Origin of the sequence: Geobacillus sp. YHL, from assembly GCF_022341265.1 — a bacterium.
In the GTDB taxonomy this organism is placed as follows: domain Bacteria; phylum Bacillota; class Bacilli; order Bacillales; family Anoxybacillaceae; genus Geobacillus; species Geobacillus thermoleovorans.
The window spans coordinates 1-57,671 of the sequence record NZ_JAEIGB010000015.1; the positions used below are offsets into that span (position 1 = coordinate 1).

At 53.1% G+C, this 57,671-nt stretch carries 53 protein-coding genes, 1 tRNA gene and 7 pseudogenes (1 of these 61 running past the window's edge); 52 read left to right on the top strand and 9 right to left on the bottom strand.

Annotated elements, in window-relative coordinates:
• Window positions 1-146 precede the first annotated feature (146 nt).
• From JCR24_RS17570 to JCR24_RS12520, 16 genes are all read left to right on the top strand, one after another.
• Entirely contained in the window at window positions 147-491 is a 345-nt protein-coding gene (locus JCR24_RS17570; RefSeq protein WP_370643349.1) for a hypothetical protein, read from the top strand.
• A 5-nt stretch (window positions 492-496) separates the two neighbouring features.
• Complete coding sequence (locus tag JCR24_RS17575; protein ID WP_020756757.1) at window positions 497-685, top strand: hypothetical protein; 189 nt, start codon at window positions 497-499, stop codon at window positions 683-685.
• Between the two features lie 109 nt (window positions 686-794).
• Complete coding sequence (gene secA, locus JCR24_RS12455; protein WP_013146417.1) at window positions 795-3,308, top strand: preprotein translocase subunit SecA; 2,514 nt, start codon at window positions 795-797, stop codon at window positions 3,306-3,308.
• A gap of 93 nt (window positions 3,309-3,401) precedes the next feature.
• A protein-coding gene (gene prfB / locus JCR24_RS12460) for a peptide chain release factor 2 (protein ID WP_128723164.1) occupies window positions 3,402-4,506 on the top strand; the annotation gives its coding sequence in 2 pieces (ribosomal slippage) (window positions 3,402-3,476 and window positions 3,478-4,506; 1,104 coding nt in all).
• A gap of 112 nt (window positions 4,507-4,618) precedes the next feature.
• Entirely contained in the window at window positions 4,619-4,879 is a 261-nt protein-coding gene (locus JCR24_RS12465; protein ID WP_011232575.1) for a hypothetical protein, read from the top strand.
• Window positions 4,848-5,108, top strand: a complete 261-nt coding sequence (locus JCR24_RS12470; RefSeq protein ID WP_238980737.1) for a type II toxin-antitoxin system RelE family toxin — start codon at window positions 4,848-4,850, stop codon at window positions 5,106-5,108. Before JCR24_RS12465 ends, JCR24_RS12470 begins: the two co-directional genes overlap by 32 nt.
• Before the next feature lie 136 nt (window positions 5,109-5,244).
• Window positions 5,245-6,108 carry a YitT family protein gene (locus tag JCR24_RS12475; protein WP_047758267.1) on the top strand — a complete coding sequence of 288 codons (864 nt, stop codon included), beginning with the start codon at window positions 5,245-5,247 and terminating at the stop codon, window positions 6,106-6,108.
• Between the two features lie 63 nt (window positions 6,109-6,171).
• On the top strand, window positions 6,172-6,504 hold the full coding sequence (cccB, locus tag JCR24_RS12480; RefSeq protein ID WP_015375816.1) for a cytochrome c551: 333 nt from the start codon (window positions 6,172-6,174) through the stop codon (window positions 6,502-6,504).
• Between the two features lie 470 nt (window positions 6,505-6,974).
• On the top strand, window positions 6,975-7,670 hold the full coding sequence (ftsE, locus tag JCR24_RS12485) for a cell division ATP-binding protein FtsE (RefSeq protein WP_031407068.1): 696 nt from the start codon (window positions 6,975-6,977) through the stop codon (window positions 7,668-7,670).
• The gene (gene ftsX / locus JCR24_RS12490; protein ID WP_031407070.1) at window positions 7,651-8,544 is read left to right on the top strand and encodes a permease-like cell division protein FtsX; all 894 of its coding nucleotides are present in this window, start codon (window positions 7,651-7,653) and stop codon (window positions 8,542-8,544) included. Before ftsE ends, ftsX begins: the two co-directional genes overlap by 20 nt.
• A 32-nt stretch (window positions 8,545-8,576) precedes the next feature.
• Window positions 8,577-9,875, top strand: coding sequence for a murein hydrolase activator EnvC family protein (locus JCR24_RS12495; protein ID WP_014196747.1), 1,299 nt, complete (start codon window positions 8,577-8,579; stop codon window positions 9,873-9,875).
• Window positions 9,876-10,250: 375 nt separating this feature from the next.
• Window positions 10,251-10,943 (top strand): alpha/beta fold hydrolase, encoded by a 693-nt coding sequence (locus tag JCR24_RS12500; RefSeq protein WP_190305396.1) that lies wholly within the window; start codon window positions 10,251-10,253, stop codon window positions 10,941-10,943.
• A complete protein-coding gene (gene bioC, locus JCR24_RS12505; protein ID WP_021321653.1) occupies window positions 10,936-11,727 on the top strand; it encodes a malonyl-ACP O-methyltransferase BioC in 792 nt (263 codons plus the stop codon). Before JCR24_RS12500 ends, bioC begins: the two co-directional genes overlap by 8 nt.
• A gap of 29 nt (window positions 11,728-11,756) precedes the next feature.
• Window positions 11,757-13,397 (top strand): mercury(II) reductase, encoded by a 1,641-nt coding sequence (gene merA, locus JCR24_RS12510; protein WP_238980738.1) that lies wholly within the window; start codon window positions 11,757-11,759, stop codon window positions 13,395-13,397.
• Between the two features lie 200 nt (window positions 13,398-13,597).
• The gene (locus JCR24_RS12515) at window positions 13,598-14,311 is read left to right on the top strand and encodes a pirin family protein (RefSeq protein WP_238980739.1); all 714 of its coding nucleotides are present in this window, start codon (window positions 13,598-13,600) and stop codon (window positions 14,309-14,311) included.
• A gap of 527 nt (window positions 14,312-14,838) precedes the next feature.
• Window positions 14,839-16,287: a S41 family peptidase gene (locus tag JCR24_RS12520; RefSeq protein WP_013146403.1), complete on the top strand. Its 1,449-nt coding sequence runs from the start codon at window positions 14,839-14,841 to the stop codon at window positions 16,285-16,287.
• A gap of 644 nt (window positions 16,288-16,931) precedes the next feature.
• On the opposite strand, the gene JCR24_RS12525 is transcribed toward JCR24_RS12520, so the two are convergent.
• The 3 genes from JCR24_RS12525 to JCR24_RS12535 form a co-directional block, all read right to left on the bottom strand.
• Window positions 16,932-17,924: a glycosyltransferase family 2 protein gene (locus JCR24_RS12525; RefSeq protein ID WP_238980740.1), complete on the bottom strand. Its 993-nt coding sequence runs from the start codon at window positions 17,922-17,924 to the stop codon at window positions 16,932-16,934.
• A gap of 17 nt (window positions 17,925-17,941) precedes the next feature.
• Window positions 17,942-19,615 carry a DUF6044 family protein gene (locus JCR24_RS12530; protein WP_238980741.1) on the bottom strand — a complete coding sequence of 558 codons (1,674 nt, stop codon included), beginning with the start codon at window positions 19,613-19,615 and terminating at the stop codon, window positions 17,942-17,944.
• A gap of 402 nt (window positions 19,616-20,017) precedes the next feature.
• Window positions 20,018-20,560 carry a MerR family transcriptional regulator gene (locus JCR24_RS12535; protein WP_015375808.1) on the bottom strand — a complete coding sequence of 181 codons (543 nt, stop codon included), beginning with the start codon at window positions 20,558-20,560 and terminating at the stop codon, window positions 20,018-20,020.
• Between the two features lie 218 nt (window positions 20,561-20,778).
• On the opposite strand from JCR24_RS12535, the gene JCR24_RS12540 reads away from it, so the two are divergent.
• From JCR24_RS12540 to JCR24_RS12595, 12 genes and pseudogenes are all read left to right on the top strand, one after another.
• A complete protein-coding gene (locus JCR24_RS12540; RefSeq protein ID WP_238980742.1) occupies window positions 20,779-21,951 on the top strand; it encodes a PDZ domain-containing protein in 1,173 nt (390 codons plus the stop codon).
• 13 nt (window positions 21,952-21,964) lie between these two features.
• Window positions 21,965-22,189, top strand: a complete 225-nt coding sequence (locus tag JCR24_RS12545; RefSeq protein ID WP_013146398.1) for a CsbA family protein — start codon at window positions 21,965-21,967, stop codon at window positions 22,187-22,189.
• A 249-nt stretch (window positions 22,190-22,438) separates the two neighbouring features.
• Window positions 22,439-24,415, top strand: a complete 1,977-nt coding sequence (uvrB, locus tag JCR24_RS12550) for an excinuclease ABC subunit UvrB (protein ID WP_238980743.1) — start codon at window positions 22,439-22,441, stop codon at window positions 24,413-24,415.
• 16 nt (window positions 24,416-24,431) lie between these two features.
• Entirely contained in the window at window positions 24,432-27,290 is a 2,859-nt protein-coding gene (uvrA, locus tag JCR24_RS12555) for an excinuclease ABC subunit UvrA (RefSeq protein ID WP_238980753.1), read from the top strand.
• 128 nt (window positions 27,291-27,418) lie between these two features.
• Complete coding sequence (locus tag JCR24_RS12560) at window positions 27,419-27,745, top strand: magnetosome magnetite crystal formation protein family (protein ID WP_011232554.1); 327 nt, start codon at window positions 27,419-27,421, stop codon at window positions 27,743-27,745.
• 123 nt (window positions 27,746-27,868) lie between these two features.
• The gene (locus JCR24_RS12565; protein WP_238980744.1) at window positions 27,869-28,231 is read left to right on the top strand and encodes a phage holin family protein; all 363 of its coding nucleotides are present in this window, start codon (window positions 27,869-27,871) and stop codon (window positions 28,229-28,231) included.
• A gap of 248 nt (window positions 28,232-28,479) precedes the next feature.
• On the top strand, window positions 28,480-29,415 hold the full coding sequence (hprK, locus tag JCR24_RS12570; RefSeq protein WP_011232552.1) for an HPr(Ser) kinase/phosphatase: 936 nt from the start codon (window positions 28,480-28,482) through the stop codon (window positions 29,413-29,415).
• 59 nt (window positions 29,416-29,474) lie between these two features.
• The gene (gene lgt, locus JCR24_RS12575; protein ID WP_238980745.1) at window positions 29,475-30,287 is read left to right on the top strand and encodes a prolipoprotein diacylglyceryl transferase; all 813 of its coding nucleotides are present in this window, start codon (window positions 29,475-29,477) and stop codon (window positions 30,285-30,287) included.
• A gap of 228 nt (window positions 30,288-30,515) precedes the next feature.
• Window positions 30,516-31,454 (top strand): nucleoside recognition domain-containing protein, encoded by a 939-nt coding sequence (locus JCR24_RS12580; protein WP_020754152.1) that lies wholly within the window; start codon window positions 30,516-30,518, stop codon window positions 31,452-31,454.
• Window positions 31,451-32,095, top strand: a complete 645-nt coding sequence (gene ppaX, locus JCR24_RS12585; RefSeq protein WP_020754151.1) for a pyrophosphatase PpaX — start codon at window positions 31,451-31,453, stop codon at window positions 32,093-32,095. Before JCR24_RS12580 ends, ppaX begins: the two co-directional genes overlap by 4 nt.
• Before the next feature lie 20 nt (window positions 32,096-32,115).
• Window positions 32,116-32,613, top strand: coding sequence for an acyltransferase (locus tag JCR24_RS12590; RefSeq protein WP_033004897.1), 498 nt, complete (start codon window positions 32,116-32,118; stop codon window positions 32,611-32,613).
• A gap of 252 nt (window positions 32,614-32,865) precedes the next feature.
• Window positions 32,866-33,186, top strand: a pseudogene (locus JCR24_RS12595) (zinc ribbon domain-containing protein); the annotation flags it as partial.
• Between the two features lie 397 nt (window positions 33,187-33,583).
• Here the strand turns inward: JCR24_RS12595 and JCR24_RS12600 are convergent.
• Together JCR24_RS12600 and JCR24_RS17580 are read right to left on the bottom strand one after the other, a co-directional pair.
• The gene (locus JCR24_RS12600; RefSeq protein ID WP_015375798.1) at window positions 33,584-34,153 is read right to left on the bottom strand and encodes a type II toxin-antitoxin system PemK/MazF family toxin; all 570 of its coding nucleotides are present in this window, start codon (window positions 34,151-34,153) and stop codon (window positions 33,584-33,586) included.
• Between the two features lie 214 nt (window positions 34,154-34,367).
• Window positions 34,368-34,729: pseudogene (locus JCR24_RS17580) on the bottom strand (DDE-type integrase/transposase/recombinase); the annotation flags it as partial.
• Between the two features lie 4 nt (window positions 34,730-34,733).
• Here JCR24_RS17580 and JCR24_RS12605 point away from each other — a divergent pair.
• From JCR24_RS12605 to JCR24_RS12690, 18 genes and pseudogenes are all read left to right on the top strand, one after another.
• Window positions 34,734-34,958, top strand: a pseudogene (locus tag JCR24_RS12605) (acyltransferase); the annotation flags it as partial.
• A 66-nt stretch (window positions 34,959-35,024) separates the two neighbouring features.
• The gene (locus JCR24_RS12610; RefSeq protein ID WP_020755656.1) at window positions 35,025-35,174 is read left to right on the top strand and encodes a hypothetical protein; all 150 of its coding nucleotides are present in this window, start codon (window positions 35,025-35,027) and stop codon (window positions 35,172-35,174) included.
• 67 nt (window positions 35,175-35,241) lie between these two features.
• Window positions 35,242-36,426, top strand: coding sequence for an ATP phosphoribosyltransferase regulatory subunit (locus JCR24_RS12615; RefSeq protein WP_013146385.1), 1,185 nt, complete (start codon window positions 35,242-35,244; stop codon window positions 36,424-36,426).
• The gene (locus JCR24_RS12620) at window positions 36,416-36,577 is read left to right on the top strand and encodes a hypothetical protein (protein WP_164834622.1); all 162 of its coding nucleotides are present in this window, start codon (window positions 36,416-36,418) and stop codon (window positions 36,575-36,577) included. Before JCR24_RS12615 ends, JCR24_RS12620 begins: the two co-directional genes overlap by 11 nt.
• A 27-nt stretch (window positions 36,578-36,604) precedes the next feature.
• Complete coding sequence (gene hisG, locus JCR24_RS12625; protein WP_015375795.1) at window positions 36,605-37,228, top strand: ATP phosphoribosyltransferase; 624 nt, start codon at window positions 36,605-36,607, stop codon at window positions 37,226-37,228.
• A 393-nt stretch (window positions 37,229-37,621) separates the two neighbouring features.
• Window positions 37,622-38,896: a histidinol dehydrogenase gene (gene hisD / locus JCR24_RS12630; RefSeq protein ID WP_238980746.1), complete on the top strand. Its 1,275-nt coding sequence runs from the start codon at window positions 37,622-37,624 to the stop codon at window positions 38,894-38,896.
• A gap of 3 nt (window positions 38,897-38,899) precedes the next feature.
• Window positions 38,900-39,487: an imidazoleglycerol-phosphate dehydratase HisB gene (gene hisB / locus JCR24_RS12635; protein ID WP_238980747.1), complete on the top strand. Its 588-nt coding sequence runs from the start codon at window positions 38,900-38,902 to the stop codon at window positions 39,485-39,487.
• Between the two features lie 222 nt (window positions 39,488-39,709).
• Window positions 39,710-40,351: an imidazole glycerol phosphate synthase subunit HisH gene (hisH, locus tag JCR24_RS12640; protein ID WP_015375792.1), complete on the top strand. Its 642-nt coding sequence runs from the start codon at window positions 39,710-39,712 to the stop codon at window positions 40,349-40,351.
• Window positions 40,351-41,088: a 1-(5-phosphoribosyl)-5-[(5-phosphoribosylamino)methylideneamino]imidazole-4-carboxamide isomerase gene (hisA, locus tag JCR24_RS12645; protein ID WP_015375791.1), complete on the top strand. Its 738-nt coding sequence runs from the start codon at window positions 40,351-40,353 to the stop codon at window positions 41,086-41,088. Before hisH ends, hisA begins: the two co-directional genes overlap by 1 nt.
• Window positions 41,085-41,843, top strand: coding sequence for an imidazole glycerol phosphate synthase subunit HisF (gene hisF / locus JCR24_RS12650; protein ID WP_238980748.1), 759 nt, complete (start codon window positions 41,085-41,087; stop codon window positions 41,841-41,843). The genes hisA and hisF overlap by 4 nt, the downstream gene beginning before the upstream one ends.
• Window positions 41,840-42,487 carry a bifunctional phosphoribosyl-AMP cyclohydrolase/phosphoribosyl-ATP diphosphatase HisIE gene (gene hisIE, locus JCR24_RS12655; protein ID WP_015375790.1) on the top strand — a complete coding sequence of 216 codons (648 nt, stop codon included), beginning with the start codon at window positions 41,840-41,842 and terminating at the stop codon, window positions 42,485-42,487. Before hisF ends, hisIE begins: the two co-directional genes overlap by 4 nt.
• Window positions 42,488-42,639: 152 nt before the next feature.
• On the top strand, window positions 42,640-44,112 hold the full coding sequence (locus tag JCR24_RS12660; protein WP_020279524.1) for a tetratricopeptide repeat protein: 1,473 nt from the start codon (window positions 42,640-42,642) through the stop codon (window positions 44,110-44,112).
• Between the two features lie 75 nt (window positions 44,113-44,187).
• Window positions 44,188-45,144, top strand: a complete 957-nt coding sequence (gene trxB / locus JCR24_RS12665) for a thioredoxin-disulfide reductase (protein WP_011232538.1) — start codon at window positions 44,188-44,190, stop codon at window positions 45,142-45,144.
• Window positions 45,145-45,480: 336 nt separating this feature from the next.
• Entirely contained in the window at window positions 45,481-45,957 is a 477-nt protein-coding gene (locus JCR24_RS12670) for an NUDIX hydrolase (protein ID WP_014196721.1), read from the top strand.
• 18 nt (window positions 45,958-45,975) lie between these two features.
• Window positions 45,976-46,872 (top strand): RNase adapter RapZ, encoded by an 897-nt coding sequence (gene rapZ / locus JCR24_RS12675; RefSeq protein WP_015375788.1) that lies wholly within the window; start codon window positions 45,976-45,978, stop codon window positions 46,870-46,872.
• Window positions 46,869-47,822: a gluconeogenesis factor YvcK family protein gene (locus tag JCR24_RS12680; RefSeq protein ID WP_238980749.1), complete on the top strand. Its 954-nt coding sequence runs from the start codon at window positions 46,869-46,871 to the stop codon at window positions 47,820-47,822. Before rapZ ends, JCR24_RS12680 begins: the two co-directional genes overlap by 4 nt.
• A 120-nt stretch (window positions 47,823-47,942) precedes the next feature.
• A complete protein-coding gene (whiA, locus tag JCR24_RS12685) occupies window positions 47,943-48,905 on the top strand; it encodes a DNA-binding protein WhiA (protein WP_011232534.1) in 963 nt (320 codons plus the stop codon).
• Between the two features lie 14 nt (window positions 48,906-48,919).
• Window positions 48,920-49,177 (top strand): HPr family phosphocarrier protein, encoded by a 258-nt coding sequence (locus JCR24_RS12690; protein ID WP_011232533.1) that lies wholly within the window; start codon window positions 48,920-48,922, stop codon window positions 49,175-49,177.
• Between the two features lie 126 nt (window positions 49,178-49,303).
• Here JCR24_RS12690 and clpP read toward each other — a convergent pair whose 3' ends face one another.
• Window positions 49,304-49,894, bottom strand: coding sequence for an ATP-dependent Clp endopeptidase proteolytic subunit ClpP (gene clpP / locus JCR24_RS12695; protein ID WP_011232532.1), 591 nt, complete (start codon window positions 49,892-49,894; stop codon window positions 49,304-49,306).
• 306 nt (window positions 49,895-50,200) lie between these two features.
• Between clpP and JCR24_RS12700 the strand changes: the two genes are divergently transcribed.
• Window positions 50,201-50,272 (top strand) — tRNA-Arg (locus JCR24_RS12700).
• A gap of 135 nt (window positions 50,273-50,407) precedes the next feature.
• Here the strand turns inward: JCR24_RS12700 and JCR24_RS12705 are convergent.
• Complete coding sequence (locus JCR24_RS12705; protein ID WP_050483858.1) at window positions 50,408-51,334, bottom strand: tyrosine-type recombinase/integrase; 927 nt, start codon at window positions 51,332-51,334, stop codon at window positions 50,408-50,410.
• A 94-nt stretch (window positions 51,335-51,428) separates the two neighbouring features.
• Here JCR24_RS12705 and JCR24_RS12710 point away from each other — a divergent pair.
• The 3 genes and pseudogenes from JCR24_RS12710 (at window position 51,429) to JCR24_RS12720 (ending at window position 54,886) form a co-directional block, all read left to right on the top strand.
• Window positions 51,429-53,087 (top strand): annotated as a pseudogene (locus JCR24_RS12710) (IS1634 family transposase).
• Window positions 53,088-53,291: 204 nt separating this feature from the next.
• Window positions 53,292-53,757: pseudogene (locus tag JCR24_RS12715) on the top strand (phosphopyruvate hydratase family protein); the annotation flags it as partial.
• 358 nt (window positions 53,758-54,115) lie between these two features.
• Window positions 54,116-54,886, top strand: a complete 771-nt coding sequence (locus JCR24_RS12720) for a YiiX/YebB-like N1pC/P60 family cysteine hydrolase (RefSeq protein ID WP_033026240.1) — start codon at window positions 54,116-54,118, stop codon at window positions 54,884-54,886.
• Window positions 54,887-54,996: 110 nt separating this feature from the next.
• On the opposite strand, the pseudogene JCR24_RS17585 reads toward JCR24_RS12720, so the two are convergent.
• Window positions 54,997-55,405: pseudogene (locus tag JCR24_RS17585) on the bottom strand (DUF4277 domain-containing protein); the annotation flags it as partial.
• A gap of 60 nt (window positions 55,406-55,465) precedes the next feature.
• On the opposite strand from JCR24_RS17585, the gene JCR24_RS12725 reads away from it, so the two are divergent.
• Window positions 55,466-56,536 (top strand): hypothetical protein, encoded by a 1,071-nt coding sequence (locus tag JCR24_RS12725; RefSeq protein ID WP_081133120.1) that lies wholly within the window; start codon window positions 55,466-55,468, stop codon window positions 56,534-56,536.
• 409 nt (window positions 56,537-56,945) lie between these two features.
• Here JCR24_RS12725 and JCR24_RS12730 read toward each other — a convergent pair.
• A pseudogene (locus tag JCR24_RS12730) lies at window positions 56,946-57,627 on the bottom strand (IS6 family transposase); the annotation flags it as partial.
• On the opposite strand from JCR24_RS12730, the gene JCR24_RS12735 reads away from it, so the two are divergent.
• A protein-coding gene (locus JCR24_RS12735) for a hypothetical protein (RefSeq protein WP_223813765.1) crosses the window boundary here: on the top strand, window positions 57,520-57,671 show its 5' portion. The gene runs 94 nt beyond the window's last position; 152 of the gene's 246 nt are visible here — the first part of the coding sequence; the start codon lies at window positions 57,520-57,522; the stop codon falls past the right edge of the window. The pseudogene JCR24_RS12730 and the gene JCR24_RS12735 sit on opposite strands and share 108 nt — an antisense overlap.

Below are 57,671 nucleotides of genomic sequence, written 5' to 3' on the forward strand. Positions count from 1 at the left end.
CTTACGATATTAATTCCTGAAAATGGTTCGCTAACTAGTGATTGACAACGCCCGTAGTGAACCGAAAAAATGTTCTCCACAAAGTCTTGACTGACTCTCCCTATGCGCATCCCCTGCTTTTTTTGGCAGGGGATGTTATAATATGCGTGAAGGAAGCAAAAGGGGGAACGATGGAGGAACTGCTGCGTCGAATATGGTCCAAGTTGGACAACATGGAAAAAGGATTTTTGGCGTTCCAAGAAGAAACTCGCCAACGGTTTGCGCAGATTGACGAACGGTTTGCGCGAATTGATGAGCGGTTTGCCCAGATTGATGAACAGTTTGCTCGGATTGACGAATGCTTTGCTCAAATGAATGAGCGTTTTGTGCAGATCGACGGCCGTTTAGCAGAAATGAGCGGGCAAATGGGTTCGCTGACGGCTCGCGTTGAAGCGCTTGAAGGCCGCGTCGATGAAATGAACGGGCGCATCAGCCGTCTTGAACAAGATTAGACCGTGTGGAAGCGGAGTTGGCGAAAGTGAAAGAAACGCTTTATCGCGTCGAAACGCAGCTTGTGGATGATGTGCAACTATGGCTTCGCAAAATTCGTGAAAAAGTGGAGGAGAAAAGTTTTGAAATTGATGCGCTGAATCGGCGCCTTCACCATGCGGAAGCGGTGATTGAGCAGCTTCCGTCCAAGGCGTGATCCCCTCTCTTGGACATGCCCCTCTCCCAGCCTGTACAACAGTTGTCACTGATCCCTGTATAATGATATGATGAATAAGTGAGTCCATGAAAAATAAGGAGCGTTTCCTATGCTTGGAGTCTTAAAAAAAGTATTTGACCCGAACAAGCGTCAGTTGGCAAGACTGGAGAAAATTGCGGATCAAGTGGATGCGCTCGGTCCGGAGATGGCCCGACTGTCCGATGAACAGCTGCGGCAAAAAACCGAGGAGTTTAAAGCCCGCTATCAGCAAGGCGAATCGCTCGATGACTTGCTTGTTGAGGCGTTTGCTGTTGTGCGCGAAGGAGCGAAGCGCGTCCTCGGTTTGTACCCATATAAAGTGCAAATTATGGGCGGCGTCGTCTTGCATGAAGGCGACATCGCCGAGATGAAAACCGGGGAAGGGAAAACGTTGACGGCGACGATGCCTGTCTATTTGAACGCCTTGACCGGGCGCGGCGTGCATGTCGTGACGGTCAACGAATACTTGGCGACGCGCGATGCGACGGAAATGGGCAAGCTGTATGAGTTTTTAGGCATGACCGTCGGCTTGAACTTAAGCGGCATGTCGCGCGAGGAGAAGCAAGCGGCGTACAATGCCGACATTACGTACGGAACGAACAACGAGTTTGGTTTCGACTATTTGCGCGACAACATGGTCCTCTATAAGGAGCATATTGTGCAGCGGCCGCTCTATTACGCGATCATCGACGAGGTCGACTCGATTTTGATCGATGAGGCGCGGACGCCGCTCATTATTTCCGGCACGGCGCAAAAGTCGACAAAGCTGTACGTGCAGGCGAATGCGTTTGTGCGCACGTTGCGCAAAGATGTCGATTACACATACGATGAAAAAACGAAAAGCGTCCAGCTGACGGAAGAAGGGATCAACAAAGCCGAGCGGGCGTTTGGCATCGACAACTTGTTTGATTTGAAACACGTCACGCTCAACCACCACATTCAGCTGGCGCTGCGGGCGCACGTAACGATGCAGCGCGACGTCGATTACGTCGTGCAAGACGGAAAAGTGATCATCGTCGACCCGTTCACCGGGCGTTTGATGCACGGCCGCCGCTACAGCGACGGGCTCCATCAAGCCATCGAGGCGAAGGAAGGGCTCGAGATTCAAAATGAGTCGATGACCTTAGCCACGATTACGTTCCAAAACTACTTCCGCATGTATGAAAAGTTGGCGGGGATGACGGGGACGGCGAAGACGGAAGAGGAAGAGTTCCGCAACATTTACAATATGCGCGTCGTCGTCATTCCGACGAATCGGCCGGTCATTCGTGAAGACCGTCCGGATTTGATTTATCGGACGATGGAAGGGAAGTTCCGCGCCGTGGTTGAGGACATCGCCGCCCGCCATGCGAAAGGGCAGCCGGTGTTGGTCGGCACGGTGGCGATCGAAACGTCCGAGATGTTGTCAGAGATGCTCAAAAAGCGCGGCATCCCGCACAATGTCTTAAACGCGAAAAACCATGCGAAAGAGGCGGAGATCATCGCCCAAGCCGGGCAAAAAGGCGCGGTGACGATCGCGACGAACATGGCTGGGCGCGGGACGGACATTAAGCTTGGCGAAGGAGTTAAGGAGCTTGGCGGGCTCGCGGTCATCGGCACGGAGCGTCACGAAAGCCGGCGGATCGACAACCAGCTGCGCGGCCGTTCCGGGCGTCAAGGCGATCCTGGGGTGTCGCAGTTTTACTTGTCGCTTGAAGATGAATTGATGCGCCGTTTCGGCTCGGAAAGCTTAATGGCGATGATGGACCGCCTTGGAATGGACGATTCGCAGCCGATCCAAAGCAAAATGGTGACGAAAGCGGTCGAGTCGGCGCAAAAACGGGTCGAAGGCAACAACTTCGACGCCCGCAAACAGTTGCTTCAATATGACGATGTCCTGCGCGAGCAGCGGGAAATCATTTACCGCCAGCGCTATGAGGTGCTCGATTCCGACAACTTGCGCGGCATTATCGAAAAGATGATCCAATCGGTGATCGAGCGCGTCGTCAACGCTCATACGCCGAAAGAAGAGGTTCCGGAAGAATGGAATTTGAAAGGGCTCGTTGAGTATCTCAATGCCCATCTGCTTCCGGAAGGGGATGTGACGGAAGCGGACTTGCGCGGCAAAGAGCCCGAAGAGATGATCGAGCTCATTTGGGCGAAAGTGAAGGCGCGCTATGATGAGAAAGAAGCGCAAATTCCGCCGGAACAAATGCGCGAGTTTGAACGCGTCGTCGTCTTGCGCGCTGTCGATATGAAATGGATGAACCATATCGACGCGATGGAGCAGCTTCGCCAAGGCATTCATTTGCGTGCGTACGGGCAAGTTGACCCGCTGCGCGAATATCAGATGGAAGGCTACGCCATGTTTGAGGAGATGATTGCGGCGATTGAAGAGGAAGTCGCCACCTATATTATGAAGGCGGAAATTCACCATAACCTTGAGCGCCAAGAGGTGGCCAAAGGCGAAGCGGTTCACCCGAAAGAAGACGGCGAAGAACCGAAGAGAAAACCGGTCCGCAAGGCGGTGCGCGTCGGCCGAAACGACCCGTGCCCGTGCGGGAGCGGGAAAAAATATAAACATTGTTGCGGAAGAGTGGTATAACCGTTTATAAATAATAAAGGGAGGCTCCGCCTCCCTTTTGAATGGCAGATATGAATCATTGGCATACTATATTCATGATGAGGTGAGGACAACATGATCGATTTGGTGGAAATTAAGCAAGAGCTCGAGAAAATGGCTAAGCGATTAGCGGAAATCAGGGGGTCTCTTTGACCTCGACACGAAGCAGGCGCGTATTCGTGAATTAGAAGAACAGATGGCGGCGCCCAACTTTTGGGATGACCAGAAGGCGGCGCAGGCAGTCATTTCCGAAGCGAATGCGCTCAAAGACCTCGTCGAGGAATTTTCCTCGCTTGAAGAACGGTTTGACAACTTGGAAGTGACGTACGAACTGCTTAAGGAAGAGCCGGATGACGAGCTGCAAGCCGAGCTTGTGGAGGAAGCGAAAAAGCTGATGAAAGACTTCAGCGAGTTCGAGCTGCAGCTGCTGCTCAACGAGCCGTACGACCAAAACAATGCGATTTTGGAACTCCATCCCGGCGCAGGCGGCACCGAGTCGCAAGACTGGGCGTCGATGCTGTTGCGCATGTATACGCGCTGGGCGGAGAAAAAAGGGTTTAAAGTGGAAACGCTCGACTACCTGCCGGGCGAGGAAGCCGGGATCAAGAGCGTCACGCTGCTCATTAAAGGCCGAAATGCCTACGGCTATTTAAAAGCGGAAAAAGGGGTGCACCGGCTTGTCCGCATCTCGCCGTTTGACGCCTCAGGCCGCCGCCATACGTCGTTCGTGTCGTGCGAGGTTGTGCCGGAATTGGATGATAACATTGAAATTGAGATCCGGCCGGAAGAGCTGAAAATCGACACGTACCGCTCAAGCGGCGCGGGCGGGCAGCACGTCAACACGACCGACTCGGCCGTGCGCATCACCCACTTGCCGACCGGGATTGTCGTCACGTGCCAATCGGAGCGGTCGCAAATCAAAAACCGCGAAAAAGCGATGAATATGTTGAAGGCGAAATTGTACCAAAAGAAACTCGAGGAGCAGCAAGCTGAACTGGCCGAGCTGCGCGGCGAGCAAAAAGAAATCGGCTGGGGGAACCAGATCCGTTCGTACGTCTTCCATCCGTATTCGCTTGTCAAAGACCATCGGACGAACGTCGAGGTCGGCAATGTGCAAGCGGTGATGGATGGGGAAATTGATGTGTTTATTGACGCGTATTTGCGTGCGAAGTTGAAGTAAAGGGACGATCATCGGATCGTCCTTTTTTTCGCTTCAAAATCGTGTTTTGGCCTTTTGACGCATCTATGCTTTCGTGATACGCTGAAGGTAATGATAAGGAAAAAGGAGGGCGATGGCTTTGGCTGTGCGCAAACAATTGCTTTACGAACTGATTGACCGGTTGGATGAAACGGATCATCAAACAGCGTACGATTTTTTGATGTACTTGCTTGATCGGTCCAGAAAGGAACGAATGGTATGGGAGCGGATTGACGAAACAGATGAAGAAGAAGCGTTGACGGAAGAAGAGCGCCAGCAGCTGCAAAGCGATGAAGGATATATCACCGGGGGAGAAGCCAAGCGTGAATTCGGGCTACAAGTTGATTTACCGTAGGGCCGCAGTCAAATTCATCGCTCGTCAAGACAAAGATGTTCAAGAACGATTAGCTTTCGGGCTGCAAGGGTTGCTTGCGATCCCGCCGCAGGGGGATATAAAAAAGTTGAAGGGGCAGGATGGATTATATCGGCTGCGGGTCGGAACATATCGTGTTTTGTTTCGCATCGATCATGAAGAACGAATCATCTATATTGAGGCGATCGGCAACCGCGGGGATGTGTATTGAGGCTTGTATTTTTTGGCTAGGGCGATCATCGGATCGTCCTTTTTTCCTTTAGCATAGCAGACCATTATCGCGTTAATCGGCTGTCATTTACTTGCCAAAACGGGCATGCTATACTCACAGAGGAAGGTGGGGAAGCATGCGGAAGCGAAGAGAGAAGACCATGCCTCCGGCGGTGGAGGCGGCTTTGGAGTATGCGTATGTTCTGATCGGCGCGGCGATCGTCGCTGTGGCGTTTAACGTGTTTTTGCTGCCGAATCGGATCGCCTCGGGCGGAGTGAGCGGCATCAGCACGATCATGCATGCGCTGTTCGGCATTGAACCGGCGTATGTCCAATGGGCGCTCAACATTCCGCTCTTTATCGCTGGTGTTGTGCTTTTGGGCCGGCAGTTTGGCGTGAAAACGTTTGTCGGGACGGTGTTTTTGCCGCTTGTTGTCTATTTGACGAAAGAGATGGAGCCGGCGACGACAAATCCGCTTCTTGGCGCGATTTTTGGCGGCATCGGCGTTGGGCTCGGCCTTGGCATGGTGTTTCGCGGCCGGGCGTCGACCGGCGGCACTGATTTGGCGGCGCAAATCATCCATAAATATACCGGGCTGTCGCTTGGGATGTGCGTGATTTTCATCGATGGCTTGATCGTGTTGACCGCGGCGTTTGTGTTTGATATCGAACGGGCGCTCTATGCCTTGATCGCGTTGTATGTGACAAGCAAAACGATCGATCTCGTCCAAGTCGGGCTTGGGTATTCGAAAATCGCTCTGATTATTACAAAAGAAGAGGAAAAAGTGCGCCGCGCCATTTTACACGAAATCGACCGCGGAGTGACGCGCTTGCCGGCGTATGGCGGCTACACGCAACATGAGCGCCCGGTGTTGATGTGCGTCGTCGCCCAATCGGAGTTCACGAAATTGAAACAAATCGTCCGAACCATTGATCCGACAGCGTTTGTCATCGTTGCGAACGCTGCTGAGGTGCTCGGCGAGGGATTTCAACGTACGTAACAGGGGAAGAAATCGGTTATAATAAATGGGGAACGGAATTTTTCGTTTGAGGGGGAGTTCGCCATGAAATGGAAGTTGGCTGCGATGTTCCTTGGCGTTTCGCTCGCGCTCGCGGCATGCGGAGGTGGCGGGGATAACGCTGGGAACAACAACGGCAACAATGGTGGAGGGGATACCGCCGCGTCCGCCGAGCAAATTTTTAAACAAAACTGTGCGTCCTGTCATGGACAAGACCTGTCGGGCGGGGTCGGCCCGAACTTGCAAAAGGTTGGAAGCAAGTATTCCAAAGATGAAATTAAAAACATTATCGCCAACGGCCGCGGCACGATGCCGGCAGGAATCATTAAAGGGGAAGACGCCGACAAAGTGGCCGAGTGGCTGGCCGCGAAAAAATAATGGATGGATGTTTCTGACTCTTTGAAAGAAAAGATCGTTTCACTCAAGGAAAGTGCACCGCCTTGTTCGCTCAAGAACTGGGCGGTGTTTTCTGTTTTTGCGTCTTTTGTCCTAGTTTCTCCATTGTTCCCGATTTGAAATATAAATGTAAAATTCGACAATAGAAAATCGTGTTATAATAATCCTTGCGGAATTTTGCAAGATTCACGCGAAACAGCTCGAGAAATGGCAGCAAGTGAAATATGCTTGACGGAAAAGATGTTTATCCATTTTCGACTGTCGAGGGCAAGCCTGTGGCTTGCCTCCGTCACGCTAAGGCGTGGCGGGGGCGGACAACCACTCGCTTCACAGACCCATGCATGGGTCTGAAAGGGGCGTTGTTCGGCCGCTCGACAGTCGATCAAATGATCCAAGCCGTAAATATGAAGGCCTCAAATTGCATCTATATAGTCGAAAATTAGGTGATTATGATGATTGAAATGCAAGATGTATACAAAACTTATCCAAACGGCGTTGTGGCGTTAAACGGCATCAACGTTCGCATCAAGCAAGGAGAATTCGTCTACGTCGTTGGGCCCAGCGGAGCTGGGAAGTCGACGTTTATTAAAATGATGTACCGCGAGGAAAAGCCGACGAGCGGGACCATTATGGTCAACGGCGTCAACCTTGCCAAGCTGAAAGACAGCAAAGTTCCTCTTTTGCGCCGCCATATCGGCGTTGTGTTCCAAGATTTCAAGTTGCTTCCGAAGCTCAACGTATACGAAAACGTGGCCTTTGCCTTGGAAGTCATTGAAGAATCGCCGAAAGTGATCCGCAAAAAAGTGATGGAAGTACTCGACCTAGTCGGCCTCAAACATAAAATCCGCTCTTATCCGAACGAATTGTCCGGTGGCGAACAACAGCGCGTCTCGATCGCCCGCTCAATCGTCAACTCCCCGAAAATCGTGATTGCCGACGAACCGACAGGAAACTTGGACCCGGAAACCTCATGGGGCATTGTGGAGCTGTTTGAAAAAATCAATGACCGGGGAACGACGATTGTGATGGCGACTCACAATAAAGAGATCGTCAACGCGACCCGGCGGCGCGTCATCGCCATCGAAAACGGGAAAATCGTCCGCGACGAGGCGAGGGGGGAATACGGCTATGACGCTTCATACGTTTAAGCGCCACGTCCGGGAAAGCATCAAAAGCCTTGGCCGCAACGGTTGGATGACGTTTGCGTCCGCGAGCGCCGTTACGGTGACGCTGTTGCTTGTCGGCGTCTTTTTTGTCGTCATGTTCAACATCAACCATTTTGCCCAGAAAGTCGAAAACGATGTCGAAATTCGCGTCCATATCGAGCTGACGGCCGACAACCAGCAAAAAAACGCTTTGCGCCGGCAAATTGAAGCCATTCCAAACGTCAAGGAAGTGCGCTATTCATCAAAGGACGAAGAGCTGAAGCGGCTGATCAAAAGCATGGGGGACGAAGGCTCGTCGTTCCGATTATTTGAACAGGACAACCCGTTGAGCGATGTATACGTCGTGAAAGCGGCCCGCCCGCAAGATACGGTGAAAATCGCCAAACAAATCGAAACATTGCCGTTCGTCCATAAAGTCAATTATGGCCAAGGGACGGTCGAGAGGCTGTTTGACGCACTGAAAGTGGCGCGCAACGTGGGGCTCGTGCTCATTCTCGGATTGTTGTTTACGGCAATGTTTCTCATCTCCAACACGATCAAAATTACGATTTTCGCCCGCCGTCGCGAAATCGAAATTATGCGGCTCGTGGGTGCGACGAACGGATTTATCCGCTGGCCGTTCTTTTTGGAAGGGTTATGGCTTGGAATGCTCGGCGCTCTCTTCCCGATCGCGGCGCTTTCGATCGTGTACTACAACGTGTATCAAGTGTATGAACAGCGGGTTTCCTTGCCGTTTTTTGAACTTCTTCCGTTTTCGCCGTTTATGTGGCAGTTGAGCGCACTGCTGCTGGCGATTGGCGCGGGCATCGGCATTTGGGGAAGCGTCATGTCCGTGCGCAAGTTTTTGAAAGTGTAAAAAAGAATCATACATAGGGAGAGGGGAAAGCGATGAAGAAGAAAAATATGATGGCGCTCGCCGTCGCCGCGGCGCTCGGTCTTGGCGTTCTGCCGCCGGCGGCGGATGCCGTCAGCACTCGTGATATCGAACAAAAGCGAGGGGAGATCGACGCGCTTCGTTCGAAGCGGTCAGAGGTGCAGGAACAAATCAGCGAGGCGCAAAAAAACATCGAAGCCCTTCAATCGCAGCAAAAACAAGTCGCCAACGATATTGAAAAGCTGAACATGGCCATTGAGGAAACGAGCGGCAAAATCCGCAACGTCAGCGTCGACATTGACCAAACGGAGCAAGCCATTGACGAATTAAAACAAGAAATTGCCGAAATTCAAGAACGCATTGAAAAGCGAAATGAAATTTTGAAAGAGCGGCTCCGTTCCTTGCAGGAAAGCGGCGGGACGATCAGCTACTTGCAAGTATTGCTTGGCGCGCAAAGCTTCAGCGACTTCATTGACCGGATGAGCGCCGTGACGACGATCATGGAAGCGGACCAACAAATCATCCGCGAGCAGGAAGCCGATAAAGCGTTAAAAGAGAAAAAGGAAGCCGAATTGACGGAGAAGCGGAACAAGTTGCAAGCGGATTTGCAAGAATTGAAGCAGCTGCAATCGAAACTCGCGGGCCAGCTGGAGCAAAAAAATCGCCTGATGGCCGATTTGAAGCAAAGAGAGGAAGAAGAGCATGATCATAAGATGGCGCTCGAAGAGGAAAAAGAGCTGATCGCCAAACAAGAAGCGGCAGTGAAACAACAGCTTGCCGAACTTGAGCGGCAAAAACGGGCGGAAGAAGCAGCGAAACAACGGGCGCGTACGTACACTTGGTCTGACAGTGGTGAAGCATCGTCAGGGGAAACGCCATCCGGCGGCAGCACGCCGCCTGTATCGAGCGGAGCGTTTACCCGGCCGGCCAACGGGCCGATCACCTCGGGCTTTGGCTACCGGTTTGGCGGCACGGACTTCCATCCGGGAGTCGACATCGGCAAGCGGGCTGCTGTCGTTCCCGTTGTGGCGGCCGCAGATGGCATCGTGTTCCGGTCCTATTATTCTAGCAGCTATGGCAACGTCATTTTCATCAGTCATGTGATTAATGGGCAAACCTATACGACCGTGTACGCCCATTTGGAAGCGCGTCTTGTTGGCGAAGGGCAGCACGTCCGCAAAGGGCAAGTGATTGGCTACATGGGCAATACCGGTCATTCGACCGGTCCGCATCTTCATTTTGAACTGCACCGCGGCGGCTGGAACGAGGCGAAAACGAATGCGGTCAATCCGCTTGACTATATTCCTTTCTAATTTCGAACGGTAGGTGGCATTGCGCAACTTGTCTGTCTTTTGGCAGGACAAGTTGCGTATTTTTTTGATTGATTTGACATCATCGGCAGGCAAATTCCCTGCCATTCCGCTTTGATGCTATTTTGGTTTTGGCGGTGATGAATGTGGGACATCCTCCTCAACCCGCTGGGAATGAAAAAAGATTGTGGCCATCGCTTGCCTGTGATACGATTAATGTAAACTTTTATTTATTATTGGTTTACAAATAGCAGTGAAAGGGGGACAGATGCGATTTACGGGATGAGAAGATCAAGGTGAAGGACCGAAGCTTGGGGGAAACCAACTAGCGCCCCAAGTGGATTTTGTACATGACGGCGCAAAGTGAGGGGGGATCCGATGAATATCGTCTGCATTCCGGGATGGGGAATGAAAGCGGGGATTTTTGCCCCGCTGCTCGATTCGTTATCACTAAGCGGAAACGTGACAGCCGTCGAATGGAAGGGAATTGAAACGATCCATTGCTTTCGAAAACGAGCGGAACAGGCGCTTCAGGAACGCGCAGCAGTCATCGGCTGGTCGCTCGGTTCGCTTGTGGCGCTGGAGTTGGCCCATGCTTACCCCGAGCGGGTCTCCCGCCTTATTTTGATCGGCGGCACGAGCCGTTTTGTTGCCGAAGACGGTTATGAAGCCGGATGGCATCCGCGGATCGTCAAGAGGATGAAAACACAGCTGCAAGCACGGCCGGCTGACACGATCGCGGCGTTTCTTGCTTCATTATGGTCCAAAAGCGAAGAGGGCGATATTTCCGCATTTTTTTACTGCGATCGGGTTGATGAACTGCTGATCGGGCTTGATTATTTGGTCGAGGCCGATGCACGTCCGTTTTTGCCGGATATCTCCGCCCCAATGCTGGTCGTCCACGGCGAGCAAGATGTGATTTGTCCACCCGCTGCAGCGCGCTATATCGCTGAGCGCGCTCCCAACGCCACCATGGCGTTGTTGCCCGATACAGGGCACGTTCCATTTTGGACCCAAACCGAGACATGTGTTCATCTTATTCAAACATGGGTTGGTGAGACCGATGATTGACAAGCAGCTCATGCGAAAGCGGTTTAGCGAGCGTGCGAAAACGTATGACCAGTTTGCTAATGTCCAAAAAACAATGGCCGATCTCTTGGCTGACTGCATTGGCATACGCCCCCACAACATTTTAGAAGTTGGCTGCGGCACAGGCTATCTCACTGAAAAACTGTGCCGTATGTTCCCGCACGCGCGCATGACCGCAGTCGACATTGCGCCAGGCATGATCACCGTTGCGCAGGAACGGGTTTGCGGCGAAGATGTGACATGGATATGCGCGGATATCGAGGATATGACATGGAATGAGCCGTATGATTTAATCATTTCCAATGCAACGTTTCAATGGCTGAATGACCCCGTCAACACGATCGCCCGCCTCTACCGAGCGTTAAGTGAGGGAGGGTGTCTTGTGTTTTCCACTTTCGGCGCCCGTACGTTCCACGAATTGCATACTTCCTTTTCGTTGGCGCTGAAAGCGGAGAACATCCATGAACCGTTTCGCATCGGCCCGGCTTTTCCAACCCTGGCGGAATGGATCGACCGCTGCCAGCAAGCTGCCCCTGCTGCCCACATTGATGGGTTTGAATGGATGGAAACGGAGCGATTTCCATCTGTCCGTGACTTTTTTCTATCGCTGCGCCATATCGGTGCCACAAATAGCATGGTTGGCCGCTATTGCCAACGTCCGTCTGTCTTCAAAGCCATGATGCGCGAATACGAACAGCGCTTTTTGGTGCACGGGGAGATCACGGCTACTTACCATTGCCTATTGATTCGCATGACCCGCTGTTAGACATTTGTTGATAAGGAGTGTTTTTTACCATGAAAACATATCGAATGACCGTCCAAGGCATGACATGCACCGGTTGTGAACAACATGTCGCCAGAGCGCTGAGCGCGGTTGGGGCTAAGCTGATGGATGTCAGCTTCCGGCGCGGTGAAGCAGTATTCGCGCTGCCCGAGGACGCCGACGTTGACATGGCGAGACAAGCGGTCAAAAACGCTCATTACGAGCCGGGGGATATCGAGGAGGTCGCCGCACCAGCCAGCCCTGCCACTGCTGGCGAAAGAGAGTATGACTACATCATCATTGGTTCCGGCGCGGCCGCGTTTTCTTCAGCGATTGAAGCCGTGAAATATGGAGCGAAAGTCGCCATGGTCGAACGCGGCACAGTCGGGGGGACATGCGTCAATATCGGCTGCGTACCATCCAAGACATTGCTTCGGGCCGGTGAAATCTATGCGTTGGCGCGAAATCATCCGTTTCTCGGCCTGCATACATCCGCTGGTCCGGTTGATTTGGCGCTGTTAGTGAAGCAAAAAAATGAACTGGTCGAGCAGCTTCGCCAAGCGAAATATGCAGACTTGATCAGAGAGTACGGGTTCGATTTCATCCGAGGGGAAGCACGATTTGTCGATGGTCAAACGATTGAAGTCAACGGCCAAACGCTGTCGGCGAAACGGTTTTTGATTGCGACAGGCGCTTCCCCGGCCGTGCCGGATATTCCGGGACTTCATGATGTCGACTACTTGACCAGCACGACCTTGCTTGAACTGAAAAAAGTGCCGAAGCGGCTCGCCGTCATCGGCGCCGGCTACATCGGGATGGAGTTGGGACAGCTGTTCCACCATCTCGGCTCGGAGGTGACGTTGATGCAGCGAAGCTCGCGCCTGCTGAAAGAGTATGACCCGGAAATTTCCGAAGCGATGACGCGGGCGCTCACAGAACAAGGCATCCGCGTCATCACCGGTGCTTCATTTGAACGGGTCGAACAAGACGGGAATACGAAAAACGTGTATGTGAACGTGGACGGACGCATCCGGGTCGTTGAAGCGGATGAACTGCTTGTGGCGGCGGGGCGGACGCCGAACACGGCGGCGTTGAATTTGCCGGCGGCCGGTGTGGAAGTTGGGGCGCGCGGAGAAATTTTGATTGATGAATATGCGCGGACGACGAACCCGTATATTTATGCGGCAGGCGATGTCACGCTCGGCCCGCAGTTCGTCTATGTCGCGGCCTATCAGGGAGCCGTTGCCGCGGCCAATGCCGTCGGCGGGCTGAACAAGCGCTGGGATACGGCCGTCGTTCCGGCGGTGACGTTCACCCATCCGGCCATCGCCACTGTCGGTTTGACCGAACAGCGGGCGAAAGAAAACGGGTATGACGTGAAAACGTCCGTCCTGCCGCTTGAGGCGGTGCCGCGCGCCATCGTCAACCGGGAAACGACGGGGGTGTTTAAACTTGTCGCTGAGGCCCGTACGGGCAAGCTGCTGGGCGCCCACATCGTCGCTGACCATGCCGGCGAGGTCATTTACGCCGCAGCGTTGGCGATTCAATTCGGATTAACGATCGACGACCTTCGCCGAACGTTGGCCCCGTATTTAACGATGGCGGAAGGGCTGAAGCTGGCGGCGCTGACGTTTGACCAAGATGTCTCGAAACTGTCGTGCTGTGCGGGGTAAAGCCTTCGAACGGGGGCTGTCGTTTCGATGATTGACCTGTTGCTGAAAGGGACAGATGACCGATGAAAAGCATTCGACGATGGGGAAGGATCGAGGCCTGTTTGTTCCAGTCATTGACAGGTCTCTTCTTCTTTTTGTATAATTATCTCGAATTCGAGATTTTTAAAAAAACGACCATCTATTTAAGGAGTGAAGAAGGAATGATTCGCATCGACCGGGCTTCATCCCGTTATTACGCCGATTACGGCTGGCTGAAAACATACCATAGCTTTTCGTTTGGCGAGTATTATGATCCGAACAACGTTCAATTTGGCCCGCTGCGGGTGTTAAACGACGATTTCGTTGCGCCGCTTGCTGGTTTTGGCGCTCACCCACACCGGGAGATGGAAATTGTGTCAATCGTGTTAAAGGGGTACTTGCAACATGAAGACAGCACGGGGCATAAAGCGGTGACGACGTTTGGCGGCGTGCAGCGGATGTCGGCCGGCACCGGCATCGTCCATTCGGAAGTGAATCCGTCGGCGACAGAAGAAGTGAATTTTTTGCAACTTTGGTTTTTGCCGGAGCAATACGGATTGCCGCCGTCATACGAGCGAACCGAGTTTCCGGTCGACAAGATGAAAAACGCCTTGTTGCCGATTGTCACGAAACACCCGTCTTCCCCGGGGATTGCTCACATTCATCAAGATTTGACGATTTATCTTTCCGATTTGGAAGCCGGGCATGAGCTGACGTTTACTCAGCCAGAAGGGCGGAACATCTTTGTCTTTGTCATTGAGGGAGATTTGACGTTAAACGGCGAGGCCCATCTCGAACGGCGCGATGCGGCCCGCATCACGGAAACGCCGGTTCTTGGCCTCGCAACGAACAAAGGATCGCGGTTGATGCTCATCGACTTGCCAAAAGAGGGGTGAAAGCGTTTCGTTTTTGTGCGGTTCATTGGTTTGGCTTCCATTCTAGGAGGCTGGTGATTTAATCGTGAATACGGCTTTACCATGTCATTTCTCAATTAGAAAAACCTTGTTGCATCGATCCTGCTTTTCGCCCATTCCCCCCATTGAGTAAGGGAATCAGCCGTTTTTCACCGCCCTCCTAGATCGTGCCAAGAAGACGAATCAAAAAGAGGCATCGTTCGCCGCCAAGGGCGAGGGGTGCCTCTTTTTCCGCTCTGTATGAGTTGAGAAATCAACAAGGAGCGTGTAAACTAGTAAAGGATGGGCAACGCACTAGCATACTCGGTACAAGCCCAACATATGATGAAGATAAAGGCATGGCACGGCGTGAGGCGGTGCTTTTCCTTTTCGTGTTTTGCAAAAGCCGTCAGCGTTGGGGCGGAAGGGATGTTCATTTGCTTCACTGACGGAGGAGCGAGGAGAAAGCCCCCTTCTCGCACCGCAGCAAGCGGTGGGGAAGGTCAAGCATAGGGTGAGGAGGAAGCAACGTGAAAAAATCGACGACGGCCGCATTGATGGCCATATCGATGCTCATTGGGGCGGGAGGGACGTACGCTGGCCTTCAGTTGGCGGACCGCCCGATGGAAGGCTCGCTTTCGACGATTGTTTCGAATGAGCCGTCCAAGTCGACGAACGACAGCGAAGAGATGAAAAAAATCCGGCAAGCGTATGAGCTCATTAAGAATCGGTACGTGGAGAAAGTGGATGAAGAAAAACTGACGGAAGGCGCCATTCAAGGTATGATCAACACGCTCCATGACCCGTATTCCGTCTACATGGATGCGGAAACGACGGAGCAGTTCAACGAGTCGCTCGACTCATCGTTTGAGGGGATCGGCGCCGAAGTGAGCATGATCGACGGCAAGGTGACGATCGTGGCTCCGATCAAAAACTCGCCGGCGGAAAAAGCGGGTCTGAAGCCGAACGATCAAATTTTGCGCGTCAACGGAGAAAGCCTGGAAGGGCTTGATTTATATGAAGCGGTATTGAAAATCCGCGGCAAGAAAGGAACAACGGTGGAGCTTGACATTTTGCGCCCCGGCGTCAAAAACGTGATGAAAGTCAAAGTCGTCCGCGACGAAATTCCGATTCAGACGGTGTATGACTCGATCAAAACATACAACGGCAAAAAGGCGGGCTATTTGCAAATTACGTCGTTTTCGGAAAACACGGCCGCCGATTTTAAAAAGAAATTGGCGAAGCTTGAGGCCGAACATATTGATGGCTTGATCATCGATGTGCGCGGCAATCCGGGCGGCTATTTGCAAAGCGTTGAGGAAATTTTGAAACAGCTCATCCCGAAAGGCAAACCATATGTACAAATTGAAGAACGCGATGGCGATCGGCAAAAGTTTTATTCCGATTTAACGGCGAAAAAGCCATACCCGATCGTTGTGCTCATCGACAAAGGAAGCGCATCCGCGTCGGAAATTTTGGCGGGAGCGATGAAGGAAGCGGGCGGCTACAAGCTGGTCGGCGAGGCAACGTTCGGCAAAGGGACGGTGCAGCAGGCGATCCCGATGGGCGACGGCAGCAACATCAAATTGACGCTGTACAAATGGCTGACGCCGGACGGGCATTGGATCCATAAAAAAGGGATCAAGCCGGATGTCGCGGTGGCGCAGCCGGATTATTTCCACGTCGCTCCGCTTCATGTGGAAAAACCGCTTCGGTATGACATGAACGACGAGCAAATCGCCAATGCGCAAAAAATGCTCAAAGGGCTTGGCTTCAACCCGGGCCGCACGGACGGCTACTTCAGCAAAGAAACCGAACAAGCCGTTCAAGCGTTCCAAAAAGCGAATCAGCTGCCGGTTACGGGACGAATCGATGAGACGACGGCGGATGTGCTGCAAACGAAAATCATGGAAGCCGTCCGCGATCCGAACCATGATGTGCAGCTGAAAAAAGCGCTTGGCGTGTTGTTTCCGTCGTAAGCGAGCCGAGGGCGATTGATGCTATATATGGTAATCAGAAAGGGTGTCCCGATCCTTCTGGGACACCCTTTCTTTTTATCATCTCTATAGATGCAATTTAAAGCTTTACCATTTTTCGTTTTTACCAGTGATTGCATCCGACTGTCGAGTGACCGAACAACGCCGCTTCCAGACCCATGAATGGGTCTGTGAAGCGAGTCGTTGTTCGGTCTTCCAAGCCACAGGCTTGCCTTCGACAGTCGAAAATGGACAAACCACTTTTCCGTCAAGGATATATTAAACTTCTTCGTTGCATCTATATAGATGCAATTTGAAGCTTTAACATTTGTAGCTTTTACCGAGCATTTGATCGACTGTCGGGCGACCGAACAACGCCGCTTTCAGACCCATGTATGGGTCTGTGAAGCGGGTGGTTGTTCGGGTCTTCCGTCACGCCTTGGCGTGACGGAGGCAAGCCTGTGGCTTGCCTTCGACAGTCGAAAAATGGACAAGCGACTTTTCCATCAAGGATATGTTAAACTTTTTCGTTGCATCTATATCGAATCGAAGGAGGCTGCTGCCAGGCCGCAAGTGAAAGCAGGAGATGTTCAAGCGGATCCGATTGATCCGTCCGACCTTTTCGGTTTTGGATCACCTATGCCTTCCTACAGGCGGGCTGGTGTTTTCTCCCTTTCTGATGGAAGCGGCAGCTGCACGGTTTTTTCGACCGCAAACCGGGGCCGCCGTTTCACCTCTTGATAAATTTTGCCGATGTATTCCCCGATGAGGCCGAGGCTCATGAGCACCAGCCCGCCGATGAACCAAACGGAAATCATGAGCGACGTCCAGCCTGATTCGGCGTGCCCGAGAAGTTTGCTGATGAGGGCGTACAGCCCGGCCGCACCGCTCGCGAGAAAGGCCAAAAAACCGATGAGCGTAATGGCGCGAATCGGTGCGACGCTTAAGGACGTGATGCCGTCAAAGGCGAAGGCGAGCATCTTTTTGAGTGGGTATTTCGACTGTCCAGCCCACCGCTCATGCCGGTCGTAAAAGACGCACGTCGAGCGGAAGCCGACGAGCGGAACCAACCCGCGCAAAAAGAGATTGACTTCCGTGTAACGGCTCAGTTCATCGAGCGCCCGCTTGCTCATCAGACGGAAATCGGCGTGGTTGTAAATCAGCTCGATTCCGATGGCCCTCATGAACCGATAAAAGGCTTGGGCGGTCGTACGCTTGAACCACGTGTCTGTCTTTCGGCTCCGCCGCACGCCATACACGATGTCATACCCTTCGCGGTATTTTTGCACAAATTCGCGGATTGCCTCCACATCATCTTGCAAATCGGCGTCAATGGACACGGCACAATCGGCGTATGCCCGAACGGTTTCGAGCCCAGCGAGCAGCGCCCGCTGATGGCCGACGTTGCGAGCAAGTTTCACACCGGAGACAAACGGGTTGCGCTCGCTTTCTTCTTCAATGAGCGCCCATGTCCGGTCGCGGCTGCCGTCGTCGACAAAAACGATATGGCTGCCGATGGCGACCGCTCCTTCTTCGAGCAGCTGCTCAAGCAAAGCGGTCAGCCGCCGGATCGTTTCCGGCAACACGTCTTCTTCGTTGTAGCATGGGACGACGATGGCCAACAATGGTTTGTCCACCATGTGTTTCTTGCCTCCCTTCACTCCACTTCGTATACATAAATTTTCCATACTGACTGTCGATCGGTGAACGCCCGCAAGAAGCGGAGATGGATGTCGCGGGCGTTCATGATCGGGACGGAGGAAAAAATGTACTTGCCGCCAAGCTGTTTGAATGCCTTTGTGTTGATCTCGAAATGATGGATGACTTTATGCGATCGTTTCGTGAACATATAATGTTTTCCGAGCTCTGCCGAGAACAAATAGACGCGGTTGCCCCAATGGTCGAAATAGTCTTTCAGCACCGGGTTTTTGTCCAATTCCTTGGCGATGATGCGGCGAAACTTCCGCTTATACGATAACGGGTAAAAATTGTTGTACGTATCGAGCGTATAAAACCCGTTGTATTGAGCGATGGCCGGGTGAAGCCCAACGCTGGCGACGCGGTAGGACGATACCGGCTTGCCGATGTATTGCTTGATTTTGGTAAATAAATGTTCGGAATAAAACTGCTCGAACGACGGCGTGCCAGCGAGGCGATAGCGGATTTCCTCGTTAAACCCGCCAAGCAAAAGCAGCTGCAGCGCCAAGGCGATCGGCACGAGGCGCCGCCATGCGGTCCGTTCCTTGGCTAAGATTTGCAAGGCCAAGGCAAAATCGACGTAAATGACCATCGGCCGCAAAAAATGGAAGCGGGCGAAATTGAACGTATTCAAAAGGGAAATCCGTTCTTTCAGCGGCTGCCACCCTTTGTAAAACCAAAACGCATACCAAGCCGATAAGGCGATGTTCAACCAAAACAGCAAAAGGAAGCGCCGCTCCAATGGCCCGCGCTGACGGCGGCGCAAAACGAGAAAAAACGCCGCCCAAAGCACCGGCAAGATGATCGGCCCATGGACGGTCATCACATGCGTATGGCCGAGCACATAGTTTTTCAACGTCAACCGAAGGCAGTGGACGAAGCTGAGCCGCGAGGAGAGGAACTCGTTCCGGCTCGTCGGTTCGCCGCTGAAGACAAGCGAGTACACGAGGCGGTACTCGATGGCCAAAAACAAGCTTGTCATCAGGGCGATCGCGGCGAAAAACCGCTTGTTCCACTGCTTGCGGACAACGCCGTCAAACAGCCACACCGCCGCCATCGCGGCGAGGAAAAAGAAAAATCCGAGCACAAAGCTGGCGTAAAACGGAAGCAAGATGATCGCCAGCCATTCTTTCCATGTCGCTTCTCCGTTGCGGATCGACAGAAACGCCCAAAGCGCCAGCGGCATGCCGAGCGTGCTTAACATGCCGGACGGCCAAAACGGTGTCAGCGCAAAAGCAAGCGCCGCCCCGACGCGAATGAGCCATGATTCCGGTGAAGGCAAAAAGTGGCGCCTGAGCAGCCAATACATACCCAAAAAGGCGAATACCCTCGTGATCGTCTGGCTGAGCGCGTATGCCACCATGGAGGGGAACAAAGCGTGCAGCCACACGATGCCGCTGAATTCGGTGCCGAAGGCGTTGCGCGGTAAGCCGTTGATCACTTGCGGAATGACGGCATCGATTGGGCCGAACAGTTGGCCGCTGCGAACGAGCACGCGATACCAAGCGATGTTCGAATCCATATTGTCGTGCACGCGAATATGGGCGTGTTCGCCTAACATGTACAGCGGAGAAAGGTAGAGAGCCAATACGATGAACGCGATGGCGACCGCTTTTCGTTCTCTTTGTTCCATCTCGCGCGCCCTCCTTTCCCATACGGGAAGATTGCACAACATGATCCATTATAAACCGCTGCGATTAAAAGAGAATAAAAAAATCGTAAAGAAGTAGTGAAGAAGAAAAACAAAAAGGCTTATCACCACAACACGTACTTGACAAGCAAGGCGTTTTTGGATCCGCTATATAGCTCAAACATGGATGGACTGATTTTTCTTTATGCGCGTGAGTAAGACATAATTGGAAACCGTCCAGGACAACTTTAGGGTGAACAGCCATAAAAAAAGAAAGTGTCCCAACGCCCAATGGTGCACCGTTTATGACCACCATCATATACGCGTGAAACACCTTCACAAAATGATCGATCATCTTTTCTTGAAAGGGCGACGATCTTTTCGGTCCAACCTGCATGAAACCCGTCAGGCAAACAGCCCCATCACGCGCCTAAAGCCGCGCCGTTTTCGTTTCGCTTCTTTCGGCGGTTCATGCGGGGATGGGGGCCGGGTGTTCAACTGCTGTTCAAGACGGGCGACCGTTTGCTCCAGCACGGCGAGGCGGGCGGCGATTTCCTCCATTTCTTGACGGTGATGCAACAGTTGAATGGAGACGACATCATCCGCTTTTTGTTCCAATTGTTGCTCGAGTTCATCCAAACGCGAGGAGACGCGGTCCATTTCCGGTTCGATATATTCTTGGAACAGAGCGTGAATGGGAACGTTTGGCGGCGTTGTGGAAGAACGGCTAGAGGCCGGCGGTGCTTCGGGTGTTGCTTCTGGCGGCGCTTCCATGGCGGCGCCTTGTTCAAATTTGACACGTTCGAGCAAGGCGACCGTTTTTTCATCAAACAAGTAGTGGCCGGCCTCGTTTCTCCGCAACGGAATGTCGTATTTGCGCACCCAGCGCTGGATCGTTTTCGGCGATACACCAAGGCGAGCAGCGACGTCGGACGTTTTCAATTCCATCGTTTCACTCCTCCTTGTTTCGTCTTGTTTATCCTTTTTCCTCTGCATCTTTGAAAATCCTTCCCAGCCGACAAAACTAGTGTTGATTCGGCAAAGAAAGTGGAAAACAGCGAAGATTCGCCATTGGCGAAAAAAGATGGCTGTGGGCATGGGAATTGGTCATGCCATTTGGTAGAATAGAAGATAAAGAATGATGAACGACGCAAGGGGTGAAGCGGATGGCAACATGGTGGCTGGAATGGCTTGAGGGCGTCTCGTCGGTTTGGCGGCAGCCGCTTCTTTATTATGGCGCCGCGCTCGCTTTGGCCGTCGGTTGGCGGCGGGTGAAGCGGGAGCGCCGCGATTTTCATGTGCGCGTCTACAGTCTATGGCAAGAGTGGCGCGGGCTTTGGACGAAGGGATGGATGGCTGGAGCGATGTTGTCGGCGGCGGCCGTCGGCATCGGGATCGCGGTGCCGCAGGAAGCGGTTTGGGCGGTGACGGTGCTGACGGTGCTCTTGAGTTTGACGATGGAAGCGCGGTTGTTGTCGCCTGCTTATCCAGTTGGCGGCGCGCTTCTCGTGTTCGGTTTGGCGGAGCGAAGCAGCGCGTTGTCCCGCTGGCTTCCCGATGGCATGGCGGCGGCGCCGGCTTTGGCGGTGTGGCTTGCGTTGCTTTTGCTTTCGGAAGGATGGCTCATCATTCGCACGCGAAACGAGGCGGCCTCGCCGCAGCTTGCGAAAAGCAAGCGGGGGATGACGGTCGGCCTGCAATGGACGCAGCGTCTTTGGTTTGTGCCGGTTGTGTTGCCTGTATCAGGCGGCGCGCTGCCTCCGGCTTCCTGGTGGCCGCTCGTTTCGACGGGAGACGGCTATTCATTTTGGCTCGTGCCGTTTCTTCTCGGCTTTTCCCAGCGCCGCCAGCACATGCTGCCGGCGGAAGCGGCGCATACGGAGGGGCGGCTTGTTGTTCGGCTGGCGTTCGTTGTCGCCCTATTGGCTGCTTCCGGTATATGGTATCCACCGCTGGCGGTGGCGGCGGGGGCTATGGCCATCATCGGCCGCGAATGGATCGCGTTTTCCGGGCATCGCGCCGACCGCGCCCGCCCGCCCCGCTTTGCCCGCCATCCGCACGGCTTGGTGATTGTCGGCGTGCTTCCCGGCTCGAAAGCGGAAAAAATGGGGCTTTCGATCGGGGAAGTCATCATCAAAACAAACGGCGCCCCGGTGCGGAGTGAAACCGAGTTTTACGAGGCGCTCCAACGCAACCGCGCGTTCTGCAAGTTGGATGTCGTCGGACATAACGGCGAAGTCCGTTTCGTCCAAGGGGCGCTCTATGAGGATGAGCATCATGAACTCGGGCTGCTGTTCGTCCGTGATCGGAACGCATCAGCGTCTGAAGCTGTTTCGTAAAGGAGAATGGATCATGTGGTTTTTGGCGGCACTCATCATTCCGTGCCTATTGGTGCTGTTGTTTGCGCGGGTGACGTACAATCGGTACATCGCTGTGCTGTTGACGACGGCGCTGCTTGTCGCTTCCTACTTGAAAGGCTATACGGACGAGCTGCATGAAATCGTTGCTGACATTGCATCGACGATCGCCGGCTTTCTTTGGGCCGGCCGCATGCTCGACCATCTGAAGCAAAAATGAAGCGGCGTTGTCGGTTCAACCGTCTGTTTTTGGAAAAAGGCATCGTCGGCTGAACCTCGGATTGTCGAAACGGAACAGAGCGAAAACGCGGACCTTGGGCATGAATGGGTCCGCTTTTTCGCGTTTTTCGGTGCGAAGCGATGGAAAACACTGAGTGGGTTGGTACGAATATGAGTTCGCATTTTTGATGCATGGATCATCACGATGTGATACAATGGGGAAAGATGGTACGAAGGAGGAGGCGAAACGGTGGAGGGCCGTTTTCAATTAGTGTCGCCATACGAACCGCAAGGCGATCAGCCGCAGGCGATCGCCAAGCTCGTTGACGGCCTGCGCCGCGGGGTGAAGCATCAAACGCTGCTTGGGGCGACGGGGACGGGCAAAACGTTTACGATCTCGAACGTGATCGCCCAAGTCAACAAACCGACGCTTGTCATCGCCCACAACAAAACGCTCGCTGGCCAATTGTACAGCGAGCTGAAAGAGTTTTTCCCGCACAACGCCGTCGAATATTTTGTCAGCTATTACGATTACTATCAGCCGGAAGCGTATGTGCCGCAGACGGATACGTACATTGAAAAAGACGCGAAAATCAACGATGAAATCGACAAATTGCGGCACTCGGCGACATCAGCCTTGTTTGAGCGCCGGGACGTGATTATCGTTGCGAGCGTGTCGTGCATTTACGGTTTAGGGTCGCCGGAAGAATACCGGGAGCTCGTCGTTTCATTGCGCGTCGGGATGGAAATCGAGCGCAACGCGTTGCTGCGGAGGCTCGTTGACATCCAATACGACCGCAATGACATCGATTTTCGCCGCGGCACGTTCCGCGTCCGCGGCGATGTCGTCGAAATTTTCCCCGCGTCGCGCGATGAACATTGCATTCGCGTCGAATTTTTCGGCGATGAAATCGACCGCATCCGCGAGGTGGACGCCTTGACCGGCGAGGTGCTCGGCGAGCGTGAGCATGTCGCTATTTTCCCGGCATCGCACTTTGTCACGCGCGAGGAGAAAATGCGGCTCGCCATTCAAAACATCGAACAAGAGCTCGAGGAGCGGCTCGCCGAACTGCGTGCGCAAGGGAAGCTCTTGGAGGCGCAGCGGCTCGAGCAGCGGACGCGCTATGATCTTGAAATGATGCGCGAGATGGGCTTTTGTTCCGGCATCGAAAACTACTCGCGCCATTTGGCGCTGCGGCCGCCGGGCTCGACGCCGTACACCTTGCTTGACTATTTTCCGGACGATTTTTTGATCATCGTTGATGAGTCGCACGTCACCTTGCCGCAGTTGCGCGGCATGTACAACGGCGACCGGGCGCGCAAGCAAGTGCTCGTCGACCACGGCTTCCGTCTGCCGTCGGCGCTTGACAACCGGCCGCTCACGTTTGAAGAGTTCGAGCAAAAAATCAATCAAATTATTTACGTCTCGGCGACGCCAGGGCCGTACGAGCTTGAACACAGCCCGGGCGTTGTCGAACAAATCATCCGCCCGACCGGGCTTCTCGACCCAACGATCGACGTCCGCCCGACGAAAGGGCAAATCGACGATTTGATCGGCGAAATTCATGAGCGCGTCGAGCGGAACGAGCGGACGTTGGTGACGACGCTGACGAAAAAGATGGCGGAGGATTTGACCGATTATTTGAAAGAAGCGGGGATCAAGGTGGCGTATTTGCATTCGGAAATTAAGACGCTCGAGCGCATTGAAATCATCCGCGATTTGCGGCTCGGCAAATACGATGTACTGGTCGGCATCAACTTGCTTCGCGAAGGGCTCGACATCCCAGAAGTGTCGCTTGTCGCCATTTTGGACGCCGACAAAGAAGGGTTTTTGCGCTCGGAGCGCTCGCTCATCCAGACGATCGGCCGGGCGGCGCGCAACGCGAACGGCCATGTGATCATGTACGCCGATACAGTGACGAAATCGATGGAAATCGCCATTCAAGAGACGAAGCGGCGCCGCGCGATTCAAGAAGAGTACAACCGAAAGCACGGCATCGTGCCGCGCACGGTGAAAAAGGAGATTCGCGACGTCATCCGCGCGACGTATGCGGCGGAAGAGACGGAGACGTACGAGGCGAAGCCAGCGGCGACGATGACGAAACAAGAGCGGGAAGAGCTGATTCGAACGCTCGAAGCGGAAATGAAAGAGGCGGCCAAAGCGCTCGACTTCGAGCGGGCCGCCCAACTGCGCGATATTATTTTCGAATTGAAAGCGGAAGGGTGATGGCCGGGTGAACGGAATGGATAAAATCATTGTCAAAGGGGCGCGCGCCCACAACTTGAAAAACATTGACGTCGAAATTCCGCGCGGCAAGCTCGTCGTCTTGACCGGGCTGTCCGGGTCGGGGAAGTCGTCGCTGGCGTTTGATACGATTTACGCGGAAGGCCAGCGCCGCTACGTCGAATCGCTGTCGGCGTATGCCCGCCAGTTTTTAGGGCAGATGGAAAAACCGGACGTCGATGCGATTGAAGGGTTGTCGCCGGCCATTTCGATCGATCAAAAAACGACGAGCCGCAACCCGCGCTCAACCGTCGGCACGGTGACGGAAATTTACGATTATTTACGGCTGCTGTTCGCCCGCATCGGCCGCCCCATTTGCCCGACGCACGGCATTGAAATCCAATCGCAGACGATCGAGCAAATGGTCGACCGGCTGCTCGCTTACCCGGAGCGGACGAAAATGCAAATTTTGGCGCCGATCGTCTCGGGAAAAAAAGGGACGCACGCCAAGACATTGGAGGATATTCGCAAACAAGGGTATGTGCGCGTCCGCATTGACGGCGAGATGCGCGAGTTGACGGAGGACATTGAGCTGGAAAAAAACAAAAAACATTCGATTGATGTCGTCGTCGACCGCATCATCATCAAAGACGGCATCGCCGCCAGGCTTGCCGATTCGCTTGAGACGGCGCTGAAGCTCGCCGACGGCAAAGTGGTCGTTGACGTGATCGGCAAGGGGGAGCTCTTGTTCAGCGAAAAGCACGCTTGTCCGTACTGCGGCTTTTCGATCGGGGAGCTTGAACCGCGTCTGTTTTCGTTCAACAGTCCATTCGGCGCCTGCCCGGACTGCGACGGGCTCGGGGCGAAGCTCGAAGTGGATCTCGATTTGGTCATCCCGAACGATGAGCTGACGTTAAAAGAACACGCCATCGCTCCGTGGGAGCCGCAAAGCTCGCAATATTACCCGCAGCTGCTCGAAGCCGTGTGCCGCCATTACGGCATCCCGATGGACGTGCCGGTCAGAGATTTGCCGAAAGAGCAGCTCGATAAAATTTTGTACGGCAGCGGCGGAGAGCCGATTTATTTCCGCTATACGAATGATTTCGGACAAGTGCGCGAACAATACATCGCATTTGAAGGCGTCATTCCGAACGTCGAACGCCGCTATCGCGAGACGAGCTCGGACTACATCCGCGAGCAGATGGAAAAGTATATGGCGGAACAACCATGTCCGACATGCCAAGGCTACCGGCTGAAAAAAGAAAGCCTGGCCGTCCTTGTCGGCGGCAAGCATATCGGCGAGGTCACCGCCATGTCGGTGACCGAGGCGCTCGCCTTTTTTGACGGGCTCGAGCTGACCGAAAAAGAAGCGCAAATCGCCCGCCTTATTTTGCGTGAAATTCGCGACCGGCTCGGCTTTTTGCAAAACGTCGGCCTCGACTATTTGACGCTCAGCCGCTCGGCAGGAACGCTCTCCGGCGGCGAGGCGCAGCGCATCCGCTTGGCGACGCAAATCGGCTCGCGGCTGACGGGGGTGCTGTACGTGCTCGACGAGCCGTCGATCGGGCTTCATCAGCGCGACAACGACCGGCTGATCGCGACGTTGAAAAGCATGCGCGACCTCGGCAATACGCTCATTGTGGTGGAGCACGACGAGGATACCATGCTGGCCGCGGACTATTTGATTGACATTGGTCCGGGGGCGGGCATCCACGGCGGCGAGGTCGTCGCCGCCGGCACGCCGGAAGAAGTGATGAACGACCCGAACTCGCTCACCGGCCAGTATTTATCGGGGAAAAAATTCATCCCGATTCCGGCCGAGCGTCGCCGTCCGGACGGACGTTGGCTTGAGGTCGTCGGCGCGCGCGAGCATAACTTGAAAAACGTATCGGTGAAAATCCCGCTCGGCACGTTTGTCGCTGTCACCGGGGTGTCGGGCTCGGGCAAAAGCACGCTCGTGAACGAAGTGTTGTATAAGGCGCTGGCGCAAAAGCTGCACCGGGCGAAGGCGAAACCGGGCGAACATCGCGACATCCGCGGGCTGGAGCATCTCGATAAAGTCATTGACATCGACCAGTCGCCGATCGGCCGCACGCCACGCTCGAACCCGGCGACGTACACCGGGGTGTTTGACGACATCCGCGACGTGTTTGCCTCGACGAACGAAGCGAAAGTGCGCGGCTACAAAAAAGGGCGGTTCAGCTTCAATGTCAAAGGCGGGCGCTGCGAGGCGTGCCATGGCGATGGCATCATCAAAATTGAGATGCACTTTTTGCCGGACGTGTACGTCCCGTGCGAAGTGTGCCACGGCAAACGGTACAACCGCGAGACGCTCGAGGTGACGTATAAAGGAAAAAACATCGCCGAGGTGCTCGACATGACGGTCGAAGATGCGCTCGACTTTTTCGCCTCGATCCCGAAAATCAAACGCAAGCTCGAGACGCTCTATGACGTCGGGCTCGGTTATATGAAGCTCGGCCAGCCGGCGACGACGCTCTCGGGCGGCGAGGCGCAGCGTGTCAAGCTCGCCGCTGAGCTTCACCGCCGCTCCAACGGCCGGACGCTCTACATTTTGGACGAGCCGACGACCGGGCTTCATGTCGATGACATCGCCCGGCTGCTTGATGTGCTCCACCGGCTCGTCGACAACGGCGATACCGTGCTTGTCATTGAACATAACTTGGACGTCATCAAAACCGCGGACTATATCATTGACTTAGGTCCGGAAGGCGGCGACCGAGGCGGACAAATCGTCGCTGTCGGCACGCCGGAAGAGGTGGCCGAGGTGGAGGAGTCGCACACCGGCCGCTACTTAAAACCGATTCTCGAGCGCGACCGGGCGCGCATGCAGGCGCAATATGAAGCGGTGAAGGCGTAAAGGCCTTTGCGGCTTTGTCCGCCGCTTGGGACACCGGCGGCCGCCGCCTTTTTTTGCCGTCGGCAGGAAACTTTTCCTAGCGGCCGTCGTATATACAGGTAAAGGAAACTTGGAAAGGGGATTGCCGATTGTCGACGAACAAAGTGTTATCCGCGCTTTGTTATTTCAGCGTCTTTTTTGCGCCGTTCATTTTGCCGATTGTCGTCTATTTTGTTGTCGAAGATCTTGAAGTCAAACGCCATGCGAAGCGGTCGCTCGTGTCGCATTTGATTCCGGCCGTTACGATCCTCTTGTTCATTGCGTTGGCCGCGTCGCCGGTGCTGTTCGGCCATTGGGGCGAGGAATCGCTTCTTTTTGGCGGCGGGCTCGTCTGGCTTGGGTTCCTCGTTGCTGGGGCGGTGAATCTCGTTGTCATCGTTTGGAATGTCATAAAAGGGATTCAAGTGTTAAAATAAGAGAAAGCGTCCGTTTGCCGGCGATGTCGCCCGAACAGCGAAACAGAGGCGCACAGCGCCGCATGGAGCCTGTAAGAAGGCATTGGCCGGCGGGCGCGAGACTCGAATAAAGATGGTGATGGGATGCTCAATTGGCTGATCGGTGTGTTGATCAATACGGTGCTGCTCATGGCGATTGACGGCTATTTTGACGATATTCACTTCAGCGGCATTGGCGCGGCGTTTTTGGCGAGCGTGATTTTGGCGGTGCTCAACGCCGTCGTTCGCCCTGTGCTCATCTTGTTGACGCTGCCGGTGACAGTGTTGACGCTCGGTTTGTTTTTGTTTGTCATTAACGCCATCACGCTCATGATGACTGCAGGGCTGATGGGCGATGCGTTTCAAATCGGCGGCTTTGGCACGGCGCTGCTCGCCTCGATCGTCTTGTCGTTTTTCCACCTGCTCGTGCAAAAAGCGATTATCGAGCCGCTGCGCAACCGGTCGTAACGGGGGCGTGATCCATTGGAAGGCCGGTGGCGCCATGGTTTTCCGTGATCGTGTGAAAAGATGGCGAATGCGGCAAGGGGTTGCAATGGGAGAAACGATGCGGTGAAGATCGTTTCGGTTTGATGTGTTTGGCTTGATCGGGACGGGGGGAGCCGTCCCTGTTTTGTTTTCCCCGATGTTTTCCATTCAATGGCGGAACGAAACGTGTTACAATGGAAAAAGATGAAGAAAGGGGAGAAAGGCGACGTATGCCAAAAGTGCGGACGAAAGACATCATTGAACAGTTCCAGCTCGAGCTCGTCAGCGGCGCGGAGGGCATTTACCGCCCGATTACGACAAGCGATTTGTCGCGGCCGGGGATTGAAATGGCCGGCTATTTCGCCTATTACCCGGCGGAGCGTCTGCAGTTGCTCGGACGGACGGAGCTGTCGTTTTATGAAACGTTGACGCCGGAAGAAAAAAAGTCGCGGATGGAACGGCTTTGCACCGACATTACGCCAGGGATCATCGTCTCGCGTGGATTGGAAGTGCCGCCGGAGCTGATCGAAGCGTCTGAGCGCCAGTCGGTGCCGGTCATGCGCTCGACGATGAAAACGACCCGCCTGTCAAGCCGATTGACAAACTATTTGGAAAGCAAGCTCGCCCCCACCACCGCGGTGCACGGGGTGCTTGTCGATGTGTACGGCGTCGGGGTGTTGATCACGGGCAAAAGCGGCGTCGGCAAAAGCGAAACGGCGCTGGAGCTCGTCAAACGCGGCCATCGGTTGGTCGCCGACGACTGTGTGGAAATCCGCCAAGAAGATGAAGATACGCTCGTCGGCAGCGCGCCGGAGCTGATCGAGCATCTGCTTGAAATTCGCGGCCTCGGCATTATTAATATGATGACGCTGTTCGGCGCCGGGGCGGTGCGGACGCATAAGCGCATTTCGCTCGTCGTCGACTTGGAGCTTTGGGATCCGGAGAAGCAGTACGATCGGCTCGGGTTGGAAGAAGAGAAAGTGAAAATTTTGGATACCGAATTGCCGAAATTAACGATTCCGGTCCGCCCAGGGCGCAACTTGGCGGTCATCGTCGAAGTGGCGGCGATGAACTTCCGGCTGAAGCGGCTCGGGGTCAACGCGGCTGAGGAGTTTTCGGCGCGATTGAGCGACGCCATCGAAGACGGCGCGCACGATTACGACTGATGTTTCTTGCGTCAAAGGAATGGATCTCGTTTGGGCATGGAGCATAGGAGGTGGAAACGATGGAATCGACGATTCAGCCGCTCGACCGCGTGTTTTTGCACCTTGGCCCCATTACGATTTATTGGTATGGGGTCATTATCGGCACCGGTGTGTTGATTGGGCTATGGCTCGCGACGCGCGAAGCGGTGCGGCGCGGCTTGCCGAAAGAGACGTTTGTCGATTTGGTGTTATTTGCCGTGCCGATCGCCATTGTCTGCGCGCGGGCGTACTACGTGCTGTTTGAATGGCACTATTATTCAAAGCATTTGTCCGAGATTCCAAAAGTTTGGCAAGGCGGCCTCGCCATTCACGGCGGTTTGATCGGGGCGGTGGCGACGGGCGCGGTGTTCGCCCGCGCGCGCGGGCTGTCGTTTTGGAAGCTCGCCGATATTGCCGCACCAAGCATCATTTTAGGCCAGGCGATCGGGCGCTGGGGCAATTTTATGAACCAAGAGGCGCACGGCGGCCCTGTGTCACGCCAGTTTCTTGAAAATTTGCATTTGCCGGATTGGATCATCAACCAAATGTACATTGGCGGCCGCTATTGGCATCCGACGTTTTTGTATGAATCGCTTTGGAATTTGGCCGGTTTTTGTCTTTTGCTTTGGCTTCGGCGCGTCAATTTGCGGCGCGGCGAGCTGTTTTTGTCGTATTTGATTTGGTATTCCGTCGGCCGCTTTTGGATTGAAGGGATGCGCACCGACAGCTTGATGCTGGCCGGCAGCCTGCGTGCGGCGCAAGTAATGTCTGTGACGCTCATTGTTTTGTCCGTAGCGCTTTGGATCGCGCGCCGGGCGAAAGGCTGGGCGGACGCGCGCTATCGGGATGAATAGCCGTTAGAAGCGGCGAAACGCTGCGGACTTGTTCGGTTTGCGGGAAACCACGATGAATGAAGCTGCTTCGCCGCCGCGCTTCTTAATGGGAACAACCGTGTTGGGAGCCGCATTCCCTCTTTTTTAGGTTGGCCTGGGGCGAATTAAAAAGATACTTGTGCGCGGCATCCAGAGAATTGAGGTTTCATCGCACCGCGGCATGAAGGCAAGCAAAGGAGAGAGGAGAACATGACAGGAATGTTGCAGCGCGGCGTGCTCGCCGGGCTGAAGACCGCGTGGGCGCTTGGGAAAATTATTTTTCCAGTGACGCTCATTTTAGCGCTGTTGCAGCCGACGCCGCTGTTTTCGTGGCTCATTGACTTTGTCACGCCGTTCATGAAATGGTTTGGCTTATCCGGCGATGCGGCTGTGCCGCTTGTGCTCGGCAACTTGCTCGGGCTGTATGCGGCGATCGGGGCGATGCTGACGATCGAGTTGACGGTGAAAGAAGTGTTCATTCTCGCGGTCATGCTTTCCTTTTCCCATAACTTGATCGTCGAGTCATCGGTCGCCTCGCGCACCGGCATGAGCGTCTGGCTCATGATCGTCGTGCGCGTCGGGCTCGCTGTCGTGTCAGGTTTGTTGATCGCCCATTTCTGGGACGGGGGGCAGGAGATCGCCCGATACGGGTTTGTCGCGCATGAAGCCGCCCCGCCGTCCGGTTGGGGAGAGATCATCTTGGCGGCGCTGAAAAAAGCGGTTACCGGCATTGTGCAGCTCGTCGCGATCGTCATCCCGCTCATGACGGTCATTCAAATTTTAAAAGAACGCCACTGGATCGAGACGGTTTCGCGCTGGATGGCGCCGGCGACCAAGATGCTGGGCATGAGCCCGAACACATCGCTCACGCTCGCGGCCGGCTTTGTGTTCGGTCTGGCGTACGGAGCGGGCGTCATGATTCAGGCGGCGAAAGAAGACGGCGTCTCGAAGCGCGATTTAACGCTGGCGTTCATTTTTCTCGTGTCATGCCATGCAGTCGTCGAAGATACGCTCATTTTCGTTCCGCTTGGCATCTCTGTTTGGCCGCTGCTTTTCATCCGCTTGGTGACGGCGGTGCTGTTGACCATGGCGGTGGCATTCGTTTGGCGCCGTTTTGAACATCCCATGAGAAAGGAAGCCGCTTCATGACGATTCGCACGATTTTGTTTGACCTTGACGGCACATTGATTGATACGAATGAGCTCATCATCCAGTCGTTTTTGCATACGCTGGAGAAGTACTACCCGGGCCGCTACGGGCGCGAGGACGTCCTGCCGTTCATCGGCCCGTCGCTGTATGAGACGTTCAGCTCCCTCGATCCGGAACGGGTCGAGGAGATGGTGAAGACGTATCGCACGTTCAACCACGCCCACCATGACGAACTGATCCGCGAGTTTGACACCGTGTATGAAACAATCGAAACGCTCCACCGCCATGGCTTTCGCCTCGGCGTTGTGACGACGAAAATGCACGACACCGCCCTGATGGGGTTAAGAAAAACGCGGCTGGCGCCGTTTTTCTCGTGCGTCATCGGCCTCGATGACGTCACGCGGCCAAAGCCCGATCCCGAGCCGATTCACAAAGCGCTTGGCATGTTGCAGTCAACGCCGGACGAAGCGCTCATGGTCGGGGACAACTACCACGACATTTTGGCCGGCCAAAACGCCGGAGTGAAAACAGCCGGCGTCGCCTGGGCGATTAAAGGGCGCGAGTATTTGGAACAATATGAACCGGACTATATGCTGGAAAAAATGAGAGACTTGTTGGCCATTGTCGGCATCAACGAATGAAAGGAGGAGCCGTCCTCCCGGTGAGACGAACGACGAAACACCCTGTCCAAGGGGCGAACTCGCTCTGGCAGTTGTATCGCACCGTATCGTTTTGGAAAGTGCTGAAAAACGTCATCATCATTCAAATCGGGCGCTACACGCCGTTTTTGCCGCTGAAAAACTGGCTGTACCGCACGTTTCTCGGCATGAAGATCGGCGAGCAAACCGCGCTCGCCTTTATGGTCATGCCGGACATTCTCTTCCCAGAAAAAATTCACATCGGCCGCAACTGCGTCATCGGCTACAACACGACGATTCTCGCCCACGAATATTTGGTTGACGAATACCGCCTCGGCGATGTCGTGATCGGCGATGAGGTGATGATCGGCGCGAACTCGACCATTTTGCCCGGCGTGGTGATCGGCGACCGCGCCGTCGTCGCCGCGGGCACCGTCGTCCATCAAGACGTCCCGCCCGGGGCGATGGTCGCCGGCTGCCCGATGCGCATTGTCCGCCGGAATGAACCGCCTTCCGATTGAACGGGGGCGGTTTTCCATTTTGGAATAGGAAAAAATGAAAGAAACGAAAAAACAGAGAGTCTGTTTTTTTGCCCCCTATAAGTTAAACTTCCAGTTGGATTTATATAGGATCAATGATGAAAATATGAAACTTTAGGTGGCAGAACTAAAAATTGTTGGCTCTTCACCACAAAGTGTACTTGACAAAGAAAGACGATTATGATAGAGAAAATCAAAACATCATTTTTCCTTTTTTATACCACACATCTCTTTTTAACAGGCATTCGTGAAAAAACAGAACGTGTATGGATCCATGACCGATATGAAACCGTATCGTGGGCTTTCTATCAGTTCCGTCAAATGTTAGAGTATAAGGCGCGTTTGCATGGGTCAAAAGTGATGGTGGTTGCTCCGCATTACACCTCTTTGACATGTCCAAAGTGCGGGCATACGGAAAAAGCCAATCGAAACAAGCGTACACACACCTTTTGTTGCCGAACATGCGGATACACCTCAAACGATGACCGCATTGGTGCCATGAACCTTCAACGAAAAGGAATAGAGTACATCGTTGAAGGAACGACACAGGCATGACCTGCGTCGTTGGGCAGCTGTCAACCTGCCCCTGATGCAACCCCAAGTCAAGGAAGGAGGACGAAGTCCGCTCGCACTTCTGGGGAGTTGCAAGCCCCCACTTCAAGCGTTAGCGAAGTGGGGGTAGTTGACGTCTAACCTGTTTAGGTGAGAATGGGAATAACAACTTTCGGTGAAGGTGTATAAGAGAGAGTTCACAAGATGCAAAGTCAGCGAAACACGTAAAAAGCCGCCCCGTAAATGGGGCGGCTTTTCCTTTTGGACCGCGCATGCGGCGGTCAGTTGAAAAATATTTTTGGCCGCACTTGAGTTCAAGGAACTCAAAGGGCATTATTTATCGTATGCTTGTTTTCCGAATCTCATGCAAAGAAAATAATAAAGCATTTTGACAGAAGTGTCAAGAACGGTTTTCTGGATCTTTTCTAAGTTTAGTGTACATCCTACGGATTTTTTCGTCAATCAAGTCCATTTGTTCGCTTGTTAATTTGAAAACGCCGTCTTTTGCTTTTTTGGGTTTGAAAATGCGAATTTTGCTTATAGGGCGCATTTGGTTTGGAATGGCCACTGCCTTTTTTTCGTTCAGTCCCTCAATCGTACCTAAAAAGACCGAGTCTTTATGTACATCCTGTTCTGTTTCGTTTTCGTCTAATGAAGATAAAGGAACGACGTTGACGACGGGATTGTTTTTTGAACTATCGCGAATGACAACAGCATAGTGCATGCCGCCGAATTCAGCGCCAACATTAAAGCCAAAATGCGCTAAAACGATTTCTGACCGCTTATAAGCTCTTAGGTAAGATGGGGCAAATGTTTCTTCCCAGACGAGATATTTGTTTTGTGTTTCAAGCCACTCAATAAATATTCTTCCCCGCTTTTCGTCCATATTCTCAATGATTTTTTGCAGTTCCATTAGCTGTCTATTCATTTCTCTTACCAAATCTTTATTCTCATGCAACTTTTTTAACAAGGCTTCTCCTCCCTTTCCATTATAATAGATGAACGAAATGTTGTCTCTTTAATGTTCAAATGCTTGGCGATCGCAGTCATGCTGTCTATGTCGGATTCGGCCATCATGATTTTTAAAGTGTGCTTAAGTCCTATGCCATCTAGAAATTTTTTCTAATATTTTCACTTACCAACAATTATAACACTAAAACATCGAATATTTTATAATATTCATCATTGAGCACCGTCTGATGTGAGATCGACACGCCCGCCGTGGATGTCCTTCATGGCTGCCTCCGTCATGCGGGAGAACATCACGAAGTTGACGTGGTACGTCAATACGAGCCCCCAGAATGTGCGGTGAAACGGCCATCCGGGACAAATCGACCTTCAGTTTGATGAGTGATGATGGAACCAAAGGGAGAAAGTCAAACAGGAACTCCCGGAATCGACACTGCAACTCGAAGGCTTGAGAATCTTGCTTGAAACGTCAGCGCTCCTTCTTGGTCATCCGGCGAAGATTGGCTTAGTAAAACGGGCAATCGTTGTTCTTGCACTTGTAGATGTGGTATTTTTTTGTGCTCTTTGATTTTCTCAAGCCGATTCTCGCCGACGAATATTTAGTGGACGAATACCGCCTCGGCGATGTCGTGATCGGCGATGAGGTGATGATCGGCGCGAACTCGACCATTTTGCCCGGCGTGGTGATCGGCGACCGCGCCGTCGTCACCGCGGGCACCGTCGTCCATCAAGACGTCCCGTCCGGGGCGATGGTCGCCGGCTGCCCGATGCGCATCGTCCGCCGGAATGAACCGCCTTCCGATTGAACGGGGGCGGTTTTCCATTTTGGAATAGGAAAAAAGGAAAGAAACAAAAAAGGAGAATTGGGGATTTTGGCAAGATGGATCGCCGCTATTTTCATTAGAGTGCAGATCACTGCCTATGCCGTGTGGAACGAAGCGCTTCTTGTTTTTGAAGCGATCTTGTCCGTTTTGTTATTTGTAAAGCATTCCCCCCTTGACGCTGTGGCCGCAAAGGAGTAAACTACTAATAACTTCACTTCTCTACCATATTAGCAAACTAAAGCATTTTGATAAAGGGCGTGGGGACATGGCAAAAAAGCTGTTTATGTTTGAAAAACCGTTAGGCATGCGCGATACGCTGCCGTTTTTATATGAGTTGAAAAAACAAGTGCGCTCGGTGATGGCGGAGGAAATTGAGCGCTGGGGGTACGAGTTTATTGAAACGCCGACGCTTGAGTATTATGAAACGGTCGGGGCGGCGTCGGCGATTGCCGATCATCGGCTGTTTAAGCTTCTCGACCAGCAAGGGCATACGCTCGTGCTTCGGCCGGATATGACGGCGCCGATCGCCCGGGTGGCGGCGTCAAGGCTTTATGAAGACGGCAATCCGCTCCGGTTGGCGTACAACGCCAATGTGTTCCGCGCCCAGCAGCGCGAAGGCGGGCGGCCGGCGGAGTTTGAGCAGATCGGTGTGGAGTTGATTGGCGACGGCACGGTGACGGCCGACGCCGAGGTCATCAGCTTAATGGTCGCGTTGTTGAAGCGCGTGGGGTTGGGCCGCTTTTCGGTGGCGGTCGGCCATATTGGGTATGTGAACGCACTGTTTTTGGAGATTTTAGGGAATGAGGAGCGGGCGAGTGTATTGCGCCGTTTTTTATATGAGAAAAATTACGTCGGCTACCGTGAACATGTGAAGTCGTGGCCGCTTTCGTCGATCGATCAAAAGCGGCTGTTGGATCTTCTTTCCTTGCGTGGCGGAACGGACGTGATCGAACAGGCGAAAACGCTCGTCACAAGCGAGGAGGGGCGGCGGTCGGCCGATGAGCTGGCGGCGCTCATGGCGGCGCTTCGGACGTACGGAGTGGCCGAGGCGGTGAAGCTCGATATGGCGCTTGTCAGCCATATGAGCTATTACACTGGCATTTTGTTTGAAGTGTACGCCGAGCAGGTTGGATTCCCGATCGGCAACGGCGGGCGGTATGATGATTTATTGGCGAAGTTCTCGCGCCCGGCGCCGGCGACGGGGTTTGGGTTGCGCGTCGATCGGTTGATTGAGGCGATTGGGGAAACGGATGTGCGCGATGACATCGAGTGCATCGTGTTCAGCCAAGAGCGGCTGGCGGAAGCGGTGGAATTGGCCGAAGCGAAACGGGCGGAAGGCAAGCGCGTCGTCTTGCAGCACATTGCCGGCATTCGTGATATTGACGCCTACAGCCAGCGCTACCGGTCGATCGTGTATTTGCTTGGCCGCAGCGGGCGCGATGGGCAGTGAACATAACAGAGAAGGCGCCGCCGGTTGGTCATCGACGCTGTTGAAAACGGCAGCGATTGGCGGGACAGAGCGGATGCGAAGAACGGACGGGAGAGGCTGCCCATGGCGGTGGAGAGCATGCGGTGTACTCGAGGACCAGCGCCGCATTTGACATGATGAGGAGCAAGGAGGAAGAATGATGCTGACGATTGCCATGCCAAAAGGGCGCATTTTTGAAGAGGCGGTCGAGTTGCTGCGGCGAGCGGATTATGCGCTGCCGCCGGAATTTACCGAGTCGCGCAAGCTCGTCATTGATGTGCCAGAGGAAAACATGCGCTTTATTTTGGCGAAACCGATGGATGTCGTCACCTATGTCGAGCATGGGGTCGCGGATTTGGGCATTGCCGGCAAGGACGTGCTGATGGAAGAAGAACGGGATGTGTACGAACTGCTCGATTTGCACATCAGCCGCTGCCATTTGGCGGTCGCCGGGCTGCCCGGCGCCAAGATGAACGAAATCGCACCAAGGGTGGCGACGAAATACCCGAACATCGCGTCAACGTATTTTCGCGAGCAAGGCGAGCAAGTCGAAATCATCCGCCTGAACGGATCCATTGAACTCGCCCCGCTGATCGGCCTTGCCGACCGGATCGTGGACATCGTTTCCACGGGGCGGACGCTCAGAGAAAACGGGCTTGTCGAGCTTGAACGGATCGCCGAGGTGACGTCGCGCCTGATTGTCAACCCGGCGAGCTACCGGCTAAACGGCGGGGACATTGAACGGTTGGTCGACCGATTGGCGGCGGTCATTCCCCAGCCGTAGGAAAAAAGGTGTGACAGAGCGGAAATGGGCGGTTTCCGAAGAATGGGTTGGTGGAGATTCGGGAATGGCGGAGCGGCGTTGACAACGCCGTTGGAAAATAGCATATAGATGCAACGAAGAAGTTTAACATATCCTTGACGGAAAAGCGGTTTGTCCATTTTCGACTGTCGGAGGCAAGCCACAGGCTTGCCTCCGTCACGCCAAGGCGTGACGGAGGATCGAACAACCGCCTGCTTCACAGACCCATATATGGGTCTTTAAGCGGTGTTGTTCGGTCGTCCGACAGTCGATCAAATACTCGGTAAAAGCTGCAAATGGTAAAGCTTCAAATTGCATCGATACAGATTGCCAATGGACGAAAACCGATGGACGTCACAGAAAGGGGAGCGAACGATGAAAATCGAACGGATCCGAGGCGGCGTCTCGCTGCGGCGCACGATTGAAAGCGGAACGGAGGAGCAGCGGCGCGCGGTGCTTGATATCATCGCCAATGTGCGCGACCGCGGCGATGCGGCGCTGAAAGAATATACGGAACGGTTTGACGGCGTCAAGCTGGATTCGCTCAAGGTGACGGAAGCGGAACTGGAGCGGGCGCATGCGGCGATGGACGCGGAGATGCTGGAGATCATTCGCCAAGCGGCGGCCAACATTCGCGCCTATCATGAGCGGCAAAAGCGCGAATCATGGTGGATGACGAAAGAAGACGGCACCATTCTCGGACAAAAGGTGACGCCGCTCGATGCGGTCGGGTTGTACGTGCCAGGCGGGACGGCCGCTTACCCGTCGTCTGTGCTCATGAACGTCATTCCCGCACAAGTGGCGGGAGTGAATCGGATTGTCATCACCTCGCCGCCAAACCAAGACGGCACGCTCCCGGCTGGGGTGCTGGCCGCCGCCTATGAACTCGGCGTGACGGAAATTTACAAAGTCGGCGGCGCGCAGGCGATCGCCGCGCTTGCTTACGGGACGGAAACGATCCGGCCGGTTGACAAAATTTTCGGGCCGGGCAATATTTATGTGGCATTGGCGAAGCGGGAAGTGTTCGGGCATGTGGCGATCGACATGATCGCAGGGCCGAGCGAAATTGTTGTGCTGGCGGATGAAACGGCCCGACCGGATGAGATTGCGGCCGATTTGTTGTCGCAAGCCGAGCATGACGTGCGGGCGTCGGCCATTTTGGTGACGCCGTCGATGAAATTGGCGCTGGCGGTGGCGAGTGAAGTCGAACGGCAGCTTGAAACGCTGCCGCGCCGCGGCATCGCCCAAGCGGCGCTTGAGCACTATGGCGCCATTTACGTCACCGAGACGCTTGAGGAAGCGGTCGATGTTGTGAACGAACTGGCGCCGGAGCATTTGGAAGTGATGACGGCCGAACCACTCGCGCTATTAGGGAAGCTCCGCCATGCAGGGGCGATGTTTTTCGGCCGCTTCAGCTCCGAGCCGGTCGGCGACTATTTCGCCGGGCCGAACCACGTGCTGCCGACGAACGGTACGGCAAGGTTTTCAAGCGGCTTGAGCGTTGATGAGTTTGTGAAAAAATCAAGCGTGATCGTTTACAGCGATGCGGCATTGGCACAACACGGCGGCAAAATCGCCGCGTTTGCCCGCCTCGAGGGGCTCGAGGCGCACGCGCGCGCCGTTGAGATGCGGCTGAAGAAGGGGGAATGAACGATGGCAAGGGAAGCGACGGTCACGAGAACGACGAACGAGACGAGCATTGAGCTGCGTTTGGCGATTGATGGCGAAGGAAAAGCTGAACTGGAAACGGGCGTGCCGTTTTTGACCCATATGCTCGATTTGTTCGCCAAGCACGGCCAGTTCGATTTGCACATTGAGGCCAAAGGCGACACGCATATTGACGACCACCATACGACGGAAGACATCGGCATTTGCCTCGGGCAGGCGATCAAGGAAGCGCTTGGCGACAAAAAAGGAATCAAGCGGTACGGCAACGCGTTTGTGCCGATGGATGACGCCTTGGCGCAAGTTGTGATCGACTTGAGCAATCGCCCGCATTTTGAGTTTCGCGGCGAGTTTCCGGCAGCGAAAGTCGGCGCGTTTGATGTCGAACTCGTGCATGAGTTTTTATGGAAACTGGCGCTTGAAGCGCGGATGAACTTGCATGTCATCGTCCATTACGGGCGCAATACGCACCATATGGTCGAAGCGGTGTTTAAGGCGCTCGGGCGGGCGCTCGATGAAGCAACGATGATCGACCCGCGCGTCAAAGGCGTTCCGTCGACAAAAGGGATGCTGTAGCCGATGGAGTGGGGCGCCCCGTGGGGAAAGAGTTCCGCGGGCGCAGGAAAGGCGGTCGGATCGAGGCAGCGCTTCCTGCGGGAAAAGCTCCATGGATGCAGGAAAGGCGACCGGATGCCAAGGAGAGTCTGCACATGGAAGGAGCGCCGTAAAAAAGCATGCCGCCATACCGTTGTTCATTGAACAAGGGGATGGGCATGGATCAGGGAAGAAAGGAATGGGATGACGATGATCGGGATCATCGACTATGGCATGGGCAACTTATACAGCGTCAGCAAAGCGCTCGAGCGGCTCGGCTGTCCGTATGTCCTAAGCGGCGACAAAGAGGAGCTCGAGCAGGCGCGCGGGCTGATTTTGCCCGGTGTCGGCTCGTTTCGCGATGCGATGCACATTTTAAATGAGACAGGCCTAGCTGCTTTCATCCGTTCGGCGGTTGAAAACGGCACGCCGCTGCTCGGCATTTGTTTAGGGATGCAGCTGTTGTTTGACGAAAGCGAAGAAAACGGGCCGACAAAAGGGCTTGGCTTGCTTCGCGGCCGCGTCGTCCGTTTTCCGGGCGTCACGAAAACCGGCGAGCCATACAAAGTGCCGCACATGGGCTGGAACCGGCTCCGCTTTCATCGTCCGTCGCCGCTCCTTCGTGGCGTCGAGGAAGGGCATGTCTATTTTGTCCATTCGTATTATGTCATTCCAGGGGATGAGGACGTCGTGCTCGCGAGCAGTGAATATGACGTTGATGTTCCGGCGATCGTCGGGCGCGGCTGTGTGTTTGGCACACAGTTTCATCCGGAAAAAAGCGGTGCGGTCGGCATGAGCATCTTGAACAATTATGTCGGCATCGCCACGGGAAGGGGGAACGGCTGATGGCGGCGTTTACGATTTATCCGGCGGTCGATATGCGCGGCGGCAAGTGCGTCCGCCTGCTGCAAGGCGATTACAACAAAGAAACGGTGTACGGCGATTCGCCGGTCGCGATGGCCGAGCAATTCGCCGCTCAAGGGGCGGAGTGGATTCATATGGTCGATTTGGACGGAGCGAAAGAAGGGCGCCGCGTCAACGACCGGTTTGTCATTGAAGCGGCCCGTCGTCTTTCCGTCCATGTGCAAGTGGGCGGCGGCATCCGGACGGAAGAGGATATCGTGCATTATTTAGAAAATGGGGTCGCCCGCGTCATTTTAGGAAGTGCGGCCATTTCCGACCCGCCGTTTGTGAAAAAGATGCTCCAAAAATACGGCCGCCGCATCGTGATTGGCATTGACGCCCGCGACGGCTTCGTGGCGACGGAAGGGTGGCTTGCGACGTCGAACGTCAAGGCGGAAGAGCTCGGGCGGATGCTCGCTGAGGCGGGGGCGGAGACGTTTATTTTCACCGATATTGCGACCGATGGCACGCTGTCGGGCCCGAACATCGCCGCCGCGGTCCGGTTGGCCGAGGCGACGGGAAAAGAAGTGATCGCTTCTGGCGGCGTCAGCTCGCTTGACGATTTGCGCGCGCTCTGCCAATATGCTGGACAAGGCATCGGCGGCGCGATCGTCGGCAAGGCGCTTTATACGAATCAGTTTACGCTCGCGGAAGCGCTCAAGGCGGTGAACGAGCGATGATCACGAAGCGCATCATCCCGTGCCTCGATGTGAAAGACGGGCGCGTCGTCAAAGGAGTGCAATTTGTCCAGCTGCGCGATGCCGGCGATCCGGTGGAGCTCGCGAAGGCGTACGATGAGCAAGGGGCGGACGAGCTCGTGTTTTTGGACATTTCCGCTTCCCATGAAGGGCGGAAAACGATGGTCGATGTCGTCGAGCGCGTCGCCGCCCAGCTAGCGATTCCGTTTACGGTCGGCGGCGGCATCCACTCGCTTGAGGATATGAAGCGGATGCTTCGCGCCGGGGCCGACAAAGTGTCGCTCAACACCGCCGCGGTGCTCCATCCGACCTTGATCACCGAAGGGGCGGACTTTTTCGGCTCGCAATGCATCGTCGTCGCCATTGACGCGAAATACGATGAAACGCTTGGTTCATGGCGCGTCTATACGCACGGCGGCCGCAACGCCACGAACTGGGAAGTCGTCGCTTGGGCGCAGGAAGCGGTCCGTCTTGGCGCCGGGGAGATTTTGCTGACGAGCATGGACGCGGACGGCGGCAAAAACGGTTTTGATATTGAGTTGACGCGCAAAGTGAGCGAAGCGGTCTCGGTTCCGGTCATCGCCTCGGGCGGCGCCGGCAAGGCGGAGCATTTCCTCGAAGCTTTCGAAAAAGGGAAAGCAGACGCGGCGCTCGCGGCATCGATTTTCCATTACAAAGAAACGTCAGTCGGACAAGTGAAAGCGTACTTGAAAGAAAAAGGGGTGAACGTGCGATGACGGCGGACATTCGCTTTGATGAAAAAGGGCTTGTACCTGCCATCGTCCAAGATGCGCAAAGCAAGGAAGTGCTCACGCTTGCCTATATGAACAAAGAGTCGCTTAAAAAAACGCTGGAGACCGGAGAAACATGGTTTTACAGCCGCTCGCGCCAAGAACTATGGCATAAAGGGGCGACATCTGGAAACGTGCAGCGCGTTGTCGACATCCGCTACGACTGCGACGCCGACGCCCTGCTCGTTCTCGTCGAGCCGGCCGGCCCGGCTTGCCATACCGGGTCGTATTCCTGTTTTTCCCGCTCGCTGGACGGCGCGGCGCGCACGCCGGCGGCCGACCGGTTCGCGATTTTGCATGAGCTTGAACAAATCATCGCCCAGCGCGACGCCGAACGGCCGGAAGGGTCGTACACGACGTACTTGTTTGAAAAAGGCGTCGATAAAATTTTGAAGAAAGTCGGCGAAGAAGCGGCGGAAGTCATCATCGCGGCGAAAAACCGGAGCCATGACGAATTGAAATGGGAAGCGGCCGACTTGTTGTACCATTTGCTTGTACTGTTGCGCGAACAAAAGCTGCCGCTTGACGCGGTGCTTGCGACGCTTGCCGAGCGGCACGCGCAAAAGGTGGAAGCGAGCGACAAAAAATAACAAGATGGTTAGGTGAGAAAAAGGAACGTCTGCCATCGCGCCGGCGTTCCTTTTTTGCACGGAAAAACCGCATTCCTAAAGTTTCTTGCTTGTTTTCGCCGCCGATATGGTATACTGTTGTTCGACGAATTTTACGGACGACGGAGGACAGAATGGGAAAACAACTGAAGCGATCATCACGAAAAGCGACGATTGTACCGTTCATTCAAAGCGGAGATTACTTTTTTAAAAAAGGAATGAAAGCATACGACCGAGGCGATTTGGAAAAGGCGAGGAAATATTTTGAGCGCGCCGTCCGTTTGGATGAGCGCGACGCCTCATTCGCCTTGCAGCTTGCCCTTGTGCTGTCGGAGCTTGGTGAATATCAATTTTCCAATCAATGGCTGTTCAAAATTATCCATGATTTGGACGAAACGATGTACGACTGTTTGTATTTTTTGGCGAACAATTTCGCCTGCCTCGGCTTGTTTCGTGAAGCAAGGCAATACGCGGAGCGTTATTTGGCGCATGAGCCGGCCGGAGAGTTTGCCGACGATGCCGCTGACTTGCTTGAGCTGCTTCGGCTCGATGGCTCGGAATGGACGGAAGAAGAGGAGCAGCTGATGGTGCTGGAGGATCGGGCCCGCCGTTTGCTTGAGGAGGAGCGGTTTGCGGAAGCGATTGAAGCGCTTGAAGCGCTCGTCGTGCGCTATCCGGACGTTTGGTCGGCGCATAACAATTTGGCGCTTGCTTATTTTTACAGCGGCGATGTCGACAAAGCGAAACAGAAAGTGCGTGAAGTGCTCAAACGCGATCCCGGCAATTTGCATGCGCTTTGCAACGCGCTTGTCTTCGCCTATTACTTGCGTGAGGAAGAACAGGCGGCCGCGCTTTGCGAGACGCTGGCCGGTTTGTATCCGTTTTTTCGCGAGCATCAATACAAGCTCGGGGCGACATTCGCGCTTGTTGGGCGGTTCGATTTGGCGTTCCGTTGGCTGCACCGTTTGTATAAACAAGGCTTTGGCGGTGATGGGCCATTTTATTATTGGCTCGCTTGCGCTGCCTACTATACTGGCCATGAGCCGCTCGCTCGGCAAATGTGGGAGGTGCTTGCCACCCTCCATCCCGAAAAACGGGGTGAGGAGCCGTGGGCCGTTTCAGCGCCGGTGGATGAGGCGCTTATCCGCTTGATGGCTTGGCTGGAGGGCGACGAGCTGGCCGACCGTCTGTACGGATTGTACTTGTTCAGCCGCTCGCCGCAGGCGAAAGAGCCATCGATGTCGCTTGCGGTATGCCGCCTCTTGCCGTCTGATCCCCGTCTGCGCCCGTTTATCGACTGCTTTTTGTTCGGCTTAACCGACGGCCCGTCCGCTTGGGCGGCGAACATCGGCCGCATGGTCGATGCGCTTTCGGCGCATAATGAGGAAAAGGAAGCGCTCTGCCGCTTCGCCTTCGCGATGGCCGTCCATCCGTCGGCTGATCGCGAGCCATTTGCGAACGGAGCCGCGTGGGCGGCGGCGATCGAATACATGTGGCGCCGACAGCAAGGAGAGCGTGTGACGCAAAGAGAGATGGCGGCCAAATACGGCGTTTCGGCGTCGACGGTGCAAAAATACGTGCAAAAAGCGCGCCGGCTCTATACATGAGCAAATCAATAGACAGGGCGAATCGACTTCTATACGATGAAAATGGAATGATTCTCAAGCGAGGGAGTGGACGGTGTGGCAGACGAAAAAATTTACGATGTCATTATTGCCGGAGCCGGGCCGGCTGGGCTGACGGCGGCTGTCTATACATCGCGCGCCAATTTGTCGACGCTGATGATCGAGCGCGGCGTTCCGGGCGGGCAGATGGTCAACACTGAGGAAGTCGAGAACTATCCTGGCTTTGAAACGATTTTAGGCCCGGAATTGGCGGCGAAAATGTTTGAGCATGCGAAAAAATTCGGCGCGGAGTACGCATACGGCGATGTGAAAGAAATCATCGACGGCGAGGCGTACAAAACGGTCATCGTCGGCGATAAAGAGTACAAGGCCCGCGCGGTCATCATCGCCACCGGAGCGGAATATAAAAAACTCGGTGTACCGGGTGAAGCGGAGCTCGGCGGCCGCGGCGTTTCGTACTGTGCGGTGTGCGACGGGGCGTTTTTCAAAGGAAAAGATTTGGTCGTCGTGGGTGGGGGCGACTCGGCGGTCGAAGAGGGCGTTTATTTGACGCGGTTTGCCAATAAAGTGACGATCGTTCACCGCCGCGACAAGCTGCGGGCGCAAAAAATTTTGCAAGACCGGGCGTTCGCCAATGAAAAAATTGATTTCATCTGGAACCATACGGTGAAACAAATCAACGAAAAGGACGGAAAAGTCGGCAGCGTGACGCTTGTGCATACGCAAACAGGCGAGGAACGCGAATTTCCGTGCGACGGCGTTTTCATTTACATCGGGATGGTGCCGCTCTCGAAGCCGTTTGCCAATCTTGGCATCACGAATGAAAACGGCTATATCGTCACGAACGAAAAGATGGAGACGAAAGTGCCGGGCATTTTCGCCGCCGGTGATGTGCGGGAAAAAACGCTCCGGCAAATCGTGACGGCTACCGGCGACGGCAGCATCGCCGCGCAAAGCGCCCAGCATTACGTTGAGGAACTGAAAGAAAAGCTCAATAAGCAAGGGGTCAGCTGATCCGGTAACCAAATCGCAATCAAATCGTAATGGTTATTTAACCCAGATGTAACACGGGCGCAACACATTTGTCGTATGCTATAAGTAAGTAATTGACCCCCTTTTATATAGATCCTTTTTGGCGCGGGCGTTTGTCCGCGTCTCTTTTTTCTTTGCCTGCGCGCTTGCATCCTGCCGCCCCGCTCGAAACGGCGGGGGATGGCGTCTTTCGGCTGGAAGCGGAATGTTGGGCCCCGAGGTTTTTGCAGACGGGAAGCGGACGGTTTCCAGCGGTTTGAAGGTGGAGCGGCCTAACTATTTATGGTAAAATAAAAATGATTATGTGCGTGTTTGCGGATGGTTGGGGTGAACGAATTGCAACGGGTGACAAACTGCGTATTATATAAAGACGGCCAAGTGCTGCTGTTGCAAAAGCCGAGGCGCGGCTGGTGGGTCGCTCCGGGCGGGAAAATGGAGCCCGGCGAGACGGTGCGTGAAGCATGCATTCGTGAATACCGGGAAGAGACGGGCATTTATTTGAAAAATCCAGAGCTGAAAGGCGTCTTTACGATCGTGATGAAAAATGGGAATGAAACGGTGTCGGAGTGGATGATGTTTACGTTTTTCGCCGACGACTTCATTGGTGAAAACGTGCCGTCTTCCGAAGAAGGGACGCTTGCTTGGCATCAGGTGGAGACGCTTTCGACGCTGCCGATGGCCCCTGGAGACTATCATATTTTGGATTACGCCTTGAAAGGCAAAGGGGTCATGTACGGGGTGTTTGTCTATACAGAGGAATTCGAGCTGCTTTCATATCGGCTCGATCCGAGCTGATGGAGAGGAGGGGCGGAGATGGGACAAAACGGGGCGCTGCAGCCGATTCAGCTCGTCATCATCACCGGTATGTCCGGCGCGGGAAAGACGGTGGCGATTCAAAGCTTCGAAGACCTCGGCTTTTTTTGTATTGACAACTTGCCGCCGACGCTGCTGCCGAAATTTTTGGAGCTCGTCAAAGAATCCGGGAATAAAATGAACAAAGTCGCCCTTGTCATGGATTTGCGCAGCCGCGACTTTTTCGATCATTTGTTCGCCGCGCTCGATGAGCTGGGTGAGCAAGCGTGGGTCGTCCCCCAGGTGTTGTTCTTGGACGCCCAAGATTCGACGTTGGTGGCCCGCTACAAAGAAACGCGGCGGACGCATCCGCTTGCGCCGAACGAGCCCCCGCTTGAAGGAATCCGTTTGGAGCGGAAGCTGCTCGAAGAACTGAAAGGGCGGGCGCAGATCATTTACGATACGACGGGGCTCAAGCCGCGCGAGCTGCGGGAGAAAATCATCCGCCAGTTCTCATCGCACGCTCAATCCGGGTTTACCATCAACGTCATGTCGTTTGGGTTTAAGTACGGCATTCCAATTGATGCAGATTTGGTGTTTGACGTCCGCTTTTTGCCGAACCCGCATTACATTGAACATATGCGTCCGAAAACCGGGTTGGATGACGACGTATCGTCCTACGTGCTCAAGTGGGGGGAAACGCAAAAGTTTTTGGAAAAGCTCATTGATTTGTTGTCGTTTATGTTGCCGTATTACCAGCGAGAAGGAAAAAGCCAGCTGGTGATCGCCATCGGCTGCACGGGCGGCCAGCACCGTTCGGTGGCGCTCGCAGAATATATCGCCCGCCATTTTTCGGCCGACTATAAAACTGTTGTCTCGCACCGGGACATGGAGAGGAGAAAGGACATACACCGATGAGGAACGAACGAGCAACGAAACTGGTCGTCATCGGCGGCGGCACCGGGCTTCCCGTGCTGCTGAGGGGGCTGAAGCAGCATGAATTGGATTTGACCGCCATTGTCACCGTCGCCGATGATGGAGGGAGTTCCGGGCGGCTGCGCGATGAGCTGCACATTCCGCCGCCCGGGGATGTCCGCAACGTATTGGCCGCGCTGTCTGACGTCGAACCGCTCATTGTCGAGCTGTTCCAGCACCGTTTTCAAAACGGCAACGGCTTATCCGGCCATTCGCTCGGCAATTTGATTTTGGCGGCGCTCACATCGATCACCGGCGACTTTGTGAAAGCGATCCGTGAGATGAGCAAAGTGTTGAACGTGCGCGGCCAGGTGCTGCCGGCAGCGAACAAGAGCGTCGTTTTGCACGCGGAGATGGAAGACGGTTCCATCATCTCTGGCGAGTCAAAAATCCCGAGTGCGGGAAAAAAAATTAAGAGGGTGTTTTTAACGCCGGAAGACATTGAGCCGCTGCCGGAGACGGTTGATGCCATCCGCCGCGCCGATTTGATTGTCATCGGGCCGGGCAGCCTATACACAAGCATCTTGCCGAATTTGCTCGTGCCGAAAATCGGGCAGGAAGTATGCAAGGCGAAGGCGAAAAAAGTATATATATGCAACATTATGACTCAGGCCGGCGAGACGCCGCACTATACGGTGAGCGACCATGTGGAGGCGCTTCATGCTCATCTTGGCGGCCCGTTTTTGGACGCGGTGATCATCAACAGCGGAGCGATCCCGGAAGCGATCCGCCGCCGCTACGAGGCGGAGCGGGCCGAGCCGGTGCGTGACGACAGCAGCGGGCTTTCGTTGCAAGTCATCCGCGACGATATTGTCACGTACGAGGATGGGGTCATTCGCCATAATACGGCGAAAGTCGCCGCCCTTCTTCTCGGGCTTCTCCCTCACCGTTAAAGGCGGGACCCGAGTAGGCCGCAAAGCGCCATTATGGGCGGTGATGCTCCCGGTGGCCGCGCCGAAAGTCAGGCACCTCCAACCGGCCGGATGCGGGGAACGAATGGAGGTGGAGCGATCGTGTCTTTTGCATCGGAAACGAAAAAGGAATTGACCCATTTAGAGGTGAAGCCTTGCTGCTTGCGCGCGGAGCTGTCGGCGCTTTTGCGCATGAACGGTTCACTGTCGTTTTCCGGCGGGCGAATGGCCATCGATGTCCAGACGGAAAATGCGGCGATCGCTCGGCGCATTTATACGTTATTGAAAAAGGGCTACGATGTCGCCGTCGAGCTGTTTGTCCGCAAGAAAATGCGCTTGAAAAAAAACAACGTCTACATCGTCCGCGTGACCGACGGTGCGGCCTCTTTGCTTCGTGAACTTCACATTGTCAACGGCGATTTTTCGCTCATCCATGACATTTCCCCGGAGCTCGTCAAGAAAAAATGCTGCAAGCGCTCGTATTTGCGCGGCGCGTTTTTGGCTGGCGGTTCGGTCAACAACCCGGAGACGTCGTCTTACCATTTGGAGATTTTTTCGCTGTATGAGGAGCATAACCGGGCGTTATGCGAATTGATGAACAGCCACTTTTTTTTAAATGCGAAAACGTTGGAACGGAAAAAGGGGTTTATTACGTATTTAAAAGAGGCGGAAAAAATCGCCGAGTTTTTGAACATCATCGGCGCCCATCAAGCGCTGCTCCGCTTTGAGGACATTCGCATCGTCCGCGATATGCGCAACTCGGTCAACCGGCTTGTCAATTGCGAAACCGCCAATTTGAACAAAACGATCGGCGCTGCGCTTCGCCAGGTGGAGAACATCCGCTACATCGACGAGACGATCGGCCTTGATTCACTGCCGGCCAAGCTGCGGGAAATCGCGAAACTTCGCATCGAGCATCAAGACGTGACGCTGAAAGAGCTCGGGGAGATGGTTGCCGGTGGAAAAATCAGCAAATCCGGCATCAACCACCGGCTGCGCAAAATTGATGAGATCGCGGAGCGGCTGCGGGCTGGAAAGCCGGTCGATTTCCATAAATCGCTGTAAAGGGGAGATGGAGAATGGTGGAAAAACAAGTGGAAGTGAAATTAAAAACCGGGCTGCAGGCGCGCCCGGCGGCGTTGTTTGTCCAAGAAGCGAACCGTTTTTCCGCTGATGTGTTTTTGGAAAAAGACGGAAAACGGGTCAACGCGAAAAGCATTATGGGCTTGATGAGCCTCGCCATCGGCCATGGAGCGGTGATCACGCTCATTGCCGACGGTCCGGATGAGCAAGAAGCGATCGAAAAGCTCGCCGCCTATGTGCAAAAGGAAAAGTAAAGCAGCGTGTGGGGCTGGCGGGGAAAGGAATGGAAAAGGCTGCTCCGTTTTTGTCGGAAGCAGCCTTTTTTCGTCAATGTCGGTGCAGGCGCAGCTCTATAGCGGTTCTGCCAACGTGTGCATGCCTTATTTTTCATCAGCGCGCGTCAGCACGCGGTCAATGATGCCGTATTCCATCGCTTTTTGCGCGGTCATAAAGTTGTCGCGGTCCGTATCGCGCTCGATCACTTCGATCGGCTGGCCGGTGTTTTCCGATAAAATGCGGTTCAATTTGTCGCGCAAGAACAAAATGCGCTTCGCTGCGATTTCGATTTCCGTCGCTTGCCCTTGGGCGCCGCCGAGCGGTTGGTGGATCATGATTTCACTGTTTGGCAAGGCGAACCGTTTCCCTTTCGCACCGGCGGCAAGCAAAAACGCCCCCATGGAAGCGGCCATGCCGATGCAAATCGTCGATACGTCCGGTTTGATGAACTGCATCGTGTCGTAAATCGCCAGGCCAGCTGTGATCGAGCCGCCCGGGCTGTTGATGTACAAGGAAATATCTTTGTCCGGGTCTTCCGCCGCCAAAAACAGCAGCTGCGACACGATCGAGTTGGCCACTTGGTCGTCGATCGGGCTGCCAAGGAACACGATTCGGTCTTTCAATAAGCGCGAATAAATGTCGTACGCCCGCTCCCCGCGGTTCGTCTGTTCAATGACAGTCGGAATCAAATACATCAAAAACGCCTCCTTTTCCATCCTAATGGATCAATATGTACGCTTTAATCATACAGGCATGGTCAATGAAGGTCAAACAAAACGACCTTCCCCATCCTTTATAACATATTCGCGGCTGGCGGCAAACATCCCTTTTTTCATCATAACCGCTTTTTCGTTTTTTTAACCTGTTGCCCCGTTGATGGGGGAAGGAACAAAGGTGCAATTTTTCCTGCTTTTGATGGCATTTTTCCTCTTGCATTTTTGCGCGATCCTGCTATAATAGAACATGCGACGGAACGAAATAGAGAAATCATGAACTTCCATGCCCTCGTAGTGTAGTGGATAGCACGAGAGATTCCGGTTCTCTTAGCGTGGGTTCGAATCCTGCCGAGGGCGCTACTTGTATCCGACCTGTTCGGATCGGAATTCCTAAACTCCTTGATACGACCGCGTTTGCGGTCGTTTTTCATTTTTGGGGAATCCCGAAAAAAACGATAGAATCCGAAAAAATTTTGCACGAATTTTGCACGGCTATTTGGTACGATCCAGTTCCGCCATCGCGAGATCGACCTGCCGAGATTCTTTTTGTTCCATTTCATCTAAAACGTGCGAATAAGTCTGCAAAGTGGTTACAATATCTTTATGACCCAGTCGTCGTGAAACGTATTTGATATTCACTCCTTTATACAAGAGCATGGATGCGTGAGTATGCCGGAGCCCGTGACAAGTGATCGTTTTAATCCCGATTTTTTTGCATAATGCTCGCAACGTTTTATTGACCGCGTTATTTGTCACAATTTCCATTTTTGAATTGATAAACACTAAATTTTTCGTGTTTCTCAATCCAGTTTTCATAGCTAATTCGTTTTGATGTTTTCGGAGTTCTTTGAGCATATTCAACGTCTCATCGTCAATTGTAATCGTTCGTTTAGAATCGAACGTCTTCGTATCGCTAAAATCGTTTTTATCCTTGAAGTCCCACGTTTTATTGATAGTGACCGTTTTGTTTTTAAAATCAACGCAATCCCATGTCAGACCCATAATTTCGGAGAATCGTGCGCCGGTGGCAATCGCAAATAAAATGATGTATCGAGAAATATATCTTGGTTTCATGTCTTTCTTGATTTCAGCCACCAATTTCTTAACCTCATCAAAGTTTAGGTATTTTAATTCCTCCGATTTTGTCTCCACTTCCCCTTTGATAATCACTTTATACGTCGGATCCCGAGTAATGATCCCGTCCTCGATCGCGTCCCGGAGACATGACTTGATATAAGTATGCCTTTTCTGAACCGTAGCTGTTGAGTGGTTTTTGCTGATTTCATTAATAAATTTTTGATACATATCGCGCGTTAAGTCTTTCAATTTCACTCCTGCGAAGTGTTCTTCGACCAGCCGGACGGATAATTCAATGTTTCTTTCGTGCGCCAAGCTGTATTTCCCTTTTTTATATCTCACATTTCGCACCCTTCCGACGAAAATCGGGAGGATTTTTTGTTCCGATGTCGAATGAATCCTTGACACACAAGGAATGTAAAGGAGTTTTTCTCTCATGAATGTGAAAGTCAAAGGGGTCTATCGTAATGATTATTTGAATATAATAAGTGTTCTAGTCAAAAAGCTGGACATCCCCCGCTTGATTGACCATCTTGTACCCGTCGATCCACAGTGCCAAACACGAGTCAGCGATGCCGTTCAGGCCATCCTTTACAATCTATTTGACGGCCGGCAAGCCCTGGTTCACTTAGAACGATGGGCTCAGGAGATCGATTTAGAGAAACTCATCCGTCCTGGTCTCCAACCTTCCTGGTTGAACGACGATGCCTTGGCTCGTCATCTCGACCGCTTGTATGAGGCCGATATTCACAACGTCATCAGCACTTGCTTGATTCATATTTATCGCAAAGAAGGCCTTTCCCTCCGAGTCTTTCATGCCGATACGACGGACAAGACGGTTTACGGAGCCTATGAATCGGCCTCGTTGGAGGCTCTGCAGATCACACATGGCTACAACCGCCATCATCGTTGGCAAAAACAGATCGGCTTTGGACTGGTCGGCAACGAGGACGGCATCCCGTTTTACGGCGATGTGCACGACGGCAATCGATCGGATAAGGCGTAGAATCCTGAGGTGCTGTCGCGGATCCACGAACAGTTCAAACAAGCCAAGATCGACGATGAATGGATTTACGTGGCCGATTCCGCCGCGATGACAAAAGACACCTTGGCGCAGACCAAAGCCGCCCGTGCCTTTTTGATCACCAGAGGCCCTTCATCGCTCCGGATCGTGAAACAGGCGCTCGCGGAGGCCGATTCGCCTCACATCCCGTGGAGCAAACCCTTTACCCTAGCGGAGAGAAACGGCGCCACGTATCGGGTATGGGAAACGGCCTCGACCTATGAAGGCCACTCGGTTCGGCTGATCGTCGTCGAATCGAGCGCCCTCGACCAGCGCAAAGGAAAGACGCTCGAAAAAGAGCGGGTCAAAGAAGCGGAGCTTCTTCACGAGGAACAAGTCCGTTGGGAGCGCCACCCCTTCTCCTGCCGCGAAGACGCCGAACAAGCCTTGACGTCCCTCAAGGCGTCCCTTCGCCCTCGGTTTCATCGAGTGGAGGCCGCGGTCGAAGAGATCGTGCGTCCGAAAAAACGGCGCGGACGGCCGAAAAAAGGGGCGGAGCCCGAGACGGAGACGCTGTACACCCTTCGCCTAAACGTCGAATTCGACCAACCGGCATGGGAACAGGCAAGATGGAAAGCGTCCCGGTTTGTCCTCGTCACGACCGTTCCGAAGGAATGGAAGGGCCAACAAATGGATGCCCAAGAGATCTTGAAGCTGTATAAAGGGCAAATCTCGGTGGAAATGAACTTCGCTTTTTTGAAAGACCCTTTTTTCACGGATGAGATTTATGTCAAAAAGCCAGAACGAGTTGCCGTATTGGGCTATCTATTTCTCTTGGCCTTGGCGATTTACCGCGTTTTTCAGCGCCGGGTGCGCCAGTTCATCACACCCGAACGTCCGTTAAAGGGCGCGGGAGGCCGCAAGCTGACCCGGCCAACCGGACAGGCGATTTTTCAGCTGTTTCAATATGTGAACGTCATCCTGCTGGAGCTGCCAGACGGGCGCATCCAACGCGCACTCGATCGCCCCCTCAACCCGGACCAGCGAAGGATTCTGCAGGGATTGGGCATGGATGAGAGCATCTACGTGTAACGTGATACGGAACGACCAGCGATGGTAAAAAAAGGGATTGCCATCGCTCGTTGTGTTGGTCAAAAAGTTATTCTGAAAAATGAAATAAAAAATCCTTCGTTTTGACCTTGTTAGGGTGCGAAATGTGAGTAAAATGAAGGCATTGGGTTTAATTTCAACGAGGGCGTTATACATGGGAAACGGCTGCGATGGCAGCCGTTTTTCGTGCTTGTCTCGAAATACCCGATCATCTCGATCGAAGACGGGCTCGATGAAAACGACTGGGAAGGGCATAAACTGCTGACCGAGCGGCTCGGCAAAAAAAGTGCAGCTCGTAAGCGACGACTTGTTCGTGACGAACACGAAAAAACTGGCCGAAGGCATTGAAAAAGGCGTCGGCAACTCGATTTTGATCAAAGTGAACCAAATCGGCACGCTGACGGAAACGTTCGATGCCATTGAGATGGCGAAGCGCGCCGGCTACACCGTCGTCTCGCACCGCTCCGGCGAAACGGAAGACAGCACGATCGCCGACATCGCCGTCGCCACCAACGCTGGCCAAATCAAAACGGGCGCACCGTCTCGCACCGACCGCGTCGCGAAATACAACCAATTGCTCCGCATTGAGGATGAACTCGGCCATACGGCGATTTACCAAGGTATCCGCTCGTTTTACAATTTGAAAAAATAACGGAGACAGGCGTCCCTAACGGAGGGGACGCCTGTCGTTTTGATAGAGGGACGAAAAAAAGAATTCACTGGCTCGCGGCGATCCAGACGTCTTGATGCATTCACGAAAGCTGCGCCTCTCCATAAAAATGAGATCGTCAAAGATAAAGTCAAGTGTCATCATTTGTAGAAAATGGTCGGATTTTTGCGAATAATTTTTGTTGTTCTTTTTATTTTTTTTTAGAATGGAGTTGCAAAAAAGAATTCGAAAGTTGGTGAAAAACAATAGAGCCATCGGATTTGCACGAAGTTACTAAGGAAAAAAATCGTAGTTTTGCAAAATTTTTTATCTACACATCAGTGGTAGAGGAGGGATTTGCTTGAAAGGTAAATTTCAGAAATTTTTGGTGGCCTCATCGTTTGTAGCACTACTATCTGGATTTAATTTGGTAAACTACGCTTTTGCAGACTCAGAGGTTGTAAACAATGAAAGCAGAGAAGTTAAAGAAGTGTTAGAACAAAAAGAAAAACTTAAACAAAGTGTGAATATTGATAAGTATGATTTAGTAAGAAAATCAGAATTGGGAGTTAAAAAGGGTTATGACAAGGATGACCCTAAACCGGACTGGGCGCCTGGTGATTCTTTCGGTTCACCCAAAGGTACGAATAACATATCTTTCGCGGCGTTTGCACCTGGTGATATTATTGTAGTACATGATGGTTCAGTAGTATGGGGGTACTATCGTCATGCCGCTGTATGGGACGGTACTTATTATACTGGTAGTTTAGATTCATATGCATTCATTGAAGCGAATGTAGAAAACCAACCTGGTGATGGACAAAGTAATGTCCACTATTCCACGGCAAGGAAATTTAGAAACTACGACCAAGCGGTCGGTTTATATGTCTATACTTTAGAACAGCAATTTAGAACCCTTGCCCGTAATTACATTAGAAACCAATTAGGAGAACCATATAAATTTGTAGGTTCTTACAAGTCGGATGATAGCACGTGGTATTGTAGTAAATTAGCTTGGAAAGCGTATTATGAGATGGGGAATCGTGACTTGGATTACGATGGCGGGCTATACGTTTATCCGGACGATATTTATCAAGACGGAGATACTAAAATATTTGCAACTGGTTCATGACTCTGCTGATTAATACGCCATACTTGATGGTAAAATAATCTTTAGAAGGTTAGTGAAAAACTAGTTTTTTGCTCAAATCGGGGGTATTTGATTAGAATTTTGCACTAAATAACCGGGTGACCTTCATAGGCGGAGGAGGGGTCTCGAGCCCGGTGCGTGGCACTGTTTCTCTCCGCCAACGTAAAGGGGACGCTCCACGGGATGTTGACCGAATCGGCCTCAGCTCATGCTCGTACGGCGGTTGTTACCGTGTGTGGACCTTCAGAGCTTCTAGCGAGGCCGATTCATACGCGCTGTAAAGGGCCTTGTTCGTCGCATCGGCGTGAAGACTCGGGGAGAAAGGCCTCTTTTGGGGAAATATGAATCAAGCAAGCGCTAATGATGTGGTGAATGCTGTCCTTATACAGGCGGTCGAGACGATGAGCCAACGCATCGTCATTCAACAGGAAAGGATGGAGCCTTAGGATGGATGAGTTTATCCAAGTCAATCGTGTGATCCCATTGTTCCAAGTGAACGAGGTTTTCTCAATTTTTAAGTAGTCCTATTTTGATGAACACTTATTTACGAGGGGCTGTATAATGAAGAAAATCATGATTTTCATTTATTGCATCTGTTTGTTTTTAATGGTGGGGTGTGAGAAATGGGAAGAAATAGTCTCCCGAAACGATACAAAACTGAAGGTTCCCCCAGCCTTTGTTGCACTTACTGATGGAGATAGCAAATTAATTTTTCTTGATAAAAAGCTGAATATAGTCAAAGAAATTGAAAATAAAAATAAATTTCAAAGCTTTTCTATAGAAGGAAATCGAGTTTATGCAATAGATGATGGTACATATACAGGAACTCAACCATCGATGCTTATCATCAATCTTTCGAGTGGTCATGTGGAAAAGAAATTAAAGTTGCCGCATGTTCCGTCGTCTTATGCGGTACTAAACCAAAAAGTTTACATGGCTTCATCTGAAATATTTAGAGAAGGCATGCCTTTTTTTGTTGTGAATATGTCTAGTGGGAAAGTAGAAAACTTGACATTTACCACTGGAATGGTCAGTACAATGAAACATTACAAAAATGAAATTTTCATTACTATAAATTCTGGTGGTAAATCCAGTGAGCATAGCAACGTATATAGGGTACAAATGCATGATGCATCCCTTTCCTTTCATCCTGTCATTAAAGATAATATTGAATTACCACCAAGTGATTTTGTGATCGAAGATAACAAAATGTACTGTGTTTTTACAGGCTTTTCTTACGGGCCAAGGCCGGGATGGGTGAAAAATCCTGAAAGATATACAAATAAGCTTATGGTTGTAGACTTGAATAATGGCAAAATTATTTCTGAGAAACAATTGTCTAAACCTTTTCCTCAAAAAATAATTAATATTGGTAATAAATTATACATTAATAATTATACGGATTTAGATATGCAAGGGGAGTTTTTTACAATAATTGATAAAAATAACTTGAGTGAATCTTTTTTTGCAATAGAAAATCCAGCGTATTTTGACTACAACAAGCGATTTGACGAATTCATAGTTTCGAATCCTCGAAATGGAACTCTGCGATTAGTTAAAAACGGTAAAGTAATCAAAAAAATTAAAGTTGGAGATAATTGTAGTATAGTTAAAGCGGTTCAAAAAAAATAAACTTTACGTAGATGAGCATGGTTTCTCAGCCAAACGTTGCACTTGGCTATTTTCAAACATGTCTTAGTTTCTTCGTCAAGGAGAAATCCATCTTGGTTTGGAAAGTTCAGGAATCCTTAGAAGGTCGGTGAAAAACCATGATTTTTCGCTCCATCGGTATTTTCTGTTGTAAGAGAAGAACGGATTTTCAAAGGTTTCTCAACTTGAGAAAAGTGCGTTTCGGGCTGATTTTTCATGAAGTCGCCGGTCTTTTAGGTGCTGTTCTCTTTCCTCTTCAAATGAGCGGACATTGTCCTGTTTAGGATAAAGCGATGGGCGGAGGTGGTTTGGTCGCTTATAATATTATTTGAATAATCAGGATATTAAAGGGTAGCGTCAAAAAATCTATGAAAAGTCATCACGAGCTGCCTTTTGCTAATAAATAAATCGGGTTTCCATCGACGACAAGAGAGAGCGCCTCTGGAATCGAAGGCAACTTCTTTAGGACGTCATCCATGGCACGAATCGCAGACAGCGTATCTCGATTGGGCGAAACGCGATAAGACCATACGATTTTTTTACGGCATCCAACATAAAGAACAAGTAATGCCAACGTCCTTTGACGCGAATATACGTCTCGTCTCCACAAAAGGAGCCAGACAGTTCGTAAGGAAAATGATCGATGAAAGGCTTGACGATCAGCGTGACACGGTTGGCATAGTTAATGATGGTCTGATGGGAAATCGACACCCCATGCACGTCCTTCATGACGCCCGCTGTTTTTCGAGAAGACATCCCGTAGTTGACGTGATACGTCAAAATCAGCCCAAGGATGTGAGAAGACACCGATAACGGGACAAATCCACCTTTGGCTTTTTCGGAGAGGACGGTACCAATGGACGAAAGTCAAACAGAAATTCTCGGTAAAGGTACCGAACTTTAAAGGCATGGGGTTTCTGTTTAAATCGTTTCCGTTCGTGGGTGTTCATGCGCCGAAGGCTCGTTTGGTAAAACGAACAATCATCGTTTTTGCACTTGTAGATGTGGTAATCTTTACGCTCTTTGATCTTCTCCAGTGTCTTGAAGCAGTGCGGACAACGCATGATGGCTTGAAGTGGCTGAAAGATGAAGTCATCGCCAATGTCTTGCATAAAGA

Bases quoted from the DNA above. Each gene is read 5' to 3' on its own strand.
- JCR24_RS12465 (WP_011232575.1), top strand. From the start codon at position 4,619: ATGGCTTTGGCTGTGCGCAAACAATTGCTTTACGAACTGATTGACCGG.
- ftsE (WP_031407068.1), top strand. From the start codon at position 6,975: ATGATTGAAATGCAAGATGTATACAAAACTTATCCAAACGGCGTTGTG.
- JCR24_RS12680 (WP_238980749.1), top strand. From the start codon at position 46,869: ATGAGGAACGAACGAGCAACGAAACTGGTCGTCATCGGCGGCGGCACC.
- JCR24_RS12690 (WP_011232533.1), top strand. From the start codon at position 48,920: ATGGTGGAAAAACAAGTGGAAGTGAAATTAAAAACCGGGCTGCAGGCG.
- bioC (WP_021321653.1), top strand. From the start codon at position 10,936: ATGATTGACAAGCAGCTCATGCGAAAGCGGTTTAGCGAGCGTGCGAAA.
- uvrA (WP_238980753.1), top strand. From the start codon at position 24,432: ATGGATAAAATCATTGTCAAAGGGGCGCGCGCCCACAACTTGAAAAAC.
- JCR24_RS12515 (WP_238980739.1), top strand. From the start codon at position 13,598: ATGATTCGCATCGACCGGGCTTCATCCCGTTATTACGCCGATTACGGC.
- JCR24_RS12475 (WP_047758267.1), top strand. From the start codon at position 5,245: ATGCGGAAGCGAAGAGAGAAGACCATGCCTCCGGCGGTGGAGGCGGCT.
- JCR24_RS12615 (WP_013146385.1), top strand. From the start codon at position 35,242: ATGGCAAAAAAGCTGTTTATGTTTGAAAAACCGTTAGGCATGCGCGAT.
- hisB (WP_238980747.1), top strand. From the start codon at position 38,900: ATGGCAAGGGAAGCGACGGTCACGAGAACGACGAACGAGACGAGCATT.
- JCR24_RS12670 (WP_014196721.1), top strand. From the start codon at position 45,481: ATGGTTGGGGTGAACGAATTGCAACGGGTGACAAACTGCGTATTATAT.
- ftsX (WP_031407070.1), top strand. From the start codon at position 7,651: ATGACGCTTCATACGTTTAAGCGCCACGTCCGGGAAAGCATCAAAAGC.
- JCR24_RS12540 (WP_238980742.1), top strand. From the start codon at position 20,779: ATGGCAACATGGTGGCTGGAATGGCTTGAGGGCGTCTCGTCGGTTTGG.
- JCR24_RS12525 (WP_238980740.1), bottom strand. From the start codon at position 17,924: ATGGTGGACAAACCATTGTTGGCCATCGTCGTCCCATGCTACAACGAA.
- cccB (WP_015375816.1), top strand. From the start codon at position 6,172: ATGAAATGGAAGTTGGCTGCGATGTTCCTTGGCGTTTCGCTCGCGCTC.
- hisD (WP_238980746.1), top strand. From the start codon at position 37,622: ATGAAAATCGAACGGATCCGAGGCGGCGTCTCGCTGCGGCGCACGATT.
- JCR24_RS12545 (WP_013146398.1), top strand. From the start codon at position 21,965: ATGTGGTTTTTGGCGGCACTCATCATTCCGTGCCTATTGGTGCTGTTG.
- JCR24_RS12580 (WP_020754152.1), top strand. From the start codon at position 30,516: ATGACAGGAATGTTGCAGCGCGGCGTGCTCGCCGGGCTGAAGACCGCG.
- hisIE (WP_015375790.1), top strand. From the start codon at position 41,840: ATGACGGCGGACATTCGCTTTGATGAAAAAGGGCTTGTACCTGCCATC.
- hisF (WP_238980748.1), top strand. From the start codon at position 41,085: ATGATCACGAAGCGCATCATCCCGTGCCTCGATGTGAAAGACGGGCGC.
- merA (WP_238980738.1), top strand. From the start codon at position 11,757: ATGAAAACATATCGAATGACCGTCCAAGGCATGACATGCACCGGTTGT.
- hprK (WP_011232552.1), top strand. From the start codon at position 28,480: ATGCCAAAAGTGCGGACGAAAGACATCATTGAACAGTTCCAGCTCGAG.
- JCR24_RS12500 (WP_190305396.1), top strand. From the start codon at position 10,251: ATGAATATCGTCTGCATTCCGGGATGGGGAATGAAAGCGGGGATTTTT.
- hisG (WP_015375795.1), top strand. From the start codon at position 36,605: ATGCTGACGATTGCCATGCCAAAAGGGCGCATTTTTGAAGAGGCGGTC.
- clpP (WP_011232532.1), bottom strand. From the start codon at position 49,894: ATGTATTTGATTCCGACTGTCATTGAACAGACGAACCGCGGGGAGCGG.
- JCR24_RS12535 (WP_015375808.1), bottom strand. From the start codon at position 20,560: ATGGAATTGAAAACGTCCGACGTCGCTGCTCGCCTTGGTGTATCGCCG.
- hisA (WP_015375791.1), top strand. From the start codon at position 40,351: ATGGCGGCGTTTACGATTTATCCGGCGGTCGATATGCGCGGCGGCAAG.
- lgt (WP_238980745.1), top strand. From the start codon at position 29,475: ATGGAATCGACGATTCAGCCGCTCGACCGCGTGTTTTTGCACCTTGGC.
- JCR24_RS12725 (WP_081133120.1), top strand. From the start codon at position 55,466: ATGAAGAAAATCATGATTTTCATTTATTGCATCTGTTTGTTTTTAATG.
- JCR24_RS12495 (WP_014196747.1), top strand. From the start codon at position 8,577: ATGAAGAAGAAAAATATGATGGCGCTCGCCGTCGCCGCGGCGCTCGGT.
- ppaX (WP_020754151.1), top strand. From the start codon at position 31,451: ATGACGATTCGCACGATTTTGTTTGACCTTGACGGCACATTGATTGAT.
- JCR24_RS12660 (WP_020279524.1), top strand. From the start codon at position 42,640: ATGGGAAAACAACTGAAGCGATCATCACGAAAAGCGACGATTGTACCG.
- rapZ (WP_015375788.1), top strand. From the start codon at position 45,976: ATGGGACAAAACGGGGCGCTGCAGCCGATTCAGCTCGTCATCATCACC.
- hisH (WP_015375792.1), top strand. From the start codon at position 39,710: ATGACGATGATCGGGATCATCGACTATGGCATGGGCAACTTATACAGC.
- JCR24_RS12530 (WP_238980741.1), bottom strand. From the start codon at position 19,615: ATGGAACAAAGAGAACGAAAAGCGGTCGCCATCGCGTTCATCGTATTG.
- JCR24_RS12620 (WP_164834622.1), top strand. From the start codon at position 36,416: ATGGGCAGTGAACATAACAGAGAAGGCGCCGCCGGTTGGTCATCGACG.
- JCR24_RS12565 (WP_238980744.1), top strand. From the start codon at position 27,869: ATGCTCAATTGGCTGATCGGTGTGTTGATCAATACGGTGCTGCTCATG.
- secA (WP_013146417.1), top strand. From the start codon at position 795: ATGCTTGGAGTCTTAAAAAAAGTATTTGACCCGAACAAGCGTCAGTTG.